The sequence below is a fragment of the Streptomyces sp. NPDC045846 genome (genome assembly GCF_056431605.1).
In genome coordinates this window covers 57,672-114,687 of the sequence record NZ_JBWKKJ010000013.1, presented here as the reverse complement: position 1 = coordinate 114,687, position 57,016 = coordinate 57,672, and the positions used below count along the sequence as shown (strand labels likewise).

Here is a 57,016-nt window from a genome sequence, read left to right as displayed (position 1 = left end):
AACAATCCAGCTGACACGAGAGTAAACAAGCGAACTAACGTTTCCGTGAAGTGCTGAATCCCAGTCAAATAGGGGGCAGTGCTCAGTTTCTGACTCGGCAGCAACACGCGGGGGGTCTAGTGACAGCAGTAGATATCCGAGAATTCAGGTAACGTGGTCATCACGATCCACCCTTGTATTCCTGGAGTGATGGCCATGTCGGTGACAAACAACCAGCTCAGCGCCAGTGCGGTCGCATCAGCTGCCGGTCTCAGCGAATCCTGGGCGTGGAAGGCACGCGACCAAGGCATCCTGTACGAGCCTCACTTCGACGACTCCGTCGTCGCCCTGCGCGTGTACGCGTTCGTCTGCCAGATCGTGTGGCCCGGCAGCCGACGGCCTCGCAGCGCCCGCCAGGACCTCGAGCTGTGGCAGTCCAGCGCGGTGGAGGCGGCCCGCCAGGCCGTCGACGATCCGCTCACCACGCGCGACACCGCGCTGTGGGTCCTCGAAGACTCCGTCCACCTGGTCACCACGCCTGCCGAACGCGCGGCGTTCGACCTCAAGCACCTGGACGGACGCGCCGCCTTCCGCATCCCCATCGGCCTGTGGATCTGCGAGCTCCCCGACGCCATAAAGGACCTGCCTCGCCGGCGACGGCGCCACCCGCAGGCCAAGGCCTCCGCCTGAACGTCCAGGCCGCCCGCAGCGGACGTCGGTGACAGCCGCTCCCGATCGCCCGACGACGCCGCCCCCAGCCGTCCATCCCCCGAGCCCATGAGGTGAGCCCCACCCCTCTCTCCTAACTCCATCCCGCCGCACGTTCGCCAGCACTCGCTGACGAACGGCGATGTCGTTTTGCCTTCTTCCTTCTTGCCAGGAGCACATCATCGCTACCAGCACGAGGGCTGGTTCAGTGTTGCCTCAAACTGGTCCAGCCTCGCCCCATTCCCCTGCGCCGGCCCGTCCCCGCATGGAAGAAACCGTGGCCCGCCACACCGGGGCCACTCCCGTCGGCTCTCCAGAAGCCAAGCCGGAACGGCGCCAGCGCGTGCGGGTGCCGTGGGTGCTCGTCGAGTCCGCCTTCTACGCCGACGTCGCCCTGGCCGTCTACGTGAAGGTGAAGGCGCTCGGGCAGCGGCCGGAGGGCTGCACCGCCGGGGCCGCCACGCTCGCGTCATACATCGGCATGTCAACGTCATCCGTCGAACGTGGTCTCGCACAACTGCGCAGCCTCGGCCCCGACGGGCAGTCAGAAATCTCCGAGAACACCCGCCGTTCCCTGCCCGGCGGTACGGGCACCACGGCTCGCCGCCGGGTCCGGTCCATGGCTCCGACCGAGCGATTCGTCTGGCTCCCGGTGGCGGCCTGCGAGGACCTCACGCCGCGTCAGTTGCGCGCGTTCGCCGTGCTGGTGTTCACGCAGGCCCAACGGATCCCGCTGACCCTCGGCGAGCTCGCCGGGTTCCTGCGCCACCACTCCGGCAAGCGCGCCGGGCAGCCCATCAGCGCGACGGCCGCCGCCGCCATCGCCGACAGCCTGGAGGCATCGGGCTGGGTCAGCGTGGAGCGACGGGCCGGGGGACAGGGCCGCAACCAGTACATCGCCCATGACATCCCCCTCTCGTCCTCGCCGTCCTCGCCGTCATCTCCATCTTCCTCGTACGACGACGGAGAGCCCGCCACGACCACCCCGGACGCCTCGGCCCAGACCCTTTTCACGCACTCCGATGTACGGCCGTGTCCTCAACTTGGTGACGGATCGGGTTCCCCGGTTGATGCGGGATCGCTCGCGTCTAAGGAAGACCCAAAGATTGCCCGACCCGAGAACGAGCCCCGTCTTTCCTCACCCGCCGTAGGCGAGCCTCGGGTAGTTGACGGCCCGTCAGTCGGCAAAGATCGCGATTCGCTGCGGAACTCGAACCCGTCGCGAGTTCTCGCGCTGCGCGCGGATGCCCACAGACCCCCCTCGCCATCGCTTCGTACGCCAGAGCCCGCTCGCGGGGAAGCCCCAACGACACGCTCCCGGCCGGAACTTACCCTCAGCCCGCAGATCTACGCGGTGCTCGAACCCGTCCACTGGCTGCTCCAGCGGATCGACAACGCGTACGTGCTCCGCCGGATCGGCCGGGAAGTGGGCCGACAGCTCCGCGACGGCATGGAACCCGAGCGCCTGCGCCACCGGCTCACCGTCCGCTTCGCAGGCACCCTCCCCGCCGACATCCGCGACCCAGGCCGCTGGCTGCTCGGGGTGGCACTGCCGCGCTGGGGCTGCGGCCACCTCGACTGCGAGGCCGGGGTGATGTGGTCCACCGGCTCCGCGTGCGCCGTCTGTGCGGAAGTCGTCGCGGACCGACGCGCGGCCCGACGACGCCACCCGGATCAACTCCACCAGCTCGCCCCGCATCCCAGCGATGCGGGGTCTCACAACCGCCCTGTTGCGGATGGCCATGCGGTTACGGCTCCGGGCGAACTCGCTCCCCAGGGCCCCGCCCGGGCGAACTGCACGGAGTGCGGGTGCCGCACCTTCCTGACCGGCCAGGCTCTCACCGACGGCCTGTGCAAGACCTGCCGTGAGGAGCAGCGGGGGTACAAGGGAGCGTGCGAGGTCGGTCTCGAAAGACCGTCGGCGGCCACCTGTAAGGGATGGGAGGGAACGCCCTGCGACCGCGCTGCTCTGCCGACCCGGGCTGTGTGTGCGCGGCACAGGGCACTCCAGGTAGCGGGGGAGAAGCAGGCCTCTTGATGTCCGCCGTCCCGGGGCCGGCGTCGGCGAGGTGACGGCCGCGTCGGCCAGCACGATCCGGGGCCAGGCTGGGTTCTGTAGCAGTCGATGGCCCGCTGGTGCTGTGTGGGGGCGGCGTCCACGGCGTCGACCAGCGCCCCGCGCCGGGGCGAGCTGGGCGGCGTGCAGGCCGAGCCCAGAGCCAGGACCGCTGGCCCCGAAGGTTGGCGAGGGCCTCGACACCGGGGCCTGTCCCGGCATTGCCCCAGTGCCACTGGGCGGGGTCGGAAATGTCGGGACAGCGCTGGAGTTGGTGGCGGCCGTAGGCGTGCCAGGTCGCGGTGCTGGCCTGCTCGGCGCCTCGGGTGGTGAGGCGGCCACTCACAGGGAATCTCCAGTGGGCTCATCGGCGGGCAGGTGGGCGGCTTGGGCGGGGAGGGTGTGCTGGTAGGCGCTGGACTGCAACAGGTAGGCGTCGCGGAAGGCGCCGGTGCCGATGACGGGGTCCATGAGATCGTTGAACGTGCCGTGCTCGACGATGCGCCCGTGGTCCAGGACCACGATGATGTCGGCGTACCGGACGCTGTGGAGACGGTGGGTCACCAGCACCACGGTCTGGCCCTGGTCGGCCAGAGCGCGGATCTGGTCGAAGGTCTTCTGCTCAGCCTTGGGATCGAGAGCGCTGGTCGGCTCATCGGCCACAAGGACCTGACCCCGGCGGAAGTGAGTACGAGAAAAGCCCAGCTTCTGCCACTGTCCGCCCGAGATCTGCTGCCCACCCTTGTAGCCGCGCGACAGCAGCGTGCCGAGTCCCCGAGGCAGCTCCGCGATCACGTCGTCGGCGCCCGCGAAACGGGCCGCCTCCATGAGCTCCTCGTCGTCGAATGGGTCGACCGGACGGCCGATGCCGATGTTGACCCGGGCGGTGAAGGGCCAGCGGTAGAAATCTTGGGCGAGGGTGGCGACGCGATCGTAGATCTGCGCCCGGCAGGCGGCCGCGGAGTCCACCTCGTCCCACAGAATCCGGCCCGCATCCGGCGAATACAGTCCGCACAGCAGCTTGACCAGCGTGGTCTTGCCCGAGCCGTTGCTGCCCACCAACGCGATCGTCTTCCCTGCGGGCAGCACCAGGTCAATGTCGCTGAGCGCGGGAGTGTCCTTGCCGGGATAGGTGAACGACACCTTCTCGAACCGGATCTCGGCGTGATCTGGCAGGTCGAGGCCGTCGGTGGGAATGGCACACCGCTCCGCCTCGGTGCACAGCCGCTCGTAGTCGCCCACGAACAGGCTCTCCTGGTGCATCTCGGAGATCTCCAGGACGCACCGGCGCAGGGAGGCAGAGCCGGAGCGGATGGCCAGGACCGCGGTGCCGCCGACGGACAGGGCCATCGCTCCGGTCCACAGAAGCAGCCCGAGCACTCCGAAGGTCGCCGCTGTCGCGGCGCCGGTTGCGGTGGCGGCGAGTAGTCCGGTGCGCGCGTCCTGGCGGGCGAGCCGGTCCTGCTCGCGCTCGGTGGTGTCGGCCATGCCCCGGAAGTGCCGCAGCAGCCATGGCCCGATTCCGTGCAGGCGCAGCTCGGCGGCTGCGCTCTGCTCGATCATCAGCCGGGTGAGCAGTTGGGCGGCCCGCGCGTGCTGTACGAACTTGTGGAAGGAGATGTAGCGGCGCCGCGCCTTGGCCATTGCGCCCCAGGCGCTGGGCACGGTCATCAAGAGCAGCAGGGGCAACAAGGCGGGGTGTAGCACGGTCAGGACGCCGGCGGCCGCGATCAGCGAGATGAGGCTGTTGACGACGTTGGTGGTGTACTTCACCATCCGCCGCGCCGAGTCCGCCCCCCAGGACGCGGAGTCCAGCAGGCGGTGGAACTCATCGTCTTCGATGGCCTTGAGCTCGACCGCGGCCACTAGCGTCAAGTACCGCTCGGTGGCGACGCGTTGGACCCTTGGTTCCAGCGCACCGGTTGCCGCAGTCGACGCGGCGGTGCACAGCGCGCCCACCATTCCGGTCCCCGCGACTGCGAGCAGCGCGGGCAGGGCACGGGTGATCCGCTCAGGGACAGTGCCCGCCGCCAGGAGGTGTGCGAGCACCGTGTTGACCGCCACGAGGGAGATGGCCTGGGTGATCCCCGAGGCGATCTCGGCCAACGCGACGGTGCGCAAGGCCCGGCGGTCCGCCAAAGCTGCCAGGCGCACGGACGTCGCTACGAGCCGGGGCAGGTTCCGCGCCATCGACCACAGCGACAGCCCGAGCCACACGCCATGGTGCGCGTTCCAGCCCATGTCGTATTCCAACTGCCCACCGAACAGCAGCTCTTCGGACGCCGAGACCTCCTCGGTTGCGGCTGCGTCGGGCAGCGATTGGTCCTTCTTCATGCCGACCCCCGCCCGCTGTGGGCCGGCACGCGCAGGCACGCCTGGAGGGTGCCGGTGACGAACAGGTCCAGGAGGACGCCCGTGGCCGGGTGGCAGTCGGCGGGCGGCTCGCCCGGCTCCGCCCAGACCAGGTCCACCTCCCCCTGGCCACCCGCGTTGCGCGGCTCGCCCCTCCAGCGCTGTGCGGTGAACAGCATCACCAGGTACCGCTCGTCGTCGCCGACCTGGAGCTGCGCGGTGCAGCAGTACTCCACATCGGAAGCATCAACCTGGACGCCCACAGCCGCGCCGACCGCGCGGCGCGCGCTGTCGTCCGCCCACTCGCCGCGCGCCAACGGGCCGCCAACCAGGACGAGGCGGCGGTCGGCCGTGGGCGCGGTCCGGCGCAGGAGAAGGACCCGGCCGTCCGGCCGGTGCAGGACCGTGGCCGTGTCCACCGCCGTGCGGTAGCGGGCAGGTGTTCCGCCCAATTCAGGGACGGCGCCCTGGGCGGGGGGATGAGGTTGATGGGGGAGGCAGGCGGCGGGCTGTTCGACGCACCCGGGGTGCTGTGCGAACTTGGCCTGGTCGCCGGTGCTGTGCATGCGGTGTGGCATGGACGCCTCCTTGTTGACGTGACGCTCGGACAGGTGCTCGGACTAACGGCCCCCGATGGCGCACGTTCGGGTGGCGAGGGGGCGAACTCTTCGTGCTGATGTGCGGTTTCGCGCCCAGGGCCTTGCAGAGCCTGAGCCGGGTCCGGTTCGACCACGCAGATGGGTGTGCGAGTCCGCATCGCACCCGATCCGGGGATTGCGCGGCCCCATGTACGGCAAGGACTGGAGGCGATGGGTTTAGGGGCCGTGCTGCGTCTAGCGCCGCAGCAGCGTGGCGAGGCGGTGCCACAAGCGCACCGGCAGGGAGGTCGAGCTGCCGCCGAGCGTGAGCGCGTGGAGGGGCTCGGGCTTGTCCTTGGCGGTCTTGTCCCTCGTTGCGCGCAACGCTCCCGACTGGCCGCCGATGCGCAATCTGCCGCAATCCCCGCGTCTTGACCCGCTCCGAAGCCGAGAGGCTGCGCCTGCCGGACGTCGACCTGGGGCTGTTCGACTCCCGCATCCTGATCCGCCTCGACATCGACGGCACCGAACCACCCTCGGCGTGGAGGTCACCGAAGACCCCGTCCAGGTGCTGGAGGCGTGCCGGGCGAGGGATGCGGCCTGGCGTTGTGCTGTGCCTACTGCCGAAGTCCGGGCGCAGGTACGTTCGTCCGTGCGAGCACGGACTTTCAGAGCGCCAGAGTCGCCCTCGGTGCGCGCTTGCGCGAGCTGCGCACCGAGGCCAGCCTCAACGGCAAGGACATGGCCGCGCGGCTCGGCTGGGCCCGCTCGAAGGTGTCCCGTCTGGAGACCGGCAAGCAGACCGCAACCGCCGACGAGCTCGACGCCTGGCAGCCGCAGCGAACGCGCCGACGCAGGCCGACGACCTCAAGAGCCGACTGCGGGGGCTCGAACCCCAGCAACGGCCTGGCGCCGCCAGCTGGCGGCTGGGCACCGTCCCGTACAGGACCGGTACGTCGTCGAGTACCACCAGACCACCACCGCGCGGGGATACGAAGCCACCGTCGTCCCCGGCCTGTTCCAGACGCCCACCTACGCACGCCATCTGCTCGCCGGGAACGCCGCCTTGATGCAGTCGCCTCGCGACACAGAGGCGGCTGTGCAGGCCCGCATGAAGCGGCAGGAAGTCCTCTACGAGGCAGGCAAGTTGTACCGGGGCCTGATCTGGGAGGGCGCCCTTCATGCACTGGTCTCCCCCGAGAGGCGATGGCCGGCCAGCTGGATCGGCTGGTTGGCCTGATCGGCATGAGCACGGTGGAGCTCGGCATCGTTCCCTTCGGAGCAACGCACAGAGTGAGCCCGAAGCATGGCTTCTGGATCTTCGATGAGGGGCGGGTGGTCGTGGAGACCACCAACACCGAGTTGCAGTTCGAGTCCGCCGATGACGTGGCGCTGTACGGCCGGGTCTGGGACGGGCTCCATGAAGCGGCGGCTTACGGCCTGCAGGCGCATCGCCTCATCGCGCGCGCCAGGGCACAGATGACCCCCATGTAAGCAATCCGCAGTAACGGCCTCACGAGCACGCGCAATCCAGCGCAATCGCCCTGCCGACCTTTCTCCCGTCCAGGTCACAGGCAGCCGACGGCGGAGACATCCATGAACGCATTTGCACACCTCGTCACCGCGTCCGAGCAGGACGCGATCACAGAGTGGCTCGCTGGCATCCTCAACAAGCCCCAGCAGGCTCGGGATCAGTGGCAGGAAGGACCGTTCGCGACACTGGCCCTGGGACGCCGGTTCTCCGCCATCCACCTCACGGAACCGCTCGTGTACGCGGGCACCGCCAGCAAGGAGCCGGCCACCATCACCCGCGTGCTGTCCACCGCGGGCCACGGCCGGATCATCCATGACCCGCAAGGGCGGCGGTTCTACGCCCTCACGGCACCGAGCGAACCGACGTGGGGCCTCGGCCGGTACGCGGGGTTCCCGGGATGTAGCCACACCGTGTCGACGAGGACCTTTGCTTCGACGATCGCTGACAGTCCCCAAGGTCAGCACCCCCGTAGGCACTCCCATGGGTTCGAGCGTGGTCGTGTCGGCAGAGGACCCGAATTCTCTCATCGCGTGTCCTCTGACAGGTGATCTTGACCGGTTGCCAAGCGGCTCTGACCCGCTCCGGATTCCAGAAGACGGGCTGGTGTGCCTGCCGGGTGAAGGGGCGGGGACTTATGCCGGGACCGAGCAGGTTGCCTGTCAGGGGCGTGAGCGCCATGCTCGCGAGATGGCTGAGGAGACGACGGTTGAGAAGACCTGGCGGCTGATGCTGGCGGGCGACCCCACGGTGCGACGGGGGGATCCGGCGGTGATGGAAGCTGCCTACGCTGAACCGCGCTTGCGGGTCCTGTTCCCGTTCCCGAGCCACGGGTGCCTCACCTTCCACCGGAACTCGCAGTTCCCGTGGAGCAACGATCTACCGTTCATCGCGGGCAGCGCGCCGTGCTCGGTGTACGGGCCGCTCTACTCGTCGGTCCTGGGCGAGGGGCTTACGCCGCAGGAGGCAGCCGCGTTGGTGGTGGCCAACCTGCCCGCCGACTGCGGGCCGGCCCTCGAGGGCCCCTGGCCCCCGCCGGAAAGCCAGACTGGCTGAGCCCCCATGCCATCCTCTGGGAACCGGAGCCGGTCAAGGCCACTTGGCAATCGGTAAAGATCACCTGTCAAAGGTCATCGCGATGGGGCAGGCCTGTGTCCGGGCTCTCCAGGTCCCCATCCGTAGTCGTGGGGCTGCCCCCCCGCCATTCGATCATCGGGGAGTCGCTGTCCACCAACGCCTCTGCCAGGTACAAGCCTGTCCGGCGGAGCAGCTCAATGAGTTCGCGGTCGTCATAGGCGATACCGACGATCTGGTTCCGCACTACGACTCGCCGCCCGCCCGTATCAAGCGGAGGGTGCACCACGATTGGGGGAGCCCTTGTATCCAGGATGCGGCGGTACCACGGCCGCTGCATGCCGAGACCTTCCAGAGGAATGCCGAGCGGTTCACGACAGCTGTGCACGGGCCGGCACCTGGTGCCACCGGACGGTGTCCCTCTACGACCTGATGGGTCAGGCACCGTAGCCATACCCACCATGGCACCGTGCGTCGGTCACGTGTCGTACTCACCGACCCATGTGCGCTCCAAGAGGTGCTTGGGCAGGTAATCGGACTCGACTTCGACTGGGATGTCGGCGTCGAAGGCCATGCAGGCGATAGCCAGAGGGCCGAGGGCTACCAGTCCCTCACCGCTCTTGGACCGCGCCTCATTCCCAGTCCAGTACTCGCGGTGCCAAGTGACGGCTTCTGCTAGGGCGTCGTTGAACCGACCCGCCTCTTGCCGCTGGTATCGATGAAATACTTCCAGCGGCGGATAGAGGATCTTCAGCATGAGCTCAGCACTTGCAATATGGGGAGCTCCGGGATCTGTCCCGTTGATAGCGGTAACCAGCGTGTCCCAGGTCTCCTGGCGACCGAACCACGCATTCTGCAGGGTCTCTACCCATGCATAGATATAGTCGTCAAACTCCGCACCGGACGCGCGAAGAAAGGAGACTGGCACCCGGGCCAGTTGATCAAGACGCTCGTTCTCTCGGCAAATCACTGCCAGGTAGTAGGACGTGAGCCAGTTACCGGCATTCAGGTACTCTTGCGGTCCAGTCGCGGGCAGATTCTTGATCTCGCCCTGGCTCCCGATACGGCACGGCACAGTTCCTTCCGAAGACACCCCCGAGATAAACAGACCTGAGCCGACCTGCATCGCAGTGACCCATGCCTCCCAGGTCGAGAACTCTTTTGCCGCCGGATCCGTCAGGCAATTCCACTTGGCAACGGTGAGTGCATAGTCCAGAGCGTCATAGCGGTCGAACTCGGAGGTCTCAAGTTCAGACAGCGCCTCCTCCGTGCTCTCAATGATCGGCGCCATGACCTCAGCCGCGTTGTCCACGCGAAAGTCATGACGGGGGATTCGGATGACCATGCGGCCCACCTTCTGAGTAGATTTTCATGTGTTCCAGCACGGCTCCAGCATAGCGGTTACCCTCGGGCTCCATTACCTTAACCAGGACATACTTCAGCTTTCCCGCTTTCAATGCATTCCGGAACTCTCGGGCAAGCTCAGCATCACGACCGCCGCGCCTTGTCATCTCGGCGAAAATCGTGCGCAGGTATAGCAGCGTTCCCTGCTTCACCCTCATGCCCGCAGCTCCGCCATCATCGCCAAGGTGCGGGTTTCGGGGGTCCTCAGGGTCGGCGCGCCCCTGGCGCCAGTCGAGATCGTTCCCCGGCGCCTTGTCCTCGGCGATCAGGATTTCATCATTATTGATTCTGTAGGCCGCGTCGAACGTGTGGGCGCCATTGGGCGTCTTCGGGAGGTCAATTGCCTCACGAATGGTGAACTCATGGGGAATGGCGTGCAGTTGGGATGCAAGCTCTCCCAGTTTCTCGGAAATCTTACTGTTGGGTGGAACGTCAGCAAGTTGCTTGGTATAAGCCTTTTGAGCGACGTCGAGGGCCTCTTGATGAGGAACTGAGGGTGTCTTGTCGAATGCCATCTGGGCGTTCAGGAGCTCTCGATAGGCTTGACGATCCGCGGTCGACCTGTCGAGCGTTGGCAGTACGTGATCCGGTGCGGTCTCTCGTCCAAGCGGCTTCGCGCCGAATCGGGTTTCAGATGGGCCGCTCGGCATGTCGTGCTTGGCTATCCAGTGGCCCTGAGCATCCTGCGCGAGCTGGGGGAGCTCAACTCCGTCCACCTTCCCGATATTTTTCTTCCGCCGACCGATGCTGTCGTAGTGCTTCTTGAACCAGGAAGGATCTTCGTTAGCCTTACGAACATGCTCGTCCTGAATCGCCTTGCGCTCGGCGGTACTCAACTCCCGTTCGCCGCCACCGTCGTGCCCCGTGTGGCCGCTTCCACGACTGCCGCTGCCTGAGCCATGGCTGCTGGGCATGTGTCCTCTGCCGGCCCCGGAGCTGGATCTCATTCCGTCGGCATTGGCGGAATGGCGCACAGGGGAGGAGTGGCTGGCAGTGCCGTCGTGGGCAGAGAGGGTGCCATGACTGCTGCTCGCGGGCGGCGGCTCATGCGCTGCGGTTGGGCGTGCGATCGAGTCGCGCCCAGTGTTGTCGAGTGTTCCATGCCCAGCCCGTTCACCGGCGGTGACGAGCACGGGCGATTTAACCCCGGGCAGAGAGGCCCCCGCCACGTGCGGCACGGAGCTTTTCAGCTGCGCCAATTGGGCCTGAGACAGTTCCGCGTGCGCCGGAACCTCTATCCCATCCGGCCCGTAGACCTTGCTGGTGCGAGTGTCGAGGCGGCTGCCGTTCGGCCACTCGATGACGTCGCCCTTGACCACGGGCACCCCGTCGCCGAATTTGACATAGGTACCGTCAGGCTGCAGGTGGCCGATGCCGGACAGGATGTCGTTGTAGGCGCCGGAGTTGATGGTCTTGAGGGATGCGAACAGGTCGCCGACCTTGCCGACACCGAGCTGGCCTGCCTTGAAGACGTACGTCATCGGGTCGACGGCGCGTCCTGCCTTGCCCAGGACGGAGACGGTCTTGGCGACCGCACCCGACTTGGCGGCCGTGCCGGCACCATCGGTGAAGACGGTCGTCAGAATGTTGAAGGTGACCCCGCCCGCCGCGCGGGCCGGGTTCTTGCCCCACTCGTCGTAGGCGACCATGGCCTTGCCGGTCTGCTTGAGCGCCGTGCGCGACTCGCGGAGCCACTTCGGCATCATGCTGTCGGGGGCGCTCAGGAAGAGTTCACGGGCGACCGGAGTCATGACGAAGGCCAGGCCGGTGGCGACCTTGGCCAGTCCCTTCCAGGCCTCGCCGGCCGCGTCCCAGCCGTCGGTACCGATCAGAGTGCCAAGCCCCTTGACCGTGCCCACCACTCCGTCCATGACGAAGCCGTCCCACACAAAGCTCTTGCCCTGGTGCCACAGCCAGCTGAACCCCGTGTACTCGGGCTCCGCATAGTTGCCCCAGGGAGCCTTGTCCAGGTGACCGAGGTCATCGGCACTGGCCCCATAGGCGCTGGTGCCCTTGGGCAGCACCTGACCGCCGCCGAGCTTCCCCAGCACCAGGGTGCTCCCGCCGACCAGCGCGGTGATCTTGTTGTGGCAGGCGATCTCGGCCTCGTAGAACGCCTGCAACGTCGCCTGGACCTCGTCCTTCAGGCCGTCATTGCGATCCCGCTTCTTCCCGTCGCGCCGCCAGTGGTCATCACCCGCGATACTCGCGGTGAACGCGAACGCCTGACACTGCAGATCCTCGAGCTTCTTCGCCAAAGGCCGCACCTCCTGGCTGTAGGCACTCAACGCACCGGCCACCTTCTCCAGCTGCCCCGCGAACGTTGCCGTCTTCGCGGCCACCGGCGCGGTCGTGGCGAACAACTGGTCCGCCTCCGGCGCCTTGTAGAACGCCGCAGTGCTCTGGAAGTGGGAGTGAATGCCCGCACCAGCATCGCGAAATGCCCCGGCCTCCGTGGTCAGGAGTGCCGTGTCATGGTCGAGGCTGTCCAGGTCGCCGGTGAACTGCGGGATACCCGAGGGCACGATCGCTTCGGGCTCACTCACCGCCGGGCCGCCTGCCCGAGAACCCCGGCGGAGCAGGCACCGGCTCCTGTATCGCCGCGTGCTGGGCCTGCTCAGCCATCCTCAGATCACCCTTGACGTACTCGTTGGTCGCCTCCACCGCCCCGGTCAACGACTTACCCGTACGCTCCACCACGTACTGAAGATCCCTCTGCCAGTGCTGCATGAACTCACCCAGCGCCGCAGCCACCGGCCCCGTCGCCAGCGCCGGCCCCGTATACCCGAACGCAACCGTCCCCGCAGCCGTCGCCGTACGCGGCAACGTGTCACTCAGATTCGACCCCGCCGTCGACAGATCCTCAGCCGAAACTGCCGTCTTCTTGAGCGCACCCTGCACCCCAGACGGACTCACATCCCACCCCGACACCGCAAACTCCCCGCTCCCCGCGCCCCCCCACCGGGCGTCAGCCGGTGGGGTTCCCGCAACCCAAGCCTTCGTGGGCAAGGTTCAAGTTCTATCCAATGAGTCGTTGCACCCGCAACGCGGTTCCGGGCCGAAGAGGCACAGATCTAGCCACTTGTCTGCCGACGAACTCGAGCACGACATGCCTTTTACCTGCGCACGAGTTCAAGGCTCGTTGGCGGAAACAGGGGGCGTAAGCGCCGATTGAGCAGGTTTGCCAGCAACGCCCAACACCACTGTGGCCGAGTGCGAGGGGCGGTCACGGTCTGGCCCCGGGACTGGCGCCCGGACCCGTTGGCCGGGCGCCTCCTGCGTAGCTCCATCCGCGCTGGTCCGCCGGTACAGGGATGCGGCCTCTGCGCTGAAACCGTGCCGCGAGTCTGTCCGCGGCATGGTTTTGCGCTCTTTCGTGCGGACGTCGGCCGACGAAGCGGGCGAGGCGTCGAGCCGCGTGGCCTGGTGCAGCCCGGTTGCTGTGACAGGGCTGCCCACAGCCGGGCCGGTGACTGATGCAGGCCCAGCCTTCCAGAACCAGGCCAGGCTGCCGCGCGCAGGGGCCGAGGCCCGACTGCCCCACGACCAGGCTCGGTTGCGCGGGGCCGGGCCCAGCTGAAGCCGCCTGAAACCAGGTCGATGCCCCACTGAAACCGCGCCCGCGCACTCTCTACTCGAACACGGCAACCACCCAGCCGAAGCCACACGGCATCAGGCACCCGTTCACCAGGAGAGCGTCATGCAGAAGTTCGTCACCACCGCCCCCATCACCACCGTCCTGAACATCCCGGCCGGACGTGTCCACATCACCGCCGCCGACCAGACCGAGACCACCCTCGACATCCAGCCCACCAACCCGGCCAAGAGCCGCGACACCAAGGCCGTCGAACAGTGCACGGCCGACTACAGCGACGGCGTCCTGACCATCGAGACCCCGGTCAAGAACCAGTACCTCGGAGCAACCGGGTCCCTCGACATCACCCTCACCGTTCCCGCCCACTCCCACATCCAGGCCAAGTCCGGCGCCGCCGAACTCCGCACCAAGGGCCCCCTCGGCAACCTCGCCTTCGACGGCGCCCACGGCACCGTCATCATCGACGAAGCCGACAGCCTCCACCTGACCGTCCACGCCAGCGACGTCACCGTCAACCGCCTCACCAACGACAGCGACATCCGCGTCGCCAAGGGCGACATCACCATCGACGAAGCCACCCACGGCACCCTCACTCTGCGCACCGAAGCCGGCACCATCGCCGTCGGCACCGCCCCCACCACCTCCGCCACGCTCGACGCCGGCACCACCTACGGCCGCATCAACAACAGCCTCACCAACGCCCAGGGCGCCGCCCCCGACGTCCACATCCGAGCCACCACCAACTACGGCGACATCAACGCCCACACCAACTGAGAAGGTCATCGGCGTTGCCTCGCCACAGCGGGACGGATTCGAGTACGGCTATCGGCCTCTCGCGGGCATACCTGGAGTTGCTCCGCGAAGGCCGGCCGTCTTCTTCCTGCTACGCCCTACGTTCTGAACGCCGTACCGCAACCGGCGCCGTGTCTGTGAGGGCGCGGAAGCGAAGGCCGAGCTCAGCTCACAGCACAGGTCGTGGCCAGGTGCGGGCCCCGAGCTCCGCCCAGGAGATCGAGAGCGGTGACGAGGACCACGAAACGAGTGGTGCATTCCAACGTGGGCGCGTACCGCGCCGCCAAGGACGCCGAGAACATCAGGAACGCCCTGCCCCGGACCCGCTTGGCCAGAAAGCACCGTGACGTTGGAGGACCGGTCCAGCTTCCCTCAAGAACCGCTTGAGCACTGGGCTCGCGACAGGGCACGGGATGAATGCTGTTGGGGGGTTTCACGCCCCAACGGGGAACCACTCAGGCCTCGTGCACCGTTCTGGGCTCGCGCAGTCCCTTCCAGGAAGCGGATCGGGTGACGCGGCAGGCCCGGCTGAAGCCGGCCGACCACGCAGCCGACCTGCCGACAACCGACTGCTCGCACTCCCGCACCGGCGCGGCTACCAGCCGCAGCAGAGGCCACCAGTAACGAGCTCAGGGAGCGCACGATGCAGAAGTTCGAGACCTCCGCCCCGGTCCGCGCCATTCTGGACGTCCCCGCGGGACGCGTTCAGGTCGTCGCCGCCGACCGGGCCGACACCACCGTCGACGTCCTGCCCGCGGACGCCTCAAAGAGCCGCGACGTGAAGACCGCGGAGCAGACCACGGCTGTCTACAGTGACGGCGTTCTGCGGGTCGAGGCCCCGGTCAAGAACTCGTACCTCGACCGCTGCGGCGCTCTCGACGTGACCGTCCACCTCCCTGCGGGCTCGCGCGTCGAGGCCAAGGCGGGCAGTGTCGAGTTCCAGACCGCGGGCCCCCTTGGGCACGTCTCCTTCCACGTCGCCCACACCACCACGAAGATCGACCGAGCCGACAGCCTGGACTTCACGGCCGAAGCCGGCGACCTGTCCGTCGGGCACCTGGGCGGCGACAGCGAGATCAGCGTCACCCAGGGCGACATCACCATCGGCGAAGCCGTCCAGGGCAAGCTCACCCTGCGCACCGTCTCCGGCAACGTGAACGTCGTCGCCCCGCGCACCACCTCCGCCACCCTGGACGCGACCACCACCCACGGCCGGATCCACAACAGCCTCGTCCACACCCAGGGCCCCCACCCCGAGCTCACCATCCACGCCACCACCGCCAGTGGCGACATCACCGCCCAGACTCGCTGACCCACGCGACTACGGGTTACGCGCCCCAGGCAGAGCCCAGGCCGACAACTGCGGAGGTGCCACACCCGGGCGACCCCGTGCGGCAGCAGTACGACCGCTGGCTCCAGCGGCGGCCGTCACCCCGGGGGAGGTGAGGTCGGCTCTGGCAGCCGCCGTGGATGCAACTGGCCGTTACCGGTGGTGAGTTGGGCATCCAGCAGGTTCGGGCCTACGCGTCGATCCGTCGATCGGGCCCGCTCGCCTGCAGGCGAGCGGGCCCGGTGCAGGCTGTCCTGGCCCAGCCTTCCCGAGCAACGGCCGACCGGCACGTCCGGCCCGGCCGGGGTCAAGGTCTTGGCCCCGGCCGTAGGGCCCTGACCACCGTCCTCGACGCACCCCTGGGAGACCACCATGACCAGCCCCAGCGCGCCGCCCGACCTGTTACCCGCGCCGCCCCGGGCCGCCGTCGCCGTCGCCCGGCGCGGCGTCGCGTGGTCCATCGACTTCGCCCTGATCCTTCTCGCGGCGTACGCCATCGGCGTGCACACCGTCCACCGGATCACCGACGCCTGGGCCGACGCCCCTGGCCTCGACCTGTCCAGCTGGCAGATCATCACCGGCGACGGCAGCGCCATCGACAAGGCGGGAGAGGTCGCCACGTCGCTGTGGCAGCAGGTGGTCGGCGCGGTGATCCAGGGCTTCCTCATCCTGGCCTGCACCACCTTCCTCTACCACTGGTCCACCCTCGCCCTCGCGGGCCGCACCCTCGGCAAGGCGGTCGTGGGACTGCGGATCACCCCGCGCACCCCCGCACGTGCCGCCGCGCGCGCCCTGGTCACCACCCTCGCCGACGTGGGCTGCTACTCCTTCGCCTGCTGCCTGCTCGTCTCCGGGCACCCGGTCCTGTCGGTGTTCGCCTGGCTGGGAGCGGTGGCTTTCTTCTGGTTCAACGCCCTGGCGGCCTACACGGGCCGTACGGTGGCCGACCGGGTGGCGGGCACGACGGTCGTCCCCGCCCAGACCGGGGCGGACAGCGTGTCCGGCCCGGCGGCCCAGTCCGCGCGGTTCACTCCGGCCGCGCCTCCCATGCCTCAGTACGAGCCCGAATCAAGCTGGACTCCGTGAAGCCGGACCCGGCAGCCCTCGCCCGGCGTGCGCTTCATGTGCGTTTGGGTGTGCGATTCACATAGGGTGCGCTGCTGGAGGTGGTACGTGTGTCCCCTGAGCAGGAGGAGTTGTTCGCGTCCGTCGACGCTCTGCTGGAGCAGGTGACCGCGGACGACGGCCTGCCGGAACCGGCCGAGCGCAGGCGCCTGCGGAAGGCGGCGGGTCTCAGCCAGGAACAGGTCGCCCGCGCGCTGGACGTGCGGCGGGAGTCCGTGACGTCCTGGGAGGCCGGACGTTCCGAGCCGCGCCCGCCCAAGCGTGCCGCCTATCTCCGCCTCCTGGAGGGCCTCGCCGCCCGCCATCCCCGGCCCGCGGCCGAGCCGGAGTCGTCCGCGGGGCCGCCCGCCCCGTCGGGACCAGCTGTCGCGGTGCCGCGCTCTGCCACGCCGCCCGCTGCCGGGGCGTCTGCCGCTGCGCCGCCTGTCATCACGCAGCCTGTTGCCGGGGCACCCGCTGTAACGACGCCCGCCCGTGGGGCCGCGGCTACCGAGACATCCGCCGCCGCGCAGCCCACTGTTACGCCGCCCGCCACAGAGGCGCCCGTCGCCGAGGCGCCTGCTGAGACAGCGCCCGCTGTCGAGACACCCGCCGCCACGGAACCCGCCCCCTCGCAGCCTGCCTTCGCCCAACCCATTGCCGAAGCGCCCACCCCTGCGCCAGCCACCTCTGCCCCCCGCAAGGCTCCGACGCGCCCGGCCTCGACGGCACGCCGCCCCGCCCCGCAGAAGTCAGCGACCCCCCAGACAGCCACCCCGAAGAAGGCAGCCGCCCGGCAGACGGCCCCCGCCGCGCACGACCCGCGCTTCGCGCACGGTCCGCTCGCCGTCCTGGACGGGGACGCGAACGCGTACTGCGTCGGCGGCCTGGTCCTCGACTGCCCAGCCAAGGACATCGTCTCGCTGGTCGAATGGGCCCTGAACGAGGCCGAGTTGGGCGCCGCGCGCCTGCACCGCTCCGGCAAGGACGCCGACCCGCTGGTCGTCCTCACGGCGGCGGCCGCCGAACGCCTCGGGCTCCCCGCCGTCCTGGAGGACCGGCGCGGCCTGCGCCTGGCGGAGGACCACCCCGTCGTCCGGCAGATCACCCGGGCCAAGTGGAAACTGACCCGGCGCGGCTTCGGACCCTGGGCCCGCGTGTACCGTCCCGCGCAGTCCGGGCAGCGCCGGTGCGTGCAGTTCGCCGTCCTGCCGTGGGGTGCGCTCGACGCCCGCGCCTGGGGGAGTGCCGGGCAGCTCCCACCCGCCGAACTCGCCCGCGTGCTCGGCGCGTACGCAACCCGTGTCATCACCCCGCGCGGCTCGACCGCCGTCTCGGGCCTGGAGCTGATGACAGCGCTGCGGCCGCCGACGCGGGCGGTCAAGGACCCGCACTCCGAAGCCTGGGTGTCCGGCGCGATGCCCGGCTCCCTCACCGAACCGGTCGACCCGGCGCCGCCCGAGGCCCCGGACGAGCACCCCGTCGTCGCGGCCCTCTACCCGCGCGGCCACCAGCGCACCCCGGCCGAGGTCCTCGACGAGGAGGCCTTCGACTGGATCCGGGACCCGGAACTGCTGACCGACGCCGAGTGCGCGCGGCGGTTCGCGGTCGGCATCGATGTGAACACCGCGTTCCTCGCGGCCGCGAACCGGCTCGCCGTCGGCCTCGGGGCGCCGATCCGCGTCGCCGCCCCCGCCTTCGACAAGACGGTGCCGGGCTCCTGGCTGATCGACCTGTCCGGCATCGAGATGGACCCGCGCCTGCCGAACCCATTCACCCCGGACGGCACCCGGCCCGAAGGACCGGCCTGGTACGCGACGCCCACCGTGGCCTACGCCCACGAACTCGTCGCCGCCCACCAGCTCCCCGTCGCCCTCACCCCGCTCGAAGGATGGCTGCGGCCCGACAGCGGGTCCTACCTCGACCCCTGGTACAAGCGGTTGAGCGAGGCGTACAAGACGACGATGGCCGACCTCGGCATCGAACCCGCCATGGACGAGCGGGAGTTCCTCGCCGCCATGGACACGTACAAGGAGACCGATCCGGGGCTGGCCGCCCTGCTGTCCGCGATCAAGTCGACGGTCAAGGGCGGCATCGGCAAGCTGCGCGAGCGGCCGCAGGGCGCGGGCTACCGGCCGGGTGAGCGCTGGCCCGCCCTGGAGCGTCCCACCTGGCGGCCCGACATCCGCGCCGCCGTCATCTCCACCGCCCGCGTCAACATGCACCGCAAGCTCGTCAAGACCGCCCTCGCCACCCAGCAGGCCCCAGCCCCTTCGGGGCACCTGCGCTTCGCGGAGGAGGCGCTGCTGCCGGTCGCCCTGCTGTCCGACTGCGCGGTGTACTTCTCCGACGGGCCCGGCCCGCTGGACTTCCTGCCCCTTACCGCGGAGGGGAAGCCGGCGCCGGGTACGTTCCGGGTGGGGGTCAGCCCCGGCATGGTCAAGCACGAAGGCACCCAGGAACTGCTGTGGGCGGTGAGGATGCTCGACGAGGGCCACAACCCGGCCCGGCACATCAAGGGCACCGACGCCGCGATCGACGGAGAGTAGAGCACCTCGATGGGCATTATCGGCGACAGCCTCGACCGGGCCGCGGCGAACACGTTCACCCGGCCCGTCCCCAAGTCCGCCCAGGCGCAGATGAAGTTCCTGGTGAAGCAGGAGAAGGGCTCCACCCAGGCGGTGGCCCGGCTGCTCGGCGTCTCCCAGCGCACCGTGGAGCGCTACCTCAAGGGCCAGCTGAAGCAGCCCCGCAAGGACCTCGCCGCCCGGCTGGTGGGCGAGGTGCGCAAGCGCTGGCAGCCCAAGGTCCGCGCGCGGGCGCGCCGGCAGGCCGCGACCACGGGCGGCATCGTGATCGAGACCCGCGCCCGGTTCGGCTACACGGCGGCCCCCGGCACCTCCGACGACGGCCGCCTGCGCCTCATCACCCAGTCCCTGCCCCCCGCGTACGCGGCCCGCCTCTTCGACGCCCAGTCCGCGGGCGCCACGGAACAGCAGCTGCGGGACATCGCAGCGGAAGGCCTCCAGGAGATCTACTTCAAGGACCGCGGCCGCCGCGCCCACGACCTGATGGTGGAGTTCACGGACATCGATTACGTGGAGCTCGATTACTGAGCCGGGCCCGCTCGCGCGGCGCGGGACGTATGTGCGCCTGCGCCTTTTCTGATGGTGAGTGAGCACCGAGCCCAGCCAATCCGGCGGGGGCGGCTGACGGTGCGCGCCGTGTCGACGGGCGGCGAGGCCGCGGGGCTGCGCGGTGGGGCTCGCTCCAGCTGATGGAGCCAAGAGTGGCCGCGAAGCCATCGTGCCCCTTCTCTTCGGGCAGGACCAGCCCCGTACGCGCCTCTGGTACGGCACCTGAAGGAGCGTCATGCCCGCCTGCATGCGACACCACCGACTGGGAGCTCGCTTGTTCGCGCGGATACCTCGGCGGAGCACGGGCAGACGTACCAGCACCCAGCGACCAAGCCCCCAGCGACTGGCGCCTCCTCGGTCGCTCGGTCGGTCTCGTCGGAAAGCCGCAGGTCAACGGCCCGTCCAGGACGAAACAGCGACCGAAGCGACTGACGCCTCCTATCTATGACGCGCACACGCGCACGCGCACGCACGCGGGAATGTCTTCATAAAGGGGAACTTGGGTCGCTTCAGTCGCTGGGACGCTGAAGCGACCCCGCCTGACCTGGGGTTTTGTGGGAAACCGGCATGAGTCGCTTCAGTCGCTCGAGCGACTGGGCACTTCGGTCGCTGGGTCAGGACTTGGGCAGGGTGATGCCGAGTTCACGCATCGCCTCGGACTCCGGGCCGCCCTCCGAGCGCTGGGTCTTGTAGCCCTTGATCCGGGGGGAGATGGTGCGGGGATCGACGGCCTCCGAGGGCGCGCCGGACGCGTAGAGCCCGCCGGGCTGGCCGTCGCGGTCGTGGGGGGCGAGCCAGAACACGCGGCGCAGGAAGGTGCCCGAGGCCCGTGAGGAGCGCGCCTCGGGGCCGAGGACCGCGTAGCCGACCATGCGGCCGCCGCGGTGGAAGGCGGGCTTTCCCCGGCGCGTGGGCAGCCGGTCGAGGCTCTGGCGTACGTAGTCCAGGCCGGTGATGTCCTCCAGCCACACGAGGCCGCTCTCGTGGGCGAGCTGCGCGGGCTCGATCAGGGCGCTCATGAGGTCGCTCCCACTTCAGCGTTGAGTCCGATACCGGGGTAGAACTTCCGCTGGTTCGACAGGATCATTTCCTTGGGGGTGGCGATGCCGACGGTCTCCCGTACCCGGGCGGCGAAGGACCGGGAGGAGACGGGGTTGGCCCCTTCCAACTGGCACCAGCTCTTGTAGCTGTTGTACAGCTGGGCCTGCTCCGCACGCAGGGCGGGCCCCAGCGTGCAGCACTCGCTCAGGAAGCGCCCGGTGTGGTCCTCGGTCTCGGCGTACGCGGTGGTGGCCACGCGGACCTGCTGGGGGCCGGTGAGGTCGCGAGGCCCGTTGAGGTAGCGACCGGCCCCGGTGACCAGCCAGTTGAGGATGCCGGGACCTTCCTCGGTGACCAGGACGTCGGCGAGGTTGTCCACTTTGCGGTCGTCGGCGACCACGCGCTCGAAGGGGATGAGCTTCATGCGGCGCCAGAACGCGTAGCCCCCGGTGCCCACTTCGGGCCGGTGGTTGCCGAGCAGCCACAGCTTGTGCGTCGGGTTGAAGCCGAAGAAGTCCTGGCGCATCCGGCGCGCTTTGATGCGGTCACCGCCGGTGAGGAGCTTGACGCGGGCCTCGTCGAACCGGTCGCCGGGCTTGAGTTCCGAACAGACGATGATGCGCCGCCCGTGCAGCTCGGCCAGGTCGGTGGGGTGCCCCTCGAAGGGGCGGGCCATCAGGAACCCGGGCGGGGCGGCGTCGGCGTAGTCGCCGAGCAGCTTGACCATGACGTCCAGCAGGACGCTCTTGCCGTTCTTGCCCTGTCCGTAGAGGAACGGCATGATCTGCGCGCCGACGTCGCCGGTGATGGAGTAGCCGAGCAGCTCGTGCAGGAAGTCGATCATCTGCCGTCCGTCGGCGTCGTCGCCGAAGGTGTCGGTCAGGAACCGGTGCCAGCGCGGGGTGGCCATGGCCCGCGCGGCCACGCTCGTGGCGCGCGAGTGGTAGTGCTTCTCGGGATCGGGCGGGGTGAGGGCGCCGGTGGAGAGGTCGATGACGCCGTCGGGGGTGCACAGGGCGTACGGATCGGCGTCCAGGAGCGAGGCGTTGAGGACCATGCCCGGTGCCGCCTTCGCCTGCATCAGCATCGCCTTCATGCCCGACGTGGACAGGGCCCGGCGGCGGTGGCGGCGCAGCGCGGAGTCGCTGTGGCGCGAGCGGGCGTCGGTCTCCGCGAGCGACTCGGCCATCTCGCCGGCCGCCCACAGCACGTTGTCGTCCTCGTCGATCTCCCAGCGGTAGCCGGACCACCGGTACCAGCCGAGCCCCGGCACGTGGCGGAAGTCGCGCCCGTACAGGGACACGAACAGCTTGGCGTTGCCCCGGTCGCTGAGGCTGTCGGGCAGCAGCCCGTACTCGGTGGCCTGCTCCGGCGCCCGCTCGGGCGCGGCCTGGGCGGGTATCTGCTCGGCGGGGGAGCCCAGCATGATCTGACGGGCGACTTCGACCGGGTCGAACAGCCCTTCTTTGGCGGACGGTGTGCCGTTCATGTGCGAACCCCCGGATCGAGCGGCCGTCGGCTGCCCGCGCTCATCCCACTGCGGATGATCTGCAGACTGCGACGTTCCTGGCCGGGGCGCGCCTGCGCGGCGGCGGTCACCAGCGCGGCTTCCGCGTCGGCGAGCTTCATGCGCCCGGCTCCCACCAGGCCGCCCGCGGTGAAGGCGGCGCGGTTGAGCTTCTCGCTGAACCCGGCGCCCTCGGACAGCGCCGCGCATTCGGCGACGGCCCTCAGCACGGTGGCCAGGGTCCGCTCCGCCGCGTCGCGGCCGCCGCGCGCCGCCATCACGGCCGCACGGGCCCGCGAGGGGACGGGAGTTGGCGGTGCGGAAGCGTGTGAAGCGGGGCGGTGGCCCGTGCGTTCGAGTTCGGCCGCGAGCCAGCCCGGCAGCGGCGCGGGGCGCCGGACCGTGCCGCAGGCGGTGTAGGTGCCGAGCGCCGTCGTGGTGCCGGGAGCGATGATGTAGCCGCCGTGCGCCCGCACGTCGACCTGCCAGGCCAGGGCCCGCTTGGCGCTCGAACCGGTCGAGCACCGCCACAGGTGCCCGGGCCGCGCGGCGTACCAGAGATGCAGGCCACCGGACGGCGTGCGCACCCGCAGGGTGGTGGCGTCCTGGCTGGGATCCTGCTGGCCGCGCAGCGCCGCGAGGAGGGCCAGGCTGTGGAAGCCGTGCCGCAGTCCGCCCAGCGACACCGAGGCCGGGATGTGGATGCCCGGCAGGAGCCGGTCGGGATCCGGCAGCGGCGCCGGGTGCGCGTCGACGTCGATCACGACGAGGTTCGCCGGGCCGCACGCCACGCCCACCCCGAAGCGGGGCTGCTCGGCCCACCAGGCCTGGATGCGCTGCGGGTCGGTCGTGGCGGCATGGAAACCGTGGCACCAGCGACCGGCGGGGATGCACGGGCAGCCCTCGGCGCTGTGCGGTTGGTCGCGACAGCGACCGCAGTTGGCGGCCGGCGTCTTGCGTCCCGGGGCCAACGGATGGACGGGCCAGCCCTGTTCGGCGCACCACAAGGCGGTGGCCACCGCCGTTGCGCCGCCGCGCGCCTCGGACGCGACCGGGGCGCGCAGGGTTGAGTCGCTGTCGGATATCCCCAGGTCAAGGGACATTAATGGATCCTTTCGGCGACTGAAGCGACTCAAGTTCGAAACATGCTCCGCGCAGGCTAGCGGAACGCACTCGATCAGTCCCGCAGTCGGAGAACTCAGTTGGGGGTGCGCGGTTCGGCGTCGCGCGCGCTGTGTCAGCGACCGAAGCGACCGAACCTCTACCTTGACCTCGTCAAAGTCGATGGAGGCCGACGCGCGTTCCGGCGCCGCCTTTCCGATGGCCCGCGCGACCGGTGCCGGGCCCGTGGGCGCGGCACGCCGACGTGCACGCCGATACGAGGAGAACCGCCGGGCGATGACGAAGACGGGAGCCCGATGAGGACGGCGGAGCCCGTTCGGCTTCGCTCGTCGCCCGCTCAGGGAAGCGTGTGCGGGCAGTGGCCTGGGCGCGTCCTGTGGGGGGCCGTTGTGGGCGGCGAACCCTGCGGTGACGCGTGTGGGCGTCGTCCCTCGGTGCTGTGCATGCCTTTTCCCCCGGGGCGTGCGAAGTGTTCTCCGCGGCCTGCCGGCACGCAGAGGCTGGCTGTGCGGCGTCGGGCACCCGCTCCCTCGTGGCCGCCGATCACCCGTGGCACACCGTCCCGAGTAAAATAAAGGGTGACCGGTCTGTTTGTCGAGTGACGGGGGCGTTCTCCTGGGACATATCAGGGAGAGATCACCCACCGACGGCCGACGAGTGCCGCGAACGGACCCGCCCCTCGGGGATGAACAGGCGCTTACGTCATGACGAACCCTCACCAACCGCTTCCGACAAGGGGGTTGAGGCAGAGGATTCGTCGGTGCCGGGAAGGCGGCCGGGCTCTTCCGGGATGCCCACGCCCGACAGGGCGAGACGCCAGACGCTTTCGAGCTGGGCGACCCCGCTCCCCGCGGCCACCGCGGCGTCCGGGCGGCCGCGCAGGAAAGCCTCGGCCCCCGCGGTCAGGTACTCCACCAGCGTCATGACCTCCGCGGGCCTCGCCCCGCCCCGCAACTGCCCGTTGCTGTACGCCTGGTCGAGCAGCTGCTTGACGACCGGGAGCCAGATGTCCGACCAGCCACCGGTGCCCGGCCGCTCCCTCGTCAGCCGCACCGCGCAGCGCACCGGAGTCTGCTCCTCCAGGAGGCGGGTCAGTTCCAGCGTCAGCTCCACGACCTTCCCGAGCGCGGACCCGGGCCGGGCCGAGACCTCCAGGAGCGCCGCCTGTGTCAGCGCGCGGCCCTCCTCCATCACGGCGTCGGCCAGCTCCCCCTTGGTCGGGAAGTGGAAGGTGAGGGCGCCGAGCGAAATGCCCGCGGTCCTGCAGACCTTGGCGAGCGAGGTCCCCTCGTACCCCTCCAGGTCGAAGTGCGCGGCCGCGGCCTCCACGAGGACGGCCCGCGTCCGCGCCGCCCGGCCCTGCTGCTTGGTCATGCTCACTCCGAGGTGGGTTCGCTGGTGGTGGGGACGGTCGCGCGAGCCGGCGCGACGCGCGAGTTCCGTCCTGCGGTACCCGCCCAGTATCGACGCGACACCGCCCGGTTCGCGCGCAGTTGGCACATGCCGCTGGCCACAGGCCGGACATGCGGCCGCCCGGGCGGGCGACCGGCTGCCCGGGCAGCCGGTCGCCCGTCGGCGACGGCGAGAGGGTGCGTACGTGCTCGCCCGCCCGCGCCCGGTACGGAGGCCGTACGTCCGGGCAACAGGGCTGCTACCAGCGCCGCTTGACGTGGTCGTCGGTTTCGTGGGCGCTCAGGGCAGTGTTACGGGACCGCGTACCCGTACGCCGGATAAACCGTCGAGACGGTTCGAAGTGGGGAGGGGAGCGATCAGACGGGGAGCGGGGCCGCAGCGGCGGGCTCCGTGTCGAGGCACTGGTCGATGTAACCGCCGCTGGCGATGGGCACGGAGGCCAGCATCTCGGCCGGAACGTCGAAGGCGTCGACCAGGGTCATCATGTGCGGGGCGAGCTCGGCGATGACGGCGTTGACGGTCCGGGGCAGCTCACGCACCTGGTCGCACGTCATGTGGCCGTCGGCGAGCAGGTCGCCGGTGTACTCACTGATCTGCCCGAGGAGGAAGAGCCGGCACAGGCTCTCCAGCAGGTCTCGGACCGAGGGGTCCGTGGCCTGGGCGGCGGCCGCGATGAAGGCGTCGGCGGCCTGGAGCCGGGCGTGGACGGAGACCATCTCCAGGGCGGCGGGGGAGGTCTCGTTCCACCGGGCCAGCGGGTCGCCGGAGGGGCCCTCCCGCAGCGCGACGCGCGCCCGGTCCTGCCACACGGCCTCCATCTCGGCGAGCAGACCGCGCAGGAAGTGCAGGTCCGTCACATCCTGTTCGGCAGCCGGGAGACGCCCGGCGCTGCGGCGGTCGACCTCGTGGCCGAGCACCATCTCGGCGGCCGCCTTGACCCAGATGACGAGGTTGTCGCCCTCGGCCGTGATCCCGCCCTCGATGTTCAGGGGCAGGTCGGCCAGGCCGTTGGCGGGGAAGAGCCCCTGGGCGCCGCACCGCTCCCGGCACTCGGTCGTGATGCCCCGGGCCTGCCAGGTGATCCAGCCCTTGGCGATGGCCACCAGACGCTCGACCTCGGTCCGGTCCTCGTCGGTGTGCTCGGCCCAGCGGGCCACCGTGGTGCGGTGCAGGAAGGTCATGGCGTACGCAAGCGCCAGCTTGTTCAGCAGGCGGCCGTGGTGGCTGCGGTGGGCGGCCAGCGCCACCCGCTCGCCGGGCCTGGTCCCGGCGATGAACCGGTTGTGGGCGTAGCGCACCGCGATGGCGAGCGCGGTGCGGGACATCCCCAGTGTGCCGGCGCTCATGCAGAGCTTGCCCATGGTGACGCGGCTGATGGAACGGAGCAGGCGTCTGCGGCGGTTGCCCAGGTTGCTGCTCAACTCCCCGCCGGCGTCCAGCCGTCCGTGCTCGGCCTCCAGGAGGGCCTCGCGCGGCAGCCAGACGTGGTCGAACGCGGTGAGGCTGTGGTCGACGGGGGTGCCGGTCCGCTGCGGCAGCGGCTGCACCTGCACTCCGGGCAGGTGCCCGTTCTCGTCGCTCAGCGGGGTCAGGAAGAGGAAGACTCCGTGGTCGCGGCCGTCGATCATCAACCGGGCCGCCACCACGGCGCTCTTGGGGCCGCCGATGGTGCTCGTGTTCGGCATGAACTTGCGCGCGCCCGGCGTGGGCGTGTCCAGGACGAAGCCGTTGGTCGTGCGGTCGAGCACCGCCGTCGTCTCCATCGAGGCCACGTCGTTGCCGTGTTCGAGCTCCGTGCACAGGAAGGTGCCGGTGCGCTGCATCGAGGTGAAGGCGGAGAGGTCGCGGCCTTCGACGTCGTGGTCGAGGAGGCTGCCGAGGAAGAGGTTGTAGTGGATGCTGGCCACCGTGCACAGACCCCCGTCCACCGGGCCGGTCCACTCGTGCAGACTGGCCAGCCGGTAGGGGTCGTTGGCCAGTTCCGCGGCGTCGCCCACGGCCTCGTTCACCAGCCGCAGCCGCTCGTAGGAGAGTGCCGCCCGCTCGTCGGGCGTCAGCCCGGGCCGGTAGGTAAAGTTTCGGCCACTGATGAGGGTGCGCCAGTTCTCGTGGATACGGTCCCGCTCCTGCCTGTCGAAAAGCAGGTGCGCGAGTTCACCGGCGGCCATGGCCGACGGTCCGAACGCGAAACGGCTGCGCGGACCGTTGCTACCAACGGTCCCCTCCATCTCTGCTTCGATGAAGGTGTCCTTCTGGAACGTCAGCAAGGTCATGGACCTCTCCCCGTTGATGAGGGACCCGGTAGGTGGGAATCTCAGCCATGAAGATACGTACCAACCGGTTTTGTTTACAAGCCCTTTCGGGGAAAGGTCGGGTGGTGCTCGAGTGCTTCAGGAGCGACAGAGAACCATACCGGAGTGACGCATTCCGGGCATGAGGGGCCGATGTCGGGCAACCGCAGGCGTCAAACCCCGTCATGGGATGCCCGACGCCATGGCTTGAAAAACCAGCAACCTGGTTTTATTCTTTGAGGCGTCCCCCGAAGCGCGGGCGAAAACAGGACTCTGGAGCCGGTATGGGATCGTTCGATACCTACTCGTCGTACAGAGCCGTCGGTGCTAGAATACGAACCCTTTGGTTTATTTCTTGTCCGTCGGGGGCTGGCATGGAGGTGGGTTGTGGCGCAGCAGGAACGAGCCATCCGTACGCGGAAGAAGATTCTCGTAGCGGCAGCAGAGGTGTTCGACGAGGTCGGGTTTGAAGCGGCCACCATCGCCGACATCCTGAAGAAGTCCGGCATGACCAAGGGAGCGCTCTACTTCCACTTCACCTCGAAGGACGAGCTGGCCCAGGCGGTCCTGGCGGAGCAGGTCATCGCCCTGCCGGTGGTCCCGGAACGGGAGTTGAAGCTCCAGCAGTCCCTCGACGAGGCGCTGCTCCTCACGCACCTGCTCGCGCGGGACTCCGGCGATCCGATCATCCAGGGCAGCATCCGCCTCACCGTGGACCAGGGATCGCCCAAGGACGGCCTGGACCGGCGGGTGCCGATGGCGGCGTGGATCGACCACAACACCGAGCTCTTCCAGGCGGCCAAGGAGAACGGCGAGATCATCCCGGACACGGACGTGCCCCGGGTGGCGAAGTTCATGGTCGGTTCCTTCACCGGCATCCAGGTGCTGTCGAGGATCATGACCGACCGCACGGACATGGCACAGCGGGTCGTCGACCTCTACCGCCTCGTGATGCCGTCCATCGCGGTGCCCGCCGTCCTCGTCCGCCTCGACTTCTCCGCGAGCCGGGGACAAGAGATCTACGAGACGGCGCTGAGGGAACGGCACGACGCGGAGCTGGAGTTGGCCGGCTGAGCCGGTCGTCCCAGCAGTACGCCGGGGGGCGGTGCTCTCTGCGCGCAGGTTTTTGGGAACGCGAAAGCGTGAAAACGCGGCACTCACCGAGCGGAGACACGAATGAAGCAAGCCGTCTGCCCCTACGCGCTGGACGTGACGGGAAGCGACCTCGCCGGTGAGGCCGCGACACTGCGCGGACAGGGGCCGGCCGTCGAGGTGCTGCTCCCCGGCGGGGTGACGGCCTGGGCCGTCACCCGGCACCGCTATGCCAAGCAACTCCTGCTCGATGCGCGGGTGTCCAAGGACGCCCGCCGTCACTGGCCCGCCTTCATCGAGGGGCACATCACGCAGGAGTGGCCGCTCTACCCGTGGGTCGCGAACGAGAACATGCTGTTCGCCTACGGAGAGAGCCACGCGCGGCTGCGCCGGCTGGTGTCCGGGGCCTTCACCATGCGCCGCACCGAGGCGCTCCGCGGCCGGGTCGAGGAGGCCACGGCCCGCCTTCTCGACGCCCTGGAGGACGTGCCGGCCGGGGAGACCATCGACCTGCGCGAAGCGTTCGCCAAGCTCCTTCCGATGCAGGTCATCTGCGAGCTCTTCGGCGTCGCCGAGGAGCTCAGGCAACCCCTGTGCTCCACCCTCGAAGTGGTCTTCGACACCGTGGTGTCGGCCGAGGAGATGGCTGCCGCGCAGGTGCGGGCCTTCTCCATGCTGGGCGAGCTGGTGGCGGAGAAGCGGGTCCGGCCGGGCGACGACCTCACCTCCGCGCTGATCGAGGCCCGGGACAACGGCGACGCGCTCACCGAGGACGAACTCCTGGGCACCCTCTACCTGATGATCGCCGCCGGCCAGGAGACGACCTCCGCCGTCATCACCAACGCCGTCGGCGCGCTGTGTGTCCGTCCCGAGCAGCTGGAGCACGTACGGGCGGGCCTCGCGGACTGGTCGGACGTCATGAACGAGACCCTGCGCACGCACAGCCCCACGGCGTTCTCGCCGCTCAGGTTCGCGGTGGACGACATCGACCTGGACGGCGTCACCATCAAGAAGGGGGACGCGATCGTCATCTCCTTCTCGGCCGCCGTCGAGGACCCCGAGCAGCACGGCGAGGACCTCAAGGAGTTCGACGTGCTGCGCCACCGCGGTGAGGACCTCGCCTTCGGGCACGGCGTACACCGCTGCCTCGGCGCCCCGATGGCCCGCCTGGAGACCACCGTCGCGCTGCAGGGCCTCTTCGAGCGCTACCCGGACCTCGCCCTGGCCGTGCCGCTGGAGAGCATCGCCCCGATGCCGTCCTTCATAGTCAACGGCTACGGATCCCTGCCCGTGATTCTCCGGCCCGCCGACTGACCCTTCCACCACCGCGCGGCCCGGCATCCGGCCGCAGAGAGCTCCGCAGCCCTCCGGGCGGCGGAGCTCTCTGCGTTGGGCCACCCCGGGCTTGAGCGGCGCTGGAGGCTTCTTGAGCTCAGCGCTGGAAACCGCCGTCGCGGTTTGTTATTGTGGGGCTTACATGGGGCGTCCGATGACACGGTCAGGGAAGCCGCCGTGTGTGCTCAAATGATGACAAAGACATCCCCAACGAGAGAGCGCGCTCAGACGGTTTCACCGGCGAAGTTCACACCCGATGCCCGTCCCTCTGCACCACCGGAGCCCTCTGATGGCCAAACAGGATCGCGCGGTACGCACGCGCACCGCCCTGATCGAATCCGCTGCCGCGCTGTTCGACCGTGAAGGCTACGAAGTGGCCTCGCTGTCCACCATCAGCGCCCGGGCGGGGGTGAGCAGCGGCGCACTGCACTTCCACTTCACCAGCAAGGCGGCCCTGGCCGACGCGGTCGGCCAGGCCGCGGCGCAGCGGCTGGAGAGCATCACCGGGCAACGGGCCGACAGCGCGTTGCAGACGCTGATCGACGTCACCCACGTCCTCGTCCAGGCCCTCGACCACGATGTCGTCCTGCGGGCCGGGTTCGGCCTCAACGACAGCCTGGAGCACGTACGTGCGGGCGCGGGCCTGCGCGGCAAGTGGCAGGCGTGGGTGGAGGATTCTCTGGCGCTGGCCGCCCGGGAGGGCGCCCTCGCGCCGGAGAACACCGCGCAGGACGCCGCCACGGCCGTGGTGGCGGTCACCGCGGGCCTGGAGACCCTCGGCCGGCAGGACGAGTGGTGGCTCTCGCACGCCCCGCTCACCCGCTTCTGGCAGCTGATCCTGCCGCGGCTCGCGGAGCCTTCCCGCCTCGCATCCCTGGTGGCCTCCGGATCCGGGGCCAGAACACCCTGAATCCGGGGGAGTCCCACCGGGAACGTCGGACCTCCTTGGCCGGCCCCTTCGACACCACCCAGCAAGCCCACCGGTCCGGTACCTCGCGACCGGTGCACCGAGTGCCCCGCCGGACCAGATCCGGCGGGGCACTCGGTGTTTCGGCCGCCCGTCGGACACCTCAGGGCGGCGGCGAGCGCCACAAACAGACTGGTCAAGCTGTTTCGCATGGGCTTACTGGTTCGCTCGCCCGCTTGAAGGTCTGTTGGGCGGCGGTCGCGGCCCCGCGCAACAACCCCCGCGATATCGGGTGCAGGCCCTGCGGGGCCCGCACTCCTGGCGCCTCCGGCTCAAGTCTCCTTGACTGACCCGCACGAGGTGAACTTCAGAAACAGCGGACGTGGTCTGGTATTGACAAACCGGACTGCTGGTTTTTTACTGGGTGAGCGCTCGAAACTGGCCACACACGATGAGGGGGAAGCGGCGTGGATATCGATGTTCTGGGTCCGTTGGGTGTGAGGGTGAATGGTGTTGCGGTGATGCCTTCGGCGCCGAAGCCTCGGAAGGTTTTGGCGTTGTTGGCGTTGCATGTGGATCGGGTGGTGCCGGTTGGTTTGTTGGTGGAGGAGTTGTGGGGTGAGCGTCCGCCGCGGTCGGCTCGGACGACGTTGCAGACGTATGTGTTGCAGTTGCGTGAGCTGATTGGTGCGGCTCTGGAGTCCGGCACGGATTCGGGTTCCGATGCTGGTGTGGTGTCGGCGAAGGATGTGCTGGTGACTGCTCCGGGTGGGTATGTGCTGCGGGGTGGTGGTGGTTCGAGTGATGTGCGTGAGTTTGATCGGCTTGCGGGCATGGGGTATCGGGCCATGGATGCGGAGGATTTCGCGGGGGCTGCGCGGTGGTTGCGTGAGGCGCTGGCGTTGTGGAGTGGTTCGGCGCTGGCGGATGTGCGGGTGGGGGCGCAGTTGGAGGTGGAGGTGTGCCGGCTGGAGGAGTCGCGGTTGTGTGCGCTGTATCAGCGGATCGAGGCTGATCTGCGGCTGGGGCGTCACCGTGAGCTGCTGGGTGAGCTGACGGTGCTGGTGAGCCGGTATCGCACGCATGAGGCCCTGCACGGCCAGTTCATGCTGGCCCTGTACCGGTCGGGACGCCGTACCGAGGCGCTCGCGGTGTATCAGCGCCTGCGCCAGGCCCTCGTACGCGATCTGGGACTTGAGCCCTCGGCCGGACTGCGCCGGCTCCAGCAGACCATGCTCCAGGCCAGCGAACCCACCCCCCACACCACGCGGTCCGAAACCGTCAGTGGCGGGTCACGGGATCGACTCGTCCGAGTCGCCTGACGGCCGCGTCCGCGGCCGAGGTACACCTACCGTCTGCGCCCCTCCCACATCCGAAGCCGAGGCCGGCTTCGGGCGGGGCGGGGCGTTTTGGCGTGTGTGAGTCACCGCGCACCGGAACGACGGCACGCACGCGGTGGGTCGGCACACCGGCATGTGAACCCGGGCCCGCTCTGAACCGTCCGCCGGGCAGAACCGGCATCACCGGCCCTCGTGCTCCTCCTGGATGCGGCGCAGCAAGTCCTCCTGGTCCCAGACCAGTTGCTCGATGCGGGCCTGGAGCTGCTCGATCTCCGTCGTCAGATCCAGTGGGCGCGGACGCGACGCGGCCAGCGTGGGGGAGTGGTTGAGGATCGCCTCCATGCGCGAACGCAGGGCGGGCCCCGGCTCGATGCCGAGCGTGGTGACCAGATGGCGGCGCGCACGCTCGTAGACGCCGAGCGCCTCCGCCTGCCGTCCGCCCCGGTACAGGGCGACCATCAGCAGATCGTAGAACCGCTCGCGCAGCGGATGGTCGGCGGTGAGCCGCTCCAGGTCACAGACGATCTCGGCGTCCTTGCCGCAGCTCAGACTCGCCTCGTACAGGGCCTCCAGCGTGGTCAGACGCTGCTCCTCGAGCCGGTCCGCCTCCGCCGCGCAGACGGGACCCTGGCGGCTGTCCTGCAGAGCCGGGCCCTGCCACAGGGCCAGGGCGTCGCCCAGGAGACGCATCGCGTACCGGGGGTCCTCCGGCACAGCGGCCCTGCCCCGCCCGGACAGCAGCGCGAAGCGGGCCACGTCGGTCGAGGCGTGGCCAAGAGTCAGCAGGTAGCCCGTGGGCAGCGTGCTGATCCAGCTGTGCCCCGGCGAGGGCAGCAGCCGGCGCAGCCGGGCGACGTGGGCCTGCAGCGCGTTCGCCGCGTTGGACGGGGGCCGGTCGCCCCACAGCTCTTCCACCAGGCGGTCCACCGACAGGAGTTCCCCGGCGTGCAGCACCAGCATGGCCAGCAGCGCCCGCTGCTTGGGCCCGGAGGGCGCGATGCCCGCCCCGGTCGTGCCGTCGTGCACGAACACCGGGCCGAGCAGCCGGAACTCGGTGACCTCGCCGCGTACGGGGGCCGGCGCGGCGAGGTCGAGCACGGTCACCGCGCCACCGCGGACGGCTCCCGGGCCAGCACCAGGGCGCGGCGCACATCGGACTGGATGCGCGCGGTGACCTCGGCAAGCCGGTCCTGGAAGTAGAAGTGACCGCCCTCGTAGAGGTGCAGACCCAGGAAGTGCTCGGACGCGTCCGCCCAGCCGTCCAGGCGGTGCGGCGGCGACACGTGGTCCTGAGTGCCGCCGAACGCCGAAAGGGGCACCGGCAGCGGCTCGGTGAGAGGCTCGGTGCGCCAGGTCTCGCTGATGCGCAGGTCCCCGCGGATGGCCGGCGCGAACAGCTCCCACAGCTCCTGGTGGTCGAGGACCGAGGACGCCGTGCCGCCCATGGCGACCAGCTCCCTTCGCAGCTCCGGGTCCGACAGCAGGTGACGGCGGGTGCCGTCCCCGCCGGGGAGCAGGGTGCCGCGGGCCGAGACACCGAGCCACACCGGCGGCGTACGGCCCGCTTCGAGGAGCCGGCGGGTCAGTTCGTAGGCGACGGCCCCGCCCAGGCTGTGCCCGAAGAAGGCGAAGCGGCCGGTCAGCTCGTCGTCCAGCTCGTTCAGGAAGTACTCGATCAGCGCGCCCATGTCCTGCATCGGGGGGCGGCGGTCGCGCGGGCCGCGGCCCGGCGCGTCCGGCACCCGCACGTCCCAGTCGGCCGGGAAGAAGGACGGCCAGTCGCGGTACATGAGATGCGAACCACCGGAGTGGTGGAACACGAACAGGCGCAGCTCCAGCTCTTCGGCCTTCTGCATGGAGACTCCATCGACGAGACACTCTCGCGTCCGGCCCGGTGACCAGAGGTCCCCGGAACGGGCGCAGGGAGTTGGCACCCTAACCGGGGCCCGGATGGGTCAGGTGATTTCCCGAGCGGGCCTCGAACCGCTCTGCACGCATCCTCAAGCAGAGCCGCAGAAGCGCCAACCGCCGCTCATACAGGGCCACTTGAGGACGGATCCAGCAACGGGGGCGGTGGCCGGGAACAGGTCTAGCGTGCCGAAGACCAAGGCCGCCACTCGATGGGTCAACAGGCACGGCCGCCACTCGATGGGGTACGAGAGGAAACCGTGGAGATTCAGGTTCTGGGGCCGTTGAGCGCCTCCGTCAACGGAGTCTCGATCGTGCCCACCGCGAGCAAGCCGCGTCAGCTCCTTGCCCTGTTCGCGTTCTATCCGGGACGCATCGTGCCGGTGGCCACGCTCATGGAAGAGCTGTGGGGCGCCGACATGCCGCAGAGCGCCCTGACCACGCTGCAGACGTACGTCCTCCAGCTGCGCCGCCACCTCGGCACCGCCATGGGCCCCGACGGCCCGGCCAACGCCAAGGAGATCCTGGCCACCCGGCACGGCGCGTACGTTCTGCAGATCCCGGCCGAATCCGTCGACCTGCACCGCTACGAGCAGCTCGTCGCGGGCGGGCAGCGGGCCTTCGAGGAGGGGGAGGACGGCCAGGCCGCCGCGCTCCTCAGAGGCGCCCTCGACATGTGGAACGGGCCGCCCCTGGTCGACGTACGGGCCGGGTCGATCCTCTCGATCGAGATCATGCGGCTGAAGGAGTCGCGCCTGGGCACCGTCGAGCGGCGCATCGACGCCGATCTGCGCCTGGGCCGCCATGCCGAACTCATAGCGGAGCTCACGGATCTGATCGCCCGTCATCCCCAGCACGAGGGCCTGCACTCCCAGGCGATGCTCGCCCTCTACCGCTCCGGACGGCAGGCGACCGCGCTCGACGTGTACCGCAGACTGCGCAAGCGGCTCATCGACGAGCTCGGCGTGGAGCCCTCGCCGCAGCTCCAGCGGCTGCACCAGATGATGCTCACCGTCGACCCCGCGCTCGACGTGATGTCCGGTGATCGGCGCGCCTCGACCTTCGACCTGTACGCCGCCTGACCTCCACACCCGTACCCGGCCACCTGCCCGGCGGCCTCGCGCCTACGGCAGCGTTCCCCCGGCGAGCGCGAGCCGCCGCGGCAGGGCCCGCACCGCCGACTCCGCGTGCCGCTTGGCCAGTTCGAGCGTCGCCAGCGACATCCGCCCGATGTCCTCCCGCAGGGCGAGCCGGGCCTCCTCGATGCCGGACGGCAGTCCGTCCACCGCGTCCTCGTCCAGCAGCACCACGTGCTGGGCGACCACGCGCACCCCGTGCTCGTCCGGCAGCACCGACCATTCACCGATGTGCGCGGCCACTGCCGGCGCCACCGGCGTCGTCTGCTTGTGGACGATGCGCCCGGCGTGCGGGAAGCACAGCCGGACCGACTGCCCCCTGCTCACCGAACCGTCGGCCGACCGCAGGTCGTAGTCCAGGACCTGCACCCCGGGCGAGGACTCGGTCAGGTCGAGGCGCGGTACGTGCGGCAGGAGACCGGGCCAGTCCGCGGCCCGGTACAGGAAGTCGTGGACCAGCTCGCCCGGCCCGTCCACCCGCACCGCGTCCTCGAACGACAGCACCAGCTCGTCGAGTCCGGTCCGGCTCTCGGCGATGCGGCGCAGACTCTCCAGCTCGGCGCGGGCGTTGTCTTCGATGACGTGGCCGACCCGGGCCACGTCGTCCGGATGGTCACCCACGACCGTGAACTCGTGCCGCACGGTCACCACGCTGCGCCCGCCCTCGGCTTCCTCGACGGTCCACTCCCCGCCCATCGTCTCGACCGGTGACTCCTGCCGGAGCTGGAAGAACTCGATGCGCCGCTCGTGCGCGTGCCGCACCCGCGCCGTGAACGAGGACCGGATGTCACCCGCGGCGCTCTCCCACGAGCGCAGCCGCTCCCGGGGCCCCTCGAAGTCGAGACGCTCGACGTGCAGCACGGACGGGCAGTACAGCGGCCTGCGTTCGGCGTCCGCGAGCAGGGCGTAGACCGCTCCGGCCGGCGCGGCCACCTCGACCGACTGCCGCGTACGGTGCACACGCTCACCAAACATCACAGACTCCCTGGCTGGTCGGGGACGAATCGGCTTGCCGACGGCAAGAGGCGGCCCGCCGCGGCGGGCCGTCGACGGGAGGGTCCGGGTACGGAGCATCCATCACCGCTGAGCACACCTCCTGGTCGTCGGGCCGGGGGACGTCGTGACCCCACGCCCTCCACCTTCGTCGCAGGCGCTTGAGGGGTATTTGAAGGAAGCTCGATCCGCACCCGAGAGACTGCCTGTACCGAGTTCGGATCCCCGGAGCGCGCCAGGGGCCCCTCGGCGTCCCTCACCACCCCATAGGCACGGACGGAAGCGGAGACCGAGATCATGACCGTCGAGTTGGTGGACACCCCCGAACGCACCCTTGAGAGCCAGAAGTTCGCCGCTCTGTACGCCGAGGTGCAGCAGTTCTACGCGCACCAGATGCAGATCCTGGACGCGCACGACTCCGAGCGCTGGGCCGGAACCTTCACCGAGGACGCCGTCCTCGAACTGCCCTCGCTGCCCGAGCCGGTGCGTGCCCGCGTCGGCCTGGCCCGCTACGTACGGTCCGGCGCCGCACGCCAGCGCCGGGCCGGCAACCGCCTCAACCACTGGGTCGGCATGCTCGACGTCCAGCCCCAGGCGGACGGCTCGCTGCGCACCCGCTGCTCGGCCCTGGTGTACTGCACGCCGAGCGGCGGCAGTTCCAAGGTCCTGTACGTGTGCGTCATGGAGGACACCCTGGTCCGCACGCGCGGCAAGTGGCGCACCGCCCACCGCCGGGTGACCCGCGACGACCTGGCGTGACGGCGGGGAGGCCGCGACGGTCCGGGCGGCCACGCGGCCGCTGCGCCGACGGACCGGCGCGCGAGACCTCCGCAACCGCAGTGCTCGGCCCGGCCGCGCCGGTCGGTCGAGTCAAATGTCAGGGCATTGTCAGGGCTTTGTCGAGAGCCTTCTGCATGATTGAACAGCGCTTCTTCAGGAAGGGGAGGGGGCTTCGTCGGCGCGTGCCCCGGACTGCCGATGACCACTAGCCGCTTCGCACGTCTGCCGCAGGACGAGCCGCTCACCGTCGTCGTGGAACTCGGCCGCAGCGCGCCGCCCGTACTGGAGCTGCGCGGTCCGATCGAGACCACCCGCGTCGAGGCCGCGCTCGACACGCTCGCCGCGCGCCACCCCGGCGCGCCCGCGTGGACGGCCGACCTCCAGCGGCGGGGGCGCGGCCGCCACACCGTGCGCTTCAAAAACGGGGCGGACGGTGGGCCGACCGCATTCCCCCTCGGCGCCCTCGCGGACCTGCTCACCCACGGCGGCCGCGGCTCCTTCATGACCCGCCATGTGGCCGCGACGCCACGCCAGCGCGAACTGCTGGCCGACGCGGACGCCCACCCCGGCCTCGGCCGCCAGGTCGAACAGGCCGCCTGGGACTGGCACGGTCCCCTCGACGTGGCCCGGTTCACCGCGGCCTGGCACTCGGTGTGCGCCCACGAGTCCGTGCTGCGCACCGCCTTCGACGACCAGGCGGAGCCGGGCCTGGTGGTGCACGACCAGGCCGAGCCGGAAGTCGTGCTGCTGACGCGCGGCAGCGTGGAGTGGCCCTCCCTCGTCGCGGCCGACCGGCGTCGCGGCATCGACCCGCGCCGCCCGGCCCCGCTGCGCATCACCCTGCTCGGCGGCGGTCCGGCGAGCAGGTCCGGAGCGCCCGCCCGGGTGCTGCTCACCTACCACCACGCCCTGCTCGACAGCTGGTCCGTACGGCTCCTGCTCCGTGAGTTCTACCGCGCCTACCTGGCTGACGGGCACCTGCCCGGCGGGGCGCGGCGGCCCGACATGACCGACTACGTGGCCTGGCTCGCCACCCAGGACACCGCGGCCGCCCGGGACTTCTTCACCAGCACCGACACCGGCGACTTCGAGCCCGTGCCCCCGCTCTTCACCGAGACGGGCAGCCATGCCGAGGGCCGCTCCAGGCTCCGGCTGACCGAGGCGGAGACCGCGCGGCTCACCGACTGGGCCGCCGTCTGGGGCAGCAGCGAATCCACCGCCCTGCAAGCCGTGTGGGCCCTGCTGCTGTACCGCGCCGGCCGGGCCGAAGGACCGTCCCAGGTGCGCTTCGCGACCACGGCCGCGAGCCGGGGCATCCTCTTCGAAGGGGTGGAGCGCACCCCCGGCGCCCTGGCCGGCCCGCTGCCGCAGTCCGTCCTCGTCGACCCGGACGCCACCGTGCCCCAGCTGCTGGCCGCCCTGCGCGACCGCTCCCTGGACCAGGCCGCCTACGAGTGGGTGTCGGCCGGGCAGGTCACGTCCTGGACGCGCCCGCCGAGCCCGCCCGCCGACACCCTGCTCACCTTCGAGGCGCAGCCCCACGGCCTGGCCGAGCTGGAGGCCGAACTCGCCACGTACGGCATCGAGGTGGAACCGCCCCAGACCCTGGGGGCCCGCACCGCCTTCCCCGTCACGCTGAGCGCCCACCACGACGGCGTCGGCCGCCTGGTCCTCACCGCCTCGTACAACCAGATGCGGCTGCCGGAGATCACCGACCTCCTCGCCCATGCCGCGCTGCTCCTGCGTGAACTCCCGCGCGAGGCCGGGCAGTTCACGACCGTCGGCGAGGTCCTCACGCTGCTGACCCACATGGGCGAGGGAGCCGCCGTCCTTCCGGAGCGGACCGAGCCCGACGAGAGCCGTGTCCCGCCGGTCGTGCTGCGCCGCCCGGCCCACCCGGACGCCGGAACCGTCGGCCTGCTCCAGGCGCCCGGCATCTCACGGGCCTCCTACGACCAGCTCGCCGACGCCTACCCGGGCCCCGAGGAACTCCTCCTGCTCGGTCCCGTACCGGTGGGCGGACCCCAGGCCGCGGTCGGCGCGCGCGCCGCGTACGACGCGCTCGGCTCCCGGGTCCGCACCGGCGGCGCACTGGCACTCGCCGGGTTCTCGGGCGACGGCGTCGCCGTCTGCGCCATCGCCCACCTCGCCGCCGAGGACGGTCACCGGCCGCTCGCCGTCGTCCTCGACGCGACCGGCGCCGGACCGGACGACCTGGCCCGCACGCTCGCGTCGGCCGTCGGTGGCCGGCGCCGTCCCGCCCGGCGCACGCCCCACGCACGGTCCGACACCAGGGAAGCACCTGTCCGAGAGCAGTGAGATGCCGAGGAGGCAGCCATGCAGAACCCCGAACCGAACGCGGTAACGCCCCTGCGCAAGGACGAGATAGTCTCGCGCGCCTGGTCCGAAGCGCTGGCGATGGCCTGCGGCGACGCGGACCACGCCCACCGCCCGCCGGGCGAGTTGGTGGCCGCCGCGCTGAAGGCGCACCACACGCTGTCGCGGGGGCTCGGACCGAGCGGGCCGGTCGCCACCGTCGGATCGGACGGCGGGGTGCGCTGGCTCGCCGCCTTCGTCGCGGAGTACGCCGCCCACCAGACCCAGCGGGACGACCGCCACCAGGGGGAGGCCGCGTGAGGCGGTGGCAGACCGCCCCGGCTGACCTCTGAGTTCGATCCGGCAAGGGGTGCGCCAAGCCGCCCTTGCCCCGAGTGCGCCGCACACATCCTTCTCTCTGTCCGCGCCCGCCCGCCGTCACCCCCGACGCGTGCGGGCGCGTTGACGTACCGGGACCTTCGCCACGACCCTCGGCCGGTGTTCACCCTCCCGGCCTGAGCGGGTGGCCGTCCCTCGCCCCCGCGTTGCCCAACACCGCCACGGGCACGCGTACTTGACCCGCCGGGCCTCGAACCGCTTCTCGCGCTGGGCATGGCGGCCCGCGCCGCCCACGCAGGGCCAAGACAGACCGCACTGCCGGTTTCTCGGCCCTTTCATCGGAGTTGCGGCCTCGCTGAAGCCGGTACGGATCAGTGAATGAGCCCTCCCTGGACGTAAACAGGGCGTCCGGTCTGTCGCTTCGGCGCCGAACTCTGCCCTATTTTCGCCGCATTGATGGCCATCTGCACCCCGGCATCCGCCACTTGAATCTCCCTAGGACCGCTTGAGGTTCGCATGGCATTCTTCTGAAACAGCGAGTATGGTTTGTTCTCGACGAACCGACCAACCTGTTTCAACTCGAAGCGTTCGTTGAGAACCCGATCTACCCGCAGCTCTCGGACCGACTCGTCGTTTCGGGCAGCACACACGATGAGGGGATACGGCGTGGATATCGATGTTCTGGGTCCGTTGGGTGTGAGGGTGAATGGTGTTGCGGTGATGCCTTCGGCGCCGAAGCCTCGGAAGGTTTTGGCGTTGTTGGCGTTGCATGTGGATCGGGTGGTGCCGGTTGGTTTGTTGGTGGAGGAGTTGTGGGGTGAGCGTCCGCCGCGGTCGGCTCGGACGACGTTGCAGACGTATGTGTTGCAGTTGCGTGAGCTGATCGGTGCGGCTCTGGAGTCCGGCACGGAAGCCAGCGCCGAGGCTGGTGTGGTGTCGGCGAAGGATGTGCTGGTGACTGCTCCGGGTGGGTATGTGCTGCGGGGTGGTGGTGGTTCGAGTGATGTGCGTGAGTTTGATCGGCTTGCGGGCATGGGGTATCGGGCCATGGATGCGGAGGATTTCGCGGGGGCTGCGCGGTGGTTGCGTGAGGCGCTGGCGTTGTGGAGTGGTTCGGCGCTGGCGGATGTGCGGGTGGGGGCGCAGTTGGAGGTGGAGGTGTGCCGGCTGGAGGAGTCGCGGTTGTGTGCGCTGTATCAGCGGATCGAGGCTGATCTGCGGCTGGGGCGTCACCGTGAGCTGCTGGGTGAGCTGACCGTGCTGGTGAGCCGGTATCGCACGCATGAGGCCCTGCACGGCCAGTTCATGCTGGCCCTGTACCGGTCGGGACGCCGTACCGAGGCGCTCGCGGTGTATCAGCGCCTGCGCCAGGCCCTCGTACGCGATCTGGGACTTGAGCCCTCGGCCGGACTGCGCCGACTGCAACAGACCATGCTCCAGGCCGGCGAACCCACCCCCCACACCGTCCCCAGTACCCGGGACCCGCGACTGCTCGCCGTCGGCTGACCGACATGACCAGGCGGCCGGACCCGTGACGAGCACCAGCACCACACCCACCCCCCAACAGGGCGGATCACACGGACAGTTCACTCAGTTCACACGGACCGGCGTGGCCGGGCGGACACCCGCGCGACGGGACGTACCGCCACCTCACCATCGGCCTGCGGAACGGAACCCTTGGAGTCGACTCATGCAAGAAGAAATGCTGTTCTCCCGCACACCGGCCCCCGCCGACCCCGCGCACGACCGGCTGCTGACCGGCCTCGTGGTGGTCCTCGCCGACGTGCTGCGCACCACGCCGGACCGGATCGACCCGGAGGAGACCTTCCGGCTGCTCGGTCTCGACTCCATGCTGTGCGTCCAGTTCGTCGCGGCACTGAACAGCCACTACGGCACCGACGTCCGGGCCGACGTCATGCTCGACCACCCCACCCCGACGGCGCTCGCGCGCCACCTGTCGCGCACGGTGATCCCGCACGGCGCGCCCGCCGCCGGACGCCCCGCCCGCACCCTGCCGCAGAACACTCCCGCGTCCCCGGTGAACGGCGCCGACATCGCGCCGGTGGCCGAGCTGCTGCGCGAGGAGCTCGCCCGCATCCTGGGCTGCGACCCCTGGGACATCCACACCGACACCCCCTTCACCCTGCTCGGCGTCGACTCCGTCATCGCCTCGGAGTTCGTGGCCGCCCTCAACCGCATCTACGGACTGCGCGAGCCCGCCGGAACGCTGTACGACCACCCCGACCTCACGGCGCTCGCGGCGCACGTCGTCGCGTCCGACCCGCCGCACCACGTCCCCGAGGTCATGCCCGCCGCGATGGGCGTGCGCGTGCCCGGCGCCGAGCCGCTCGGCATCGGCGCGCTGCTCGACGCGGTGCGCGCGGGATGGCTGTCCATCGACGACGCGCTCACCCTCCTGTCGCGCAGGGACTGAGCGGCGAAACCCATGGACATGCGATCGGATCTCATGGACGAGCGAGAAGTACTCACCCGTTTCAAGGCGGGAAGTCTCGAACGGGGCCAAGCCGTTCGGATCCTCACGACCCTGATGTCCACCGGTGTCGCCGACTCCGTACCGACCGCCCCCAAACGGACCGCGACCCCGACGGTGGTCACGGCACCCGAACCGGCGCGGACCGAACAGCCCCGCCCGACGCTGCGGCCCGCTCCCGAGCCGGTCGCGCCCGCCGTCACCGAACCGCACGAGGCGGACGGCGCCGACGCCGTGCCCGCCACGGAGCGGTACGCGATCGTGGGCATCGCCGGACGCTACCCCCTGGCACCCGATCTCTTCACCCACTGGAAGAACCTGCGCGACGGCCGCGACACCCGCAGCTCCGGACCCCAGGACCGGCCGAGCGGATCGCCGCTCGAACCCGGCCTGCGCGGACACTTCCTCGGCCAAGTGGCCGAGTTCGACGCGGAGTTCTTCGGGCTCACCCCCGCCGAAGCGGCCCTGATGGACCCCCAGGCCAGGCTGTTCCAGGAGATCGTCTGGGAGGCCCTGGAGGACGCGGGCTGCACCGGCCCCCGCCTCGACTCCCTCACCACGCCCGACGGCACACCGCGTGCGGTCGGCGTGTTCGCCGGAGTCGGCGCCGCCGACTACTCCCTTCTCGCCGCCGAGGGCTGGGCCCGCGGCCACCGCGAGATGCCCAACAGCGGCCACCGCGACCTCGCCGTCGGACTCGCCGCACGACTGCGCCTCAACGGCCCCGCCCAGGCCGTCGACAGCGCCGGTACCTCCGCCCTCGATGCCGTGCACCTCGCCCTCGGCGCCCTCGCGCGCGGGGAGTGTGCGGCCGCCGTGGCCGGAGGTGTCGAACTGCTGCTGCACCCCTCGCGCGGCCGCGACGAGGCCGGGGAAGGGGTCGGCGCCATCGTGCTCAAGCCGCTCGAACGCGCCCTGGCCGACGGCGACCAGGTGCACGCCGTCCTGCGCGCGACCGCCGTCGGCGGCCCCGCCCACCCCGCGCCCGTCGAGGCGGGCCGCGCCGCCGCCGTCCGCGAGACCCACGAGACGACCTCGCGGCGCATCGGCGACGCCGGGGCCGCCACCGGGATCGCGGCACTGACCTCCGCGGTGCTCCAGCTGCGCGCCGGAGTGCTCGCACCCACCGGATCCCGGCCCGCGCCCGTGGCCTGGCCGCGGCCGCGCGACGAGCAGGGCCGCGAACTGCCCCGTACCGCCGTCGTGGAACTGGCCGCGGCCCAAGGGCCCGGCATCACCGGCGTACTGGAGGAGTTCCTGCCTCCGGCGGAGAGCGCGAGCGCCGCACGCCCCGCACACGACCGCAAGGCCGCCGCGCGCGACGAGCTCGTGCTGCTGTCCGCGCCCACCTCGGCCCACCTGGCCGCCCTCGCCGCACGGCTCGGCGACTGGCTGGCCCCCGCCGCCTCCGGCGGACGCGGAGAGGGAGCCGCCGCGCTGCCCGCACTCGGCGAGCTGGCCCGTGCCCTGCGCGTGGGCCGCGCCGCACTGCCCTGCCGTCTGGCACTGATCGTCCGTGATCTGCCCCAACTCCGTTCAGCGCTGGGTGAGTTCGCCGCCGATCCGGGCGCGGCGCGAGGCGGCCGCGTCCGCAGCGCCGACCTGCGGTCCGGTGCCGCGGACCCCTACGCCCTCGCCGAGGTGCCCGAGACCCGGGACTACCTGGCCGCGCTGTGGCGCGGGAACCGCCTGGAGCAGCTGACCCGGCTGTGGCTGTCCGGGCTGCCCATCGACTGGGCCGCCCTCGAACAGCGCACCGGCGCCGGCGCCATGGTGGTTCCGCTGCCCCCGTCCGTATTCCTGCGCCGCCCGCTGTGGCTGGGCGGTGCACACGTCACCGGTGCCCCGAACGGGAGCACCGGGGAGGTCGGTGCGGCGATGGAGCCCACCGGATGAGCGGATGAGCGCGAACGTGCTGCTGAACGGGTCCGGACCGGCCGGACCCGGCGAGCCGGGCCGCCCCGCGCCGGTCAAGCTGTGGTTCTGCACCAACGAGGAACTGGCCGCCGAGTTCGCCAAGATCCTGGCCGGCGCCTGGCTTGACGCGCCCGAGCGCGAACTGGCCGAGCGGTTCCTGTTCGAGCAGGACCGCCACCAGTACGTCATCGCGCACGTCCTGGTGCGGCGCGTGCTGGCCCTGGAAACAGGCGTGCCCGAGTCGGAGGCCGTGATCTGGCGCTCCACCCGCGGCAGGCCGTTCTTCCGCAGGCCCCCCGAAGGGATGCTGCGCGGCGGCCACAAACTGGACTTCAACCTGTCCCACACCCACGGGCACAACCTGCTCGGCATGGTGCGCGACCACCGCATCGGCGTGGACGTGGAACGCCTGGACCGCGGCGCGCGCGGGCTCAACACCATCGTCGACACCTTCGCGCCGCAGGAACAGCACTGGGTGGCCCAGGCCCCGCCCGGCCGCCCCCGCGACCGGCGGGTGCTGCGCCTGTGGACGCTCAAGGAGGCGTACTCCAAGGCCCGCGGCCTCGGACTCGGCCTGCCCTTCGACTCGTTCGCCTTCGAACTCGCCGAGGACAGCGGAGTGCTCGGCTTCCAGCCGCCCGACAATGACACCGAGGGCGCCCAGCGGTGGCGGTTCCTGGAACTGGAACCCGCCCCCGACGTGCTGGCCGCCGTCGCGGTGATCGTCGACGCGGGGGCGCCCGCGGTGCTCCAGCTGCACCACGGCTTCCCCTGGAGCCGGGGCGTGCCCCAGCTCATCGCCCTGCCCGAACCGGCGCGGATCCTCGTGTGAGGACGGTCCGCGCCGCGCTGCCCGAACCGTACGACCGGTCCCGCGCGCCCGCCGACCCGGCGAGCGGCCCGACCGGGGCCTGACGACGGCCCGTTCGCGGGCCGGGCGGCCCGCGCCGCACACCCCGTGGCGCCGCGCCCGCATCCCTCTCCCACGAAGAACCCAAGGAGGAACCGCCATGGCGAACGGAACCGCACTCGACGCAGCCACCCCCCGGGCGGAGCGCACGGCGGTCGCGCACCGTCTGCTCATGTGCCGCCCGCAGTACTTCGACGTCACGTACAGCATCAACCCGTGGATGAACCCGGAGAAGCCGACGGATGCCGAGGCGGCGCTCCTCCAGTGGGAGCAGCTGCGCGAGCTGTACCTCTCGCTGGGGCACACCGTCGAAGTGGTCGAGCCGATCGAGGGGCTGCCCGACATGGTGTTCGCCGCCAACGGCGCCACCGTGGTCGGCGGCAAGGTGCTCGGCGCCCGGTTCCGTCACCGCGAGCGGACCGCGGAAGGGCCCGCCTACCTCGACTGGTTCGCCCGCAACGGCTTCCACGACCTGCTGTGGCCGGAGCACATCAACGAGGGCGAGGGCGACTACCTGCGGGTGGGCCGCCGCCTGCTGGCCGGCACCGGATTTCGCACCGACGCCCGCTCGCACGCCGAGGCCCAGGAGTTCTTCGGCCTGCCCGTCACCGGCCTGAGCCTGGTCGACCCGAACTACTACCACCTGGACACCGCGCTCGCGGTGCTCTCGCCCGACGAGGTCATGTACTACCCGGCGGCCTTCAGCCCCGGCAGCCAGGCCGTGCTGCGCGAGCTGTTCCCCGACGCGGTCATCGCCTCGGACCAGGACGCCGCCGTGTTCGGCCTCAACGCCTTCTCCGACGGCCTCAACGTGCTGCTGCCCCAGGCGGCCACCGGGCTCGCCGCACAGCTCAGGGAGCGGGGCTTCAACCCGGTCGGGGTGAGCCTGGGCGAGCTGCTCAAGGCGGGCGGCAGCGTCAAGTGCTGCACGCTCGTGCTGTCGTGACACCGCGTCGGGTGTAGGCCCGCTCGGTGACGCCGTTCACCGCGTGAGACGGGCGCGCGAACGCGCGCCGGAGCACGCGGAGGGCCCCGGTGCTGTCGCCACAGCATCGGGGCCCACCCCACGGTGTGCCGCTTCTCAGGCGGCCGCGGTCGCTTCCTCCACGGGACGGCCCAGCTCCCGTTCGGTGCGCCCCAGCACGATCGAGTCGGCGATCTCGCCACTGCGCACCGCGATGTTCGACAGCAGCGCCGACGACAGGCCGTGGCTGTGCTCGGTGCCGCCCTGGAGGTAGACCCCGCAGGTCAGCCCCGCCGCGGGAACGAGACGGTAGTCGCGCTCCACCCGGTGCCGGCCCGCCGCGTCGCGCTGGAAGTACCGGTCGAAGTCACCGAGCAGACGGGCGGGGTCCACGCCGTCGTAGCCGGTGGCGAAGACCAGCGCGTCGACGGCCAGTTCCTCCGTGTGGTCGTCGAGCAGCGAACGCAGGACCACCCGCTTGCCGCTGCCCGCGGACTTGACCTCGGTGACCCGGGTCAGGTTGCGGAAGTGCAGCCGACGGCTGTCGCGCACCTGCTCGTCGTACGAGCGCTGGTACAGGGAGCGGATCACGTCGGCGTCGACCACCGAGTAGTTGGTGTTGCGGTGGTAGCGCCAGAAGGCGTCCTGGGCCCGCTCGGTGCCGAAGAAGTACTCGTCGACCGCGCCCGGATCGAAGACCTGGTTGGCGAAGGGGGTGTCGTCGGCGACGGAGTAGCCGTACGACGGGATGATCGCGGAGACCTGGGCGTGCGGCAGCGAGTCGTAGAGGAACCGGGTGATCTCGGCCGCGCTCTGGCCGGCACCGACCACCGCCACGCTCTTGAGGTCCTGCGGGGACTGCGCGTTGAACCTGCCCAGGAACTCCGAGCTGTGCCAGACCCGTTCGTCGGCCGGCATGCCCTCCGGCAGCCGCGGTACGAGTCCGGTCGAGATGGCCACGTTGCGGGCCCTCACCACGACGATCGTGCCGTCGCTCTCGCGTACCTCGACCTCAAGAAGGTCGAGTTCCCCGGACCCGTGCTCGGCGACCGGCCGGATCGAGGTGACGTCGGCGCCGTAGGTGACCTGGTCGTCGAGGCCTGCGGCCGCCCACTCCAGGTACTGGTGGAATTCGTGCCGGCTCGGGAAGAAGTCCTGGTTGTTCACGAACTGCACGAGCCGGTTCGCGGCGTGCAGATACGAGATGAAGCTGAACCGGGACAGCGGATTCCTGAAGGTCACCAGGTCCTTGAGGAAGGAAATCTGCATGGTCGTCGACGGCAGCAGCATGTTCCGGTGCCAGCCGAATGTGGGCTGCCGTTCGAAGAAATGAGACCTGACTGGATGCTCCGGAGCGCTCGCCCCGTGCTCCTCCAAGGCGATCGCGAGCGACAGGTTGGACGGGCCGAACCCGATGCCGACCACGTCGTAGATCTCCTGATGGCGCCTGCCCGTTATGCCCATGAATAACTCTCCCGCTTGCGTCTGGAAAACTCGGCCGATGGCCCGAGAGACCGTTCTGCAGTGATGCTCTCCAGAGAGTGTCTCAAATGCACCTTGAAGACAGCATGAAGACCTTTCAAGGGATTCTCAAGGTGCCCGGTTATCGAAGGCGTTGTCCCGCCGGCGGGACGCCGGTAAGGTCGGCGGGGATTTTCGAAACGCATGACTTGAGCCATGGCCATGCCCTGGGCCAATTGCTGAGAAGGTGAATCCGGATGTTCGTTCCCAGCTTTTACCGCGAACCAGAAGATTCGTGGATGGTGGACCTGATCCGTGGTAATCCATTGGCGCTCGCGGTGGCCAATGGCAGTGCCGAGGACGGCCCCTTCGCCACGCATCTGCCGGTCATCTTCGACCCGGAGACGGCCGACGACTGGTCCGGCGAACTGCCTGGCGTCACGCTGCTCGGGCACATGAACCGGGAGAACCCGCACTGGGCGGCGCTGGAGACGGGCAGCGTCCTGCTGCTGACGTTCACCGGTCCGCACTCCTATGTGTCGCCCACGGTCTACGAGGTGACACCGGCCGCCCCGACGTGGAACTTCACCTCGGTGCACGTCCGGGGCGTGGTGGAGAAGATCGACTCCATCGAGGAGACGCTGGCCGTGGTGCAGTCCACCGTGCGCGCCTTCGAGGGGAAGTTCGGCGACGGCTGGGACATGACCGCCTCGCTCGACTACTTCCGCAAGATCGTGCCCGGCGTCGGAGCCTTCCGGTTCAAGGTCACCGGGGCCGAGGGCATGTTCAAGCTCAGCCAGGAGCAGCCCGGCGAGGTGCGCGCCCGCGTCCGCGAGGCGTTCGGGCAGAGCGCCTGCACGTACCAGCGCGAGACCGCGGGGCTGATGAGCCGGCTCCCGTCACCGTGACTCCCTGGTGAGCACGTAAAGCTCCCGCAGCCGCACCCACGTCCCCCGGGGTGCGGCTGCGGGCATGTCCGGGCCGGGGCGCCGCAGACCGTCGCTCCCAGGCGTCGAAAAAGAACCAGCAAGCAGGTATGTTTTAGGCGTGGGTTGATACGGCCGTAGAGGGGAGCCGTGTACATGCACGTCTTGATCAGCACTGTCGGCCCGTGCGAGCGCGGACCGGCGGCCGGCCCGGCCGGTGCGACAGCGCGGAGGAGGGTCCTGTGATGGGTCTTCAACTGGTTGCGGCCGACGGCACCCCGGCCCCGGTCGACGTGGTCGCCGACTTCGCCGCGGGGGAGCCGACCGGAAGGCTGCGGGCCACGGTGGCCGTGGACTCGCTGCTGGACGCCGACTCCCCGAGGATCGACGGCGAGAACAGCGCCCGCGTCCAGATGCTCGCCGAACTCGACGCGCCGCTCCCCCCGATCCTCGTGCACCGCGAGACCATGCGGGTCATCGACGGGATGCACCGTCTCAAGGCCGCCCGGCTGCGCGGCGACACCACCATCGACGTGGAGTTCTTCGAAGGCGAGGACGTCGAGGCCTTCGCCCTGGCGGTACGGCTCAACATCGCCCACGGACTCCCGCTGTCGCAGGCCGACCGCACGGCCGCGGCCCAGCGGATCCTGCGGGCCCGTCCCTACTGGTCGGACCGGCGCATCGCCTCCAACGCCGGGCTCGCGGCCACCACCGTGGCCTCCATCCGGCGTCGTTCGACCGGCCAGAGTGAGCAGTTGAACGCCCGGGTGGGCCGCGACGGTCGCGTCCGGCCGCTCCAGGCCACCGAAGGACGGCTGCGCGCCAGCCAGGTGATCGCCGCCAACCCCGGGGCCTCACTGCGGGCGATAGCCCAGCAGGCTGGCATCGCCACGGCCACCGCCAAGGACGTACGCGACCGCATGCGCCAGGGCCAGGACCCGCTCCCCGCCAAGGCGCAGCAGGCGAAGGCCGGTTCGGCAGCGCTCGAAGCGGTCCCGCAGCCGGCCGCAGGCCGCACGTCCACGCGGACCCCCGCGAGCGCCATCCGGCTGCTCCTGCCGAACATGGGCAAGGACCCCTCATTGCGCACCGAGGCCGGCCGGATGCTGCTGCAGATGCTCAGCGTCCACTCGATCGGCGACGAGGCGAAGTGGGTCCGGCTCGCGCGGAGCGTCCCCGGACACCGCGCGGACATCCTCGCGCAGGCCGCGCGCCGCTGCGCCGACCACTGGCTGCGCCTGGCCAACGAACTCGAGACCCGGCGGACCTGACCCGAACTCCCGCGCCGTGGCCGGTTGTCGAGCACCGGCCACGGCGCGGTCAACTCGCTCCCGGGCGGCGGGGCCGGGCTCGCGTCATGGGATCAGACCGCTGCCAGCGCCGCCTCGCGCACCTCGGACAGCGCCGCCGGGAAGCGGTCGAGCAAGGTGTCCACCTCGCCGTCCGACACGATCAGCGGCGGGGCGAGCCGGATCACGTCCGGGGCCACCGCGTTCACCAGCAGCCCCCGGTCCTGGGCCGCCCGCTGCACCCGCGCCGCGAAGCTCCCGTCGAGCACGACGCCCAACAGCAGCCCCGCGCCCCGGACTTCACGCACCAGCGGGTGGTCAAGGCGTTCCAGGCCGCGCCGCAGCCGGGCGCCCACCCGGGTCACGTGGTCCAGGAGACCCGCCCCCTCGATGGTGTCCAGGACGGCGAGGGCGCTCGCGCACACCACGGGGTTCCCGCTGAAGGTGGAGCCGTGCGCGCCCGGCGTGAGCAGGCCGGCGGCCGCGCCGAAGGCGAGCGTCGCGCCGATGGGAAGGCCGCCGCCCAGACCCTTGGCGAGGGTGACCACGTCCGCCTCGACGCCTTCGGCCTGGGCCGCGAACCAGTGGCCCGTGCGCCCGATGCCGGTCTGGATCTCGTCCAGGACCAGGAGGGTGCCGGTCGCGGCGGTGATCTCGCGGGCCGCCCGCAGGTAGCCGGGCGGCGGCACGACCACGCCGTTCTCGCCCTGCAGCGGCTCCAGCATCACCAGCGCGGTGCGCTCGGTGACGGCGGCGCGCAGGGCCTCGACGTCTCCGTACGGTACGTGGGTGACGTCGCCCGGCAGCGGCTGGAAGGGGCGCTGCTTGGCGGGCTGGCCGGTGAGGGCCAGAGCTCCCATGGTGCGGCCGTGGAAGCCGCCGGTCGCCGCCACCATGTGCGGGCGGCCGGTGAGCCGGCCCATCTTGAAGGCCGCCTCGTTGGCCTCGGCCCCGGAGTTGGAGAAGTACACCCGGCCCTCGCGCCCGGCGATCTTCAGCAGGCGCTCGGCGAGCCGCACGGTCGGTTCGGCGATGTACAGGTTGGAGACGTGGCCGAGCGAGGCGACCTGCTCGGACACGGCGCGCACGACGGCGGGGTGCGCGTGGCCGAGCGCGTTGACCGCGATGCCGCCGACGAAGTCGAGGTACTCGGTGCCCTCCGCGTCCCACACCCGGGCGCCCAGGCCCCGCACCAGCGGCAGCGGGGGAGTGCCGAAGTTGTCCATCATGACGTCCTGCCAGCGGCGGGTCAGGGCCGCGTTGCCCGCTCCGGAGAGGGAGACGCTCACGCTCATGCCGTCGCTCCCTGGACGCGGACGTCGTCGTCCGGCACGACCACCGTGCCGCCCTCGTCGGTGAAGATCTGCAGCAGGACCGAGTGCTTGAGCCGGCCGTCGATGACGCGGGCGCTGCGCACCCCGTTGTTCACGGCGTGCAGGCAGCCCTCCATCTTGGGGATCATCCCGGAGGACAGCCCCGGCAGCAGCTCGGCCAGTTCGCCGGCGCTGAGGCGGGAGATCACCTCGTCGCTGTGCGGCCAGTTCGCGTACAGGCCCTCGACGTCGGTGAGGATGAGCAGCGCCTCGGCGCCCAGCGCGGCGGCGAGGGCGGCGGCCGCGGTGTCGGCGTTCACGTTGTACACCCCGCCCCCGGCGGCGTCCTTGGCGTCCTCGGGCCGGGCGATGGAGGAGATGACGGGGATGCGGCCGTTGTCGATCAGGTCCTGCACCACCGTGGCGTCGACCCGGGCGACGTCGCCGACCCGGCCGATGTCCACGGCCTTGCCGTCGCTCTCCGCGTAGCGCTTGACGGCGGTCATCAGGCGGGCGTCCTCGCCCGTCATGCCCACCGCGTGCGGGCCGTGCTCGTTGAGCAGTCCGACCAGTTCGCGCTGCACCTGTCCGGCCAGCACCATGCGGACCACGTCCATGGTCTCGTCGGTGGTGACCCTCAGTCCGGCCTCGAACTGGGAGGCCAGGCCCAGGCGTTGGAGCTGTGCGCTGATCTGCGGGCCGCCGCCGTGCACCACGACCGGATTCAGGCCGGCGTGCCGCAGGAAGAGGATGTCCTGGGCGAAGGCCGTCTTCAGTTCGTCGTCGACCATGGCGTTGCCGCCGAACTTGATGACGACGGTCTTGCCGCGGTGGCGCGCCATCCACGGCAGCGCCTCGACGAGGGCATGGGCCTTGGGCAGCGCCGAGCGCTCACCGGAGCGGTCGCGGCCCGATCGTAGAAGGGGGAGTTGAGGAGAGGGAGAAGCACTCATGAGGCGTACTCGCTGTTCTCGTGGACGTAGTCGGCGGTGAGGTCGTTGGACCAGATGACGGCGCCGTGCGGGCCCGCATTGAGGTCCGCCGTGATGCTGACGGCGCGCCCGGTCATGTCCACCAGCGTCCGGTCCTCGCCCACCGCTCCGTTCTTGCAGACCCACACGTCGTTGATGGCGACGTTCAGCCGGTCGGGTTCGAAGGCGGCGGAGGTGGTGCCGATGGCGGACAGGACGCGGCCCCAGTTGGGGTCCTCGCCGTGGATGGCGCACTTGAGCAGGTTGTTCCGGGCGATGGACCGTCCGACCTCGACGGCATCGTCCTCGCTCGCCGCTCCCGTCACCTCGATGCGGATCTCCTTGGAGGCGCCCTCGGCGTCCCCGATGAGCTGGCGGGCCAGATCGTCGCACACGGTCCGTACGGCCTCGGCGAAGTCCCCGTATTCCGGGACGAGTTGAGAGGCGCCGGAGGCGAGGAGCAGCACGGTGTCGTTGGTGGACATGCAGCCGTCGGAGTCGACCCGGTCGAAGGTGAGACGGGTGGCGTCCCGCAGCGCCCGGTCCAGGTCCGCGCTGTCGACGACGGCGTCGGTGGTGAGCACGACGAGCATGGTGGCGAGCCCGGGGGCGAGCATCCCGGCGCCCTTGGCCATGCCGCCGACGGTCCACCCGCCGCGGCTGACGGCGGCCGTCTTGTGCACCGAGTCGGTGGTCATGACGGCGATCGCCGCGTTCTCGCCGCCCGTCCCGGACAGCTGGGCGGCGGCGCTCTCGACGCCCGCAAGGACGCGGTCCATGGGCAGTGGCACCCCGATGAGACCGGTGGAACACACCGCCACGTCGGCCGCGGCCAGGCCGAGCAGTTCGGCGGCGCGCTCGGCGGTGGCGTACGTGTCCTGCACGCCCTGTGGCCCCGTGCAGGCATTGGCGCCACCGGAGTTGAGCACGACCGCGCCGAGTTCGCCGTCCGCGAGGACCTGGCGGGACCACTGGACGGGGGCGGCCTGCACGCGGTTGGAGGTGAACACCCCCGCGGCGGCGCGCAGCGGCCCCTCGTTGACGACGAGCGCCAGGTCCCGCCTGCCGTTCTGCTTGATTCCCGCGGCGATGCCCGCCGCCTTGAAGCCTCGTGCTGAGGTGACGCTCACGGTGCGACTCCGATCGTGGATAGCCCCAGTCCTTCGGGCAGACCGAGGGCGGTGTTCATGCTCTGGACGGCCCCGCCCGCGGTGCCCTTGGTGAGGTTGTCGATGGCGCTGATCGCGATGATCCGGCCGACCGCGGGGTCGAAAGCGACCTGGATCTGCGCGGCGTTCGAGCCGTACACGGCCGCGGTGCTGGGCCACTGGCCCTCGGGCAGCAGCCGCACGAACGGCTCGTCGCCGAACGCCTTCTCGTACGCGGCCCGCACGTCCTCGGCGCCGACCCCGGGCCGCGCCGCGGCCGAACAGGTGGCGAGGATGCCGCGGGGCATGGGGGCCAGGGTCGGGGTGAAGGAGACGGCGATGCGTCGGCCCGCCACGGCGCTGAGGTGCTGCGCCATCTCGGGGGTGTGCCGGTGGCCGCCCCCGACCCCGTAGGGCCGCATGGACCCCATGACCTCGCTGCCGAGCAGGTCGGCCCGGGGCGTCTTGCCGGCGCCGGACGTGCCGGACGCCGCGACGACCACCGCCTCGGGCTCGGCCAGTCGCGCCGCGTACGCGGGGAAGAGGGCCAGCAGGACCGCGGTCGGGTAGCAGCCCGGCACCGCGATCCGGCGCGATCCCGCCAACGCGGCGCGGGCGCCCGGGAGTTCGGGCAGGCCGTAGGGCCACGTGCCCGCGTGCGGCGAGCCGTAGAACCTCTCCCAGTCGCTCGCGTCGGAGAGACGGAAGTCGGCCCCGCAGTCGATGACGAGGGTCTGCTCGCCCAGCTGCTCGGCGACGGCGGCCGACTGGCCGTGCGGCAGGGCGAGGAACACGACGTCGTGTCCCTTGAGGACCTCGGCGGTGGTGGGCTGGACCTCGCGCTCGGCCAGCGGTGTCAGGTGGGGTTGCAGCGTGCCCAGACGCCGGCCCGCGCTGGACTGACCGGTCAGCGCGCCGATCTCCACTTCGGGGTGGGTCAGAAGCAGGCGGAGGAGCTCGCCCCCCGCGTATCCACTCGCTCCCGCCACGGCTGCTCGTACTGTCATGAACCCTCCCAGTCGACAGACATGTCGTTCTAACGCGATCCGGGTCCCACCAACAACCACATGTGTTCTGTTCATGACAAACATGGGAGTGGGTGTGAAGTCATCGAGTCACCTCTCCGGGAGGCCGGGCCCGCACCACACCCACGGCTCGCCACCACCCGGATTCGGGCAGCCCGCATCGCGGGCTCGGCATTGTCCAGCAGGGGGTACGGGCCGGCGTCCTGGTGGCGCCGGAGGGGTCGGCCGCGTCGTGTGTGCGCGATGCGCCTCAGTGCGCGGCAGCAGGCGTGCCGCAGAACTCGGCGTTCAGGATGGGCAGCATGGACTCGGCGCCCCAGCTGGCGTTGAAGTTGAAGACGAACTGGTGACTGGCGTCCTCGGTGAACGCGGCCAGGGAGATCCACCCCACCGTGCCGCCGTCGCGGTACCACAGGGTGGTTCCGCAACTCAGCGTGAGCTTGCCGATGTTGAGCCCGTAGGTGGCGCCCGGGAAGGACGGGTCGTCGACGGTCGTCTTCATCTCCTTGAGCTGCTGAGGCGGCAGCAGCTTCCCGCGCATCAGGGCCGCGTAGAACCGGTTCAGGTCGTCCGCGCTGGAGATGATGTCGCCGTTGCCCCAGCTCTGCGAGCCGTTCACCTCGGTCACGTCGTCGATGCGGTCCGGCTGTGCGGCGAAGAGCTTGGCGTAGCCGCGGCCGCTCGGCTGGGGCAGGCGGCTGCCGGCGCCCTGGTTGGACGTCGCCTTCAGCCCAAGAGGCTCGATGATGCGCCGGCGCACCTCGTCCTCGTACGACCGGCCGCCGACCTTCTCCACGATCATCGCGGCCAGGACGTCATTGGTGTTGGAGAACCCGTGCTGGGCGCCCGGCTGGAACAGCGGGGCGTGCGCGAGGGCCACCTTCACCCGCTGCTCGGGGGTCACCGTGTCGTACCGGTGCCGCAGGAAGCCGTCGCCGTCCGAGTACGTCGCCGCGTACTGCGTGTCGGCGAGGAAGTCGAAGAGACCGCTGGTGTGGTTGAGGAGCTGGCGCACGGTGATCCGGGCGCCGTCGTTGCCGTTGCCCGTCACCAGACCCGGCAGCAGGTGCTCGACGGTGTCGTCGAGGCTGAGCTTCTTCTCCGCCTCCATCTGGAGGAGGACCGTCGCCACGAAGGTGTCGGTGATGTTGGTGGTGCGGAAGCGGTCGTTCTTGCCGCGCGGCGCGCCCGTCTTCAGATCGCCCACGCCCGACGCCGATTTCCAGACTCCGGCGGCGTCCCGTGCCTCGGCCACGATGCCGGGGACACCGGTCTTTATCGCGGCGTCGATCGCCTGCTGGGTCCCCTGGTGGCCGGTCGTCGTGGGTGCCGTGCCCTGCGAGGCCTGGGCCGGAGCCGTGAAGGCGGTCGCCGTCATCACGGCCGCCGCCAGCCCGACCACGCACGCCTGCGGTCTCTTCCGTCTCATTATGTCCCCGCTCCTGATGTTCGTCCGTACTTGGCTGAATCCGTACTCGTGCGGTCCGTCCGCGGAACAGTAGGTCACCGGTGTGGTGTGCGGGTAGCTTGTGCGGCAACCCCACGCACGACGCGAGAGCGGCCGGGCCGCGCACCCGGGAACACACCGGCGCCGCGCACCCGGCAAGAGGGCAGGTGGGCGCACGATGGGCCACCGGCGGTCCACACCCGCGCTCCGCGAGGCCGGGGCGCACCGTCACGCCGGAGCGGGCCGCTCCTTCAACTCCCTAAAGCAGCGCATGAGTTGGTCCTGCTCCCGCTGGAGGAGCTCGATGCGGCGGTGCAGCCGGGCCATCTCCTCGCCGAGGGGGAGCGACGTCGTCGCGGACGCCTCGGGCGTCCTGCGGGACGAGGGCGTGTCGGCCGGGTGGGGAGACGCGGTCGCTGCGAGGGCCGGGTCGTGACGCAGGATCCGCGCCATCAGGTCGCGCAGCGCGGGGCCCGGCTCCACGCCGAGCTCGCGCCTCAGACGGGTGCGGGCGCGCTCGTACACCGCGAGCGCCTCCGCCTGTCGGCCGCAGCGGTAGGAGGCGACCATCAGCAGGTCGTAGAACCGCTCCCGGGTGGGGTGTTGGTGGGTGAGCTCCGTCAGCTCACCGGTGATCTCGGCGTGCCGGCCGGTGCGCAGATGGGCGTCGTACCTCAACTCCTGGGCCACCAGGCGCAGTTCGTCGAGCCGGGCTGCCTCCTGGGCGCAGATGTCGCCGAGCACGCTCCCCTGCAGGGCCGGTCCGCGCCACAGCGACAGGGCCCGGTCCAGGAGTTCACCGGCCTGCCCCGGGTCGTGGAGCAGTGCCCTGCGGCCCTGGTCGGTCAGGCGCCGAAAGCGCGCCGCGTCCGTCTCGGCGGGACCGGGCCGCAGCGTGTAGCCGTGCGGGGTGGTCACGATCCACGGCGGCGTCGCAGGGCGCCCGGTGTCCGGGCCGGACAGCAGCCTTCGCAGCCGGGCCACCTGGAGCTGCAACGCGTTCGCCGCGTTGGCGGGCGGGCGCCCGCCCCACAGCTCGTCGATGAGCCGTCGCGCCGACACGTCGTGCCCGGCCTCCACCACCAGCGCCCCCAGCAACGCGCGCTGCTTGGCGCCCAGGGGAAGGATCCGCAGGCCGCGGCGCTCGTCCTGCACTTCCACGAGACCGAGAACGCAGAACCGCATGTCATCCCCTCACATGCCCGCGGGCCGCCGCTCGCGGGCGCCGGGCCGCCGGGCGGCGGTAACCGAAGGTTCAGGAGGACCGTGCCAAGCCCGCCGCGTCCAGCGCCGCGGTCGCGTCCCGCTCGATCTGCCGCAGCAGCGGGCCGGGATTGCTCTGGAAGGAGAAGTGGTTGTCGTCGAAGGCCCGCGGGCCCAGGAAGTGCTCGGTGTGCTCCCGCCACCCCGCCATCCGGGGTGACGCCGAGTGGTCCCCGACGCCCGCGGCGTCGAGCAGGCGCACGTCCCAGCTGTCCGGCAGCCCGGCAGGCCAGTGGCGGTACAGCACATGGGAGCCTCCCGCGTGGTGCAGGACGAACAGGCGCACGGCAGGTCGAGTGCTGTCCATCGCTTTTCCTCGGGTCGGTCCGGCCATCTTCGGACCATAGAACGGTGCACAGGTTCGCGGACGCCGCCACCAGAGGAGCTCCACCCCAGGTGTGGCCGTTCTCGAGCGATTCTCCGGCAGCGCCCCGTATGGCACCGTTCCGGTCGAGGCCCTTGCGCCGCCCCGGCCACGGCTTTCGCCCCTGCCCGCCGCCACCTGCCCCTTCAGCGCCGCTCGACCGCGCCTCGAACGGGCCGTGTATAGCGTGGAGGGTGAGTCGGCCACCGGCAACCCGGGCGGCCCCAGCCCGTACGACGACCGCGACCCCGCCCAGAAGGCGGGGTCCCGCACCCCGCTCGAACCGGAGCGGACCGCGGACGGGCCGATCGGCTGCCGTGCGTTCTCATCCGAGGAACGCCAGGCAGCCGATCTTGTTTGTGCACGT

General features: G+C 70.5%; 46 protein-coding genes and 1 pseudogene. 25 read left to right on the top strand and 22 right to left on the bottom strand.

What is annotated here, in order from left to right:
* Positions 1-195: 195 nt before the first annotated feature.
* Complete coding sequence (locus tag AC07F3_RS32030) at positions 196-669, top strand: hypothetical protein (RefSeq protein ID WP_479117952.1); 474 nt, start codon at positions 196-198, stop codon at positions 667-669.
* Between the two features lie 283 nt (positions 670-952).
* The gene (locus AC07F3_RS32025) at positions 953-2,725 is read left to right on the top strand and encodes a hypothetical protein (RefSeq protein ID WP_479117950.1); all 1,773 of its coding nucleotides are present in this window, start codon (positions 953-955) and stop codon (positions 2,723-2,725) included.
* Between the two features lie 360 nt (positions 2,726-3,085).
* Here AC07F3_RS32025 and AC07F3_RS32020 read toward each other — a convergent pair whose 3' ends face one another.
* The 3 genes from AC07F3_RS32020 to AC07F3_RS32010 all read right to left on the bottom strand — a co-directional run bounded on the left by AC07F3_RS32020 (position 3,086) and on the right by AC07F3_RS32010 (position 6,057).
* On the bottom strand, positions 3,086-5,077 hold the full coding sequence (locus tag AC07F3_RS32020) for an ATP-binding cassette domain-containing protein (RefSeq protein ID WP_479117949.1): 1,992 nt from the start codon (positions 5,075-5,077) through the stop codon (positions 3,086-3,088).
* Positions 5,074-5,673, bottom strand: a complete 600-nt coding sequence (locus tag AC07F3_RS32015) for an NUDIX domain-containing protein (RefSeq protein WP_479117947.1) — start codon at positions 5,671-5,673, stop codon at positions 5,074-5,076. Before AC07F3_RS32015 ends, AC07F3_RS32020 begins: the two co-directional genes overlap by 4 nt.
* 255 nt (positions 5,674-5,928) lie before the next feature.
* Entirely contained in the window at positions 5,929-6,057 is a 129-nt protein-coding gene (locus AC07F3_RS32010) for a hypothetical protein (RefSeq protein WP_479117946.1), read from the bottom strand.
* Between the two features lie 222 nt (positions 6,058-6,279).
* On the opposite strand from AC07F3_RS32010, the pseudogene AC07F3_RS32005 reads away from it, so the two are divergent.
* The 3 genes and pseudogenes from AC07F3_RS32005 to AC07F3_RS31995 all read left to right on the top strand — a co-directional run bounded on the left by AC07F3_RS32005 (position 6,280) and on the right by AC07F3_RS31995 (position 8,260).
* Positions 6,280-7,167, top strand: a pseudogene (locus tag AC07F3_RS32005) (helix-turn-helix domain-containing protein).
* A 102-nt stretch (positions 7,168-7,269) separates the two neighbouring features.
* Positions 7,270-7,755 carry a hypothetical protein gene (locus AC07F3_RS32000; RefSeq protein ID WP_479117945.1) on the top strand — a complete coding sequence of 162 codons (486 nt, stop codon included), beginning with the start codon at positions 7,270-7,272 and terminating at the stop codon, positions 7,753-7,755.
* Between the two features lie 139 nt (positions 7,756-7,894).
* Positions 7,895-8,260 carry a DUF6193 family natural product biosynthesis protein gene (locus AC07F3_RS31995; protein WP_479117944.1) on the top strand — a complete coding sequence of 122 codons (366 nt, stop codon included), beginning with the start codon at positions 7,895-7,897 and terminating at the stop codon, positions 8,258-8,260.
* A gap of 496 nt (positions 8,261-8,756) precedes the next feature.
* Here AC07F3_RS31995 and AC07F3_RS31990 read toward each other — a convergent pair whose 3' ends face one another.
* The 3 genes from AC07F3_RS31990 to AC07F3_RS31980 are packed head-to-tail and all read right to left on the bottom strand — an operon-like array spanning position 8,757 to position 12,691.
* Positions 8,757-9,623: an immunity 49 family protein gene (locus tag AC07F3_RS31990; protein ID WP_479117943.1), complete on the bottom strand. Its 867-nt coding sequence runs from the start codon at positions 9,621-9,623 to the stop codon at positions 8,757-8,759.
* Entirely contained in the window at positions 9,598-12,228 is a 2,631-nt protein-coding gene (locus AC07F3_RS31985) for a hypothetical protein (RefSeq protein WP_479117941.1), read from the bottom strand. The genes AC07F3_RS31990 and AC07F3_RS31985 overlap by 26 nt, the downstream gene beginning before the upstream one ends.
* Complete coding sequence (locus AC07F3_RS31980; RefSeq protein WP_479117940.1) at positions 12,221-12,691, bottom strand: DUF6507 family protein; 471 nt, start codon at positions 12,689-12,691, stop codon at positions 12,221-12,223. Before AC07F3_RS31980 ends, AC07F3_RS31985 begins: the two co-directional genes overlap by 8 nt.
* Positions 12,692-13,382: 691 nt before the next feature.
* Here AC07F3_RS31980 and AC07F3_RS31975 point away from each other — a divergent pair.
* From AC07F3_RS31975 to tpg, 5 genes are all read left to right on the top strand, one after another.
* Positions 13,383-14,051: a DUF4097 family beta strand repeat-containing protein gene (locus AC07F3_RS31975; protein WP_479117938.1), complete on the top strand. Its 669-nt coding sequence runs from the start codon at positions 13,383-13,385 to the stop codon at positions 14,049-14,051.
* Positions 14,052-14,712: 661 nt separating this feature from the next.
* Positions 14,713-15,381, top strand: a complete 669-nt coding sequence (locus tag AC07F3_RS31970; protein WP_479117936.1) for a DUF4097 family beta strand repeat-containing protein — start codon at positions 14,713-14,715, stop codon at positions 15,379-15,381.
* 390 nt (positions 15,382-15,771) lie between these two features.
* Positions 15,772-16,485: an RDD family protein gene (locus AC07F3_RS31965; protein ID WP_479117935.1), complete on the top strand. Its 714-nt coding sequence runs from the start codon at positions 15,772-15,774 to the stop codon at positions 16,483-16,485.
* 89 nt (positions 16,486-16,574) lie between these two features.
* Positions 16,575-19,052, top strand: coding sequence for a telomere-associated protein Tap (gene tap / locus AC07F3_RS31960; protein ID WP_479117933.1), 2,478 nt, complete (start codon positions 16,575-16,577; stop codon positions 19,050-19,052).
* 9 nt (positions 19,053-19,061) lie between these two features.
* Positions 19,062-19,619, top strand: a complete 558-nt coding sequence (gene tpg, locus AC07F3_RS31955; RefSeq protein WP_479117931.1) for a telomere-protecting terminal protein Tpg — start codon at positions 19,062-19,064, stop codon at positions 19,617-19,619.
* A 635-nt stretch (positions 19,620-20,254) separates the two neighbouring features.
* Here the strand turns inward: tpg and AC07F3_RS31950 are convergent.
* The 5 genes from AC07F3_RS31950 to AC07F3_RS31930 all read right to left on the bottom strand — a co-directional run bounded on the left by AC07F3_RS31950 (position 20,255) and on the right by AC07F3_RS31930 (position 26,996).
* On the bottom strand, positions 20,255-20,659 hold the full coding sequence (locus AC07F3_RS31950; protein WP_114039620.1) for a DUF6009 family protein: 405 nt from the start codon (positions 20,657-20,659) through the stop codon (positions 20,255-20,257).
* Positions 20,656-22,170, bottom strand: coding sequence for a DNA primase family protein (locus tag AC07F3_RS31945; RefSeq protein ID WP_479117929.1), 1,515 nt, complete (start codon positions 22,168-22,170; stop codon positions 20,656-20,658). Before AC07F3_RS31945 ends, AC07F3_RS31950 begins: the two co-directional genes overlap by 4 nt.
* Positions 22,167-23,291, bottom strand: coding sequence for a bifunctional DNA primase/polymerase (locus AC07F3_RS31940; RefSeq protein ID WP_479117927.1), 1,125 nt, complete (start codon positions 23,289-23,291; stop codon positions 22,167-22,169). The genes AC07F3_RS31945 and AC07F3_RS31940 overlap by 4 nt, the downstream gene beginning before the upstream one ends.
* A gap of 721 nt (positions 23,292-24,012) precedes the next feature.
* Complete coding sequence (locus tag AC07F3_RS31935; RefSeq protein ID WP_479117925.1) at positions 24,013-24,684, bottom strand: TetR family transcriptional regulator; 672 nt, start codon at positions 24,682-24,684, stop codon at positions 24,013-24,015.
* 395 nt (positions 24,685-25,079) lie between these two features.
* Entirely contained in the window at positions 25,080-26,996 is a 1,917-nt protein-coding gene (locus tag AC07F3_RS31930) for an acyl-CoA dehydrogenase (RefSeq protein WP_479117923.1), read from the bottom strand.
* A 405-nt stretch (positions 26,997-27,401) separates the two neighbouring features.
* Here AC07F3_RS31930 and AC07F3_RS31925 point away from each other — a divergent pair, with 405 nt between their 5' ends.
* The 4 genes from AC07F3_RS31925 to AC07F3_RS31910 all read left to right on the top strand — a co-directional run bounded on the left by AC07F3_RS31925 (position 27,402) and on the right by AC07F3_RS31910 (position 31,670).
* Positions 27,402-28,088 carry a ScbR family autoregulator-binding transcription factor gene (locus AC07F3_RS31925; RefSeq protein ID WP_479117921.1) on the top strand — a complete coding sequence of 229 codons (687 nt, stop codon included), beginning with the start codon at positions 27,402-27,404 and terminating at the stop codon, positions 28,086-28,088.
* A gap of 102 nt (positions 28,089-28,190) precedes the next feature.
* Positions 28,191-29,420, top strand: a complete 1,230-nt coding sequence (locus AC07F3_RS31920; protein ID WP_479117919.1) for a cytochrome P450 family protein — start codon at positions 28,191-28,193, stop codon at positions 29,418-29,420.
* A gap of 310 nt (positions 29,421-29,730) precedes the next feature.
* Positions 29,731-30,351 (top strand): ScbR family autoregulator-binding transcription factor, encoded by a 621-nt coding sequence (locus tag AC07F3_RS31915; protein ID WP_479117917.1) that lies wholly within the window; start codon positions 29,731-29,733, stop codon positions 30,349-30,351.
* Between the two features lie 464 nt (positions 30,352-30,815).
* Positions 30,816-31,670: an AfsR/SARP family transcriptional regulator gene (locus AC07F3_RS31910; RefSeq protein ID WP_479117916.1), complete on the top strand. Its 855-nt coding sequence runs from the start codon at positions 30,816-30,818 to the stop codon at positions 31,668-31,670.
* Positions 31,671-31,868: 198 nt separating this feature from the next.
* Here AC07F3_RS31910 and AC07F3_RS31905 read toward each other — a convergent pair whose 3' ends face one another.
* A complete protein-coding gene (locus tag AC07F3_RS31905) occupies positions 31,869-32,792 on the bottom strand; it encodes an AfsR/SARP family transcriptional regulator (RefSeq protein WP_479117915.1) in 924 nt (307 codons plus the stop codon).
* Positions 32,789-33,544: a thioesterase II family protein gene (locus AC07F3_RS31900; RefSeq protein WP_479117914.1), complete on the bottom strand. Its 756-nt coding sequence runs from the start codon at positions 33,542-33,544 to the stop codon at positions 32,789-32,791. The genes AC07F3_RS31905 and AC07F3_RS31900 overlap by 4 nt, the downstream gene beginning before the upstream one ends.
* Positions 33,545-33,856: 312 nt before the next feature.
* Here AC07F3_RS31900 and AC07F3_RS31895 point away from each other — a divergent pair, with 312 nt between their 5' ends.
* The gene (locus tag AC07F3_RS31895; protein WP_479117912.1) at positions 33,857-34,678 is read left to right on the top strand and encodes an AfsR/SARP family transcriptional regulator; all 822 of its coding nucleotides are present in this window, start codon (positions 33,857-33,859) and stop codon (positions 34,676-34,678) included.
* Between the two features lie 42 nt (positions 34,679-34,720).
* Here AC07F3_RS31895 and AC07F3_RS31890 read toward each other — a convergent pair whose 3' ends face one another.
* The gene (locus AC07F3_RS31890) at positions 34,721-35,707 is read right to left on the bottom strand and encodes an aromatase/cyclase (RefSeq protein WP_479117910.1); all 987 of its coding nucleotides are present in this window, start codon (positions 35,705-35,707) and stop codon (positions 34,721-34,723) included.
* A 315-nt stretch (positions 35,708-36,022) separates the two neighbouring features.
* On the opposite strand from AC07F3_RS31890, the gene AC07F3_RS31885 reads away from it, so the two are divergent.
* The 8 genes from AC07F3_RS31885 (at position 36,023) to ddaH (ending at position 45,424) form a co-directional block, all read left to right on the top strand.
* Positions 36,023-36,484, top strand: a complete 462-nt coding sequence (locus AC07F3_RS31885) for a nuclear transport factor 2 family protein (protein ID WP_479117908.1) — start codon at positions 36,023-36,025, stop codon at positions 36,482-36,484.
* A 219-nt stretch (positions 36,485-36,703) separates the two neighbouring features.
* Positions 36,704-38,824, top strand: coding sequence for a condensation domain-containing protein (locus AC07F3_RS31880; RefSeq protein ID WP_479117906.1), 2,121 nt, complete (start codon positions 36,704-36,706; stop codon positions 38,822-38,824).
* Between the two features lie 18 nt (positions 38,825-38,842).
* Positions 38,843-39,142 carry a hypothetical protein gene (locus AC07F3_RS31875; RefSeq protein ID WP_479117905.1) on the top strand — a complete coding sequence of 100 codons (300 nt, stop codon included), beginning with the start codon at positions 38,843-38,845 and terminating at the stop codon, positions 39,140-39,142.
* A 684-nt stretch (positions 39,143-39,826) separates the two neighbouring features.
* On the top strand, positions 39,827-40,666 hold the full coding sequence (locus AC07F3_RS31870; protein WP_479117903.1) for an AfsR/SARP family transcriptional regulator: 840 nt from the start codon (positions 39,827-39,829) through the stop codon (positions 40,664-40,666).
* A 184-nt stretch (positions 40,667-40,850) separates the two neighbouring features.
* Positions 40,851-41,594 carry an acyl carrier protein gene (locus AC07F3_RS31865; protein WP_479117902.1) on the top strand — a complete coding sequence of 248 codons (744 nt, stop codon included), beginning with the start codon at positions 40,851-40,853 and terminating at the stop codon, positions 41,592-41,594.
* Between the two features lie 18 nt (positions 41,595-41,612).
* Positions 41,613-43,547: a beta-ketoacyl [acyl carrier protein] synthase domain-containing protein gene (locus tag AC07F3_RS31860; protein WP_479117900.1), complete on the top strand. Its 1,935-nt coding sequence runs from the start codon at positions 41,613-41,615 to the stop codon at positions 43,545-43,547.
* Between the two features lie 4 nt (positions 43,548-43,551).
* Positions 43,552-44,400, top strand: coding sequence for a 4'-phosphopantetheinyl transferase family protein (locus AC07F3_RS31855; RefSeq protein ID WP_479117898.1), 849 nt, complete (start codon positions 43,552-43,554; stop codon positions 44,398-44,400).
* A 178-nt stretch (positions 44,401-44,578) separates the two neighbouring features.
* A complete protein-coding gene (gene ddaH, locus AC07F3_RS31850; RefSeq protein WP_479117897.1) occupies positions 44,579-45,424 on the top strand; it encodes a dimethylargininase in 846 nt (281 codons plus the stop codon).
* Between the two features lie 135 nt (positions 45,425-45,559).
* Here the strand turns inward: ddaH and AC07F3_RS31845 are convergent, their stop codons facing one another.
* On the bottom strand, positions 45,560-46,906 hold the full coding sequence (locus AC07F3_RS31845; RefSeq protein WP_479117895.1) for a lysine N(6)-hydroxylase/L-ornithine N(5)-oxygenase family protein: 1,347 nt from the start codon (positions 46,904-46,906) through the stop codon (positions 45,560-45,562).
* Positions 46,907-47,160: 254 nt separating this feature from the next.
* On the opposite strand from AC07F3_RS31845, the gene AC07F3_RS31840 reads away from it, so the two are divergent.
* Both AC07F3_RS31840 and AC07F3_RS31835 read left to right on the top strand, forming a co-directional pair.
* Complete coding sequence (locus tag AC07F3_RS31840) at positions 47,161-47,811, top strand: FMN-binding negative transcriptional regulator (RefSeq protein WP_479117893.1); 651 nt, start codon at positions 47,161-47,163, stop codon at positions 47,809-47,811.
* A 263-nt stretch (positions 47,812-48,074) separates the two neighbouring features.
* Positions 48,075-49,100 (top strand): ParB/RepB/Spo0J family partition protein, encoded by a 1,026-nt coding sequence (locus AC07F3_RS31835; protein WP_479117892.1) that lies wholly within the window; start codon positions 48,075-48,077, stop codon positions 49,098-49,100.
* 92 nt (positions 49,101-49,192) lie between these two features.
* Here AC07F3_RS31835 and AC07F3_RS31830 read toward each other — a convergent pair whose 3' ends face one another.
* The 7 genes from AC07F3_RS31830 to AC07F3_RS31800 all read right to left on the bottom strand — a co-directional run bounded on the left by AC07F3_RS31830 (position 49,193) and on the right by AC07F3_RS31800 (position 56,592).
* Positions 49,193-50,413, bottom strand: coding sequence for an acetylornithine transaminase (locus AC07F3_RS31830; protein WP_479117890.1), 1,221 nt, complete (start codon positions 50,411-50,413; stop codon positions 49,193-49,195).
* Positions 50,410-51,384, bottom strand: a complete 975-nt coding sequence (gene argB, locus AC07F3_RS31825; protein WP_479117889.1) for an acetylglutamate kinase — start codon at positions 51,382-51,384, stop codon at positions 50,410-50,412. Before argB ends, AC07F3_RS31830 begins: the two co-directional genes overlap by 4 nt.
* Positions 51,381-52,532, bottom strand: coding sequence for a bifunctional glutamate N-acetyltransferase/amino-acid acetyltransferase ArgJ (gene argJ, locus AC07F3_RS31820; protein WP_479117887.1), 1,152 nt, complete (start codon positions 52,530-52,532; stop codon positions 51,381-51,383). Before argJ ends, argB begins: the two co-directional genes overlap by 4 nt.
* Complete coding sequence (gene argC, locus AC07F3_RS31815) at positions 52,529-53,557, bottom strand: N-acetyl-gamma-glutamyl-phosphate reductase (RefSeq protein WP_479117885.1); 1,029 nt, start codon at positions 53,555-53,557, stop codon at positions 52,529-52,531. Before argC ends, argJ begins: the two co-directional genes overlap by 4 nt.
* 268 nt (positions 53,558-53,825) lie before the next feature.
* The gene (locus tag AC07F3_RS31810; protein WP_479117883.1) at positions 53,826-55,004 is read right to left on the bottom strand and encodes a serine hydrolase domain-containing protein; all 1,179 of its coding nucleotides are present in this window, start codon (positions 55,002-55,004) and stop codon (positions 53,826-53,828) included.
* Between the two features lie 246 nt (positions 55,005-55,250).
* A complete protein-coding gene (locus AC07F3_RS31805) occupies positions 55,251-56,207 on the bottom strand; it encodes an AfsR/SARP family transcriptional regulator (RefSeq protein ID WP_479117881.1) in 957 nt (318 codons plus the stop codon).
* A gap of 70 nt (positions 56,208-56,277) precedes the next feature.
* A complete protein-coding gene (locus AC07F3_RS31800) occupies positions 56,278-56,592 on the bottom strand; it encodes a hypothetical protein (RefSeq protein ID WP_479117879.1) in 315 nt (104 codons plus the stop codon).
* Positions 56,593-57,016 lie beyond the last annotated feature (424 nt).

What these genes read in the sequence shown, in the direction of transcription:
- AC07F3_RS31965 (WP_479117935.1), top strand. Translation starts at nt 15,772, where the DNA reads ATGACCAGCCCCAGCGCGCCGCCCGACCTGTTACCCGCGCCGCCCCGG.
- AC07F3_RS31865 (WP_479117902.1), top strand. Translation starts at nt 40,851, where the DNA reads ATGCAAGAAGAAATGCTGTTCTCCCGCACACCGGCCCCCGCCGACCCC.
- AC07F3_RS31900 (WP_479117914.1), bottom strand. Translation starts at nt 33,544, where the DNA reads ATGCAGAAGGCCGAAGAGCTGGAGCTGCGCCTGTTCGTGTTCCACCAC.
- AC07F3_RS31800 (WP_479117879.1), bottom strand. Translation starts at nt 56,592, where the DNA reads ATGGACAGCACTCGACCTGCCGTGCGCCTGTTCGTCCTGCACCACGCG.
- AC07F3_RS31930 (WP_479117923.1), bottom strand. Translation starts at nt 26,996, where the DNA reads ATGACCTTGCTGACGTTCCAGAAGGACACCTTCATCGAAGCAGAGATG.
- ddaH (WP_479117897.1), top strand. Translation starts at nt 44,579, where the DNA reads ATGGCGAACGGAACCGCACTCGACGCAGCCACCCCCCGGGCGGAGCGC.
- AC07F3_RS31810 (WP_479117883.1), bottom strand. Translation starts at nt 55,004, where the DNA reads ATGAGACGGAAGAGACCGCAGGCGTGCGTGGTCGGGCTGGCGGCGGCC.
- AC07F3_RS31935 (WP_479117925.1), bottom strand. Translation starts at nt 24,684, where the DNA reads ATGACCAAGCAGCAGGGCCGGGCGGCGCGGACGCGGGCCGTCCTCGTG.
- argC (WP_479117885.1), bottom strand. Translation starts at nt 53,557, where the DNA reads ATGACAGTACGAGCAGCCGTGGCGGGAGCGAGTGGATACGCGGGGGGC.
- AC07F3_RS31915 (WP_479117917.1), top strand. Translation starts at nt 29,731, where the DNA reads ATGGCCAAACAGGATCGCGCGGTACGCACGCGCACCGCCCTGATCGAA.
- AC07F3_RS31880 (WP_479117906.1), top strand. Translation starts at nt 36,704, where the DNA reads ATGACCACTAGCCGCTTCGCACGTCTGCCGCAGGACGAGCCGCTCACC.
- AC07F3_RS31840 (WP_479117893.1), top strand. Translation starts at nt 47,161, where the DNA reads ATGTTCGTTCCCAGCTTTTACCGCGAACCAGAAGATTCGTGGATGGTG.
- AC07F3_RS31990 (WP_479117943.1), bottom strand. Translation starts at nt 9,623, where the DNA reads ATGGTCATCCGAATCCCCCGTCATGACTTTCGCGTGGACAACGCGGCT.
- AC07F3_RS31945 (WP_479117929.1), bottom strand. Translation starts at nt 22,170, where the DNA reads ATGAACGGCACACCGTCCGCCAAAGAAGGGCTGTTCGACCCGGTCGAA.
- AC07F3_RS31875 (WP_479117905.1), top strand. Translation starts at nt 38,843, where the DNA reads ATGCAGAACCCCGAACCGAACGCGGTAACGCCCCTGCGCAAGGACGAG.
- AC07F3_RS32030 (WP_479117952.1), top strand. Translation starts at nt 196, where the DNA reads ATGTCGGTGACAAACAACCAGCTCAGCGCCAGTGCGGTCGCATCAGCT.
- AC07F3_RS31835 (WP_479117892.1), top strand. Translation starts at nt 48,075, where the DNA reads ATGGGTCTTCAACTGGTTGCGGCCGACGGCACCCCGGCCCCGGTCGAC.
- AC07F3_RS31845 (WP_479117895.1), bottom strand. Translation starts at nt 46,906, where the DNA reads ATGGGCATAACGGGCAGGCGCCATCAGGAGATCTACGACGTGGTCGGC.
- tpg (WP_479117931.1), top strand. Translation starts at nt 19,062, where the DNA reads ATGGGCATTATCGGCGACAGCCTCGACCGGGCCGCGGCGAACACGTTC.
- AC07F3_RS32025 (WP_479117950.1), top strand. Translation starts at nt 953, where the DNA reads ATGGAAGAAACCGTGGCCCGCCACACCGGGGCCACTCCCGTCGGCTCT.
- AC07F3_RS31890 (WP_479117910.1), bottom strand. Translation starts at nt 35,707, where the DNA reads ATGTTTGGTGAGCGTGTGCACCGTACGCGGCAGTCGGTCGAGGTGGCC.
- AC07F3_RS31860 (WP_479117900.1), top strand. Translation starts at nt 41,613, where the DNA reads ATGCGATCGGATCTCATGGACGAGCGAGAAGTACTCACCCGTTTCAAG.
- AC07F3_RS31940 (WP_479117927.1), bottom strand. Translation starts at nt 23,291, where the DNA reads ATGTCCCTTGACCTGGGGATATCCGACAGCGACTCAACCCTGCGCGCC.
- AC07F3_RS31970 (WP_479117936.1), top strand. Translation starts at nt 14,713, where the DNA reads ATGCAGAAGTTCGAGACCTCCGCCCCGGTCCGCGCCATTCTGGACGTC.
- AC07F3_RS31885 (WP_479117908.1), top strand. Translation starts at nt 36,023, where the DNA reads ATGACCGTCGAGTTGGTGGACACCCCCGAACGCACCCTTGAGAGCCAG.
- AC07F3_RS32020 (WP_479117949.1), bottom strand. Translation starts at nt 5,077, where the DNA reads ATGAAGAAGGACCAATCGCTGCCCGACGCAGCCGCAACCGAGGAGGTC.
- argB (WP_479117889.1), bottom strand. Translation starts at nt 51,384, where the DNA reads ATGAGTGCTTCTCCCTCTCCTCAACTCCCCCTTCTACGATCGGGCCGC.
- AC07F3_RS31920 (WP_479117919.1), top strand. Translation starts at nt 28,191, where the DNA reads ATGAAGCAAGCCGTCTGCCCCTACGCGCTGGACGTGACGGGAAGCGAC.
- AC07F3_RS31995 (WP_479117944.1), top strand. Translation starts at nt 7,895, where the DNA reads ATGGCTGAGGAGACGACGGTTGAGAAGACCTGGCGGCTGATGCTGGCG.
- AC07F3_RS31805 (WP_479117881.1), bottom strand. Translation starts at nt 56,207, where the DNA reads ATGCGGTTCTGCGTTCTCGGTCTCGTGGAAGTGCAGGACGAGCGCCGC.
- AC07F3_RS31975 (WP_479117938.1), top strand. Translation starts at nt 13,383, where the DNA reads ATGCAGAAGTTCGTCACCACCGCCCCCATCACCACCGTCCTGAACATC.
- AC07F3_RS32015 (WP_479117947.1), bottom strand. Translation starts at nt 5,673, where the DNA reads ATGCCACACCGCATGCACAGCACCGGCGACCAGGCCAAGTTCGCACAG.
- AC07F3_RS32000 (WP_479117945.1), top strand. Translation starts at nt 7,270, where the DNA reads ATGAACGCATTTGCACACCTCGTCACCGCGTCCGAGCAGGACGCGATC.
- AC07F3_RS31855 (WP_479117898.1), top strand. Translation starts at nt 43,552, where the DNA reads ATGAGCGCGAACGTGCTGCTGAACGGGTCCGGACCGGCCGGACCCGGC.
- AC07F3_RS31830 (WP_479117890.1), bottom strand. Translation starts at nt 50,413, where the DNA reads ATGAGCGTGAGCGTCTCCCTCTCCGGAGCGGGCAACGCGGCCCTGACC.
- AC07F3_RS31950 (WP_114039620.1), bottom strand. Translation starts at nt 20,659, where the DNA reads ATGAGCGCCCTGATCGAGCCCGCGCAGCTCGCCCACGAGAGCGGCCTC.